The sequence below is a fragment of the Anabaena azotica FACHB-119 genome, assembly GCF_014697625.1.
Taxonomy (GTDB): Bacteria; Cyanobacteriota; Cyanobacteriia; order Cyanobacteriales; family Nostocaceae; genus Trichormus; species Trichormus azoticus_A.
This window is the reverse complement of the sequence record NZ_JACJSG010000016.1, coordinates 1-57,671: the sequence shown is the minus strand read 5'-3', so window position 1 is coordinate 57,671 and position 57,671 is coordinate 1. Positions and strand designations below refer to the sequence as shown.

Sequence of the window (57,671 nt, the reverse complement as noted above, 5' to 3'; positions counted from 1 at the left end):
TTCATGTCCGTAAAATCCTTTAATCTAGCTGTTCCATTCAGAATATCAGTTTGGGTATAAATCTCTATTAAAAGGAGTTAAAACTTAAAATAGCTTAACTTTTCTTAGTAAAGACTATAGTGTTTGCTTAATAAACATTTAATTGGGACTTACGCATGAAAACGAAAAATCAATGGTTTTGGCAAGGGTACAGGGGTGTAGGGAAAAGATGAGAATAATTTACACCCTTACACCCTTACACCCTTACACCCTTACACCCAGTCTTAACAGGTAAACTACCTACACCGCCGTGAACGGTCGGTGTAGGCTTTGTCCCAGTTTTCGCCGCCAATCGGAAACAAACTAAGTTGTCCTTCCAACAAGCAAGCAATCCCCGGAACTTCAGGGTTGTTTACACAAACCCCCAAAGCTGCAATATTCAACGCAGCATTAATATCAGCATCATGCTCAAAACCACAATGTCCACATTTAAACGACTTAAGAGAACGATAAGACTTGCCTTTAACGGGGTGTACATGGTGACACCGCGAACAAGTTTGGCTGGTATAGGCTGGTGGAACCAAAACAACGGGAACACCAGCGATACTTGCCTTGTATTGGGTAAACAGTCGCAACTGGTAAAAAGCCCAATTATTAGTTCTGCGTCGTTCGGTTTCACTTCGTGGTTTTTGGTTAAGAGATTCTCTGATATTTGTCAAATCTTCAAATGCAATCGCAGCATTATTCGATTTGGCATCAGAAACAATTTGTTTGGAAATATGGTGATTCAACCACTTTTGAAAGCGTTGTTCTCTCCCAGAGAGCCTTCTCAAAAGTCTTCTAGAACTGCGAGTGCGTTTGGATTGAATGTTCGCTCTGACCTTGCTGTATCGGTCACGAGTGTTTTGAATCTGTTCTCCACTCCAAGATTTACCGGTCGTAGTGGTAGCAATATCGCGTCTACCCAAATCAACCCCGATTACTCGCGGAGTTTTTCCCATTGGATCGGTGGGAATGTCAACACAGATATTAATGTAGTAATCACCTTTGCGAGACTTACAAAACGTTGCTGATGTTGGTTTTTGTCCTCTGAGCAATGCAATTTGGTATCCACCAATCGACATTTTGAACTTGACTCGACCACACATCAAAGTAATGCCAACAGTTTGCGACTCTTCAATATATTGAAAAGTTCTCGCATCCAGACTAATCGACGTTGGTCGAAATTTATGGATTTGCTTGACTGCCTTGGCATTACCAATTACACGACGGATTGCTTGACAAACATGGTTTGCTTTCAATCCCGTAGACTCGCGGACTGGTTTATAAGCCTTGTGATGGAGTTTGTTCGTGTTCCAACATTTTTCGCGTTTTGCAACTTCCAATATTTGGTTACACGCATCAGCAAAGCCCCGCAAAGTGCGGTCAATCTCGACTCGCAACTCTACAGGGACTACTACTTTGCATTTAACTGATATTGCCTGCATTACGTACCTCTAGACGTTCATCCCATTATAGCAGCAGATAAAATGCAGAAGTTATTAGTTTCCGAATATTTGGGAATTGTTCAACTGGTTGTCTCGCTGTTTTTGCTTTGCAAAAATACGCTCAACAACCGTTTCTCAATTCCCCTCCCATTCCTCCAACCACTTCCCTATCGGGTAAGTGGTGGTCTCCTGGGAGGTTGAGATGACTTTGGTGCGTAAGTCCTGGTAAATAAGCGCATTCCATTCGCAGTTACTAACAAGGATGTCCCTGTATCTGCTAAGACGGCTACAGCTAACCCAACAAACCCAAACGTTCCTAATAGCAAAAATAAAGCCTTGGTTACTAAAGAAAAGACTACATTCTGTTGAATCACAGATACAGTACGACGGCTTAATTCTACTGCATAGGCAAGTCGGCTCAAATTACTACCAACAAGCACTACATCTGCTGTCTCTAAGGCAATATCAATTCCACCCACGGCAAAACTGATATCTGCCGCAGCTAAGGCTGGTGCATCGTTGATACCATCTCCCACCATACCAACTACCCCAGAACGGCGTAGTTGTTGAATTTCTTGGAGTTTATCTTCTGGTAATAATTCTGCCTGATAATCTGTAATGCCAACTTGTTGGGCAATTTGCCGTACAGTAGAAGTACGATCGCCACTCAGCATCACCAACCGCTTTAATCCCATCCGCTTCAACTGTCGCAGAGCTTCTGTTGCTTCTAATCGAATACCATCAGCAAGTGCGATCGCTCCTAATAAACCTTGATTTGTTCCCACTAGCACCGGAATTTGACCTTGTTGCTCAATTTCACTCAACAGAGATTCAGCTTCACTAGATAAGGGAATACCTTGGTCTGCAAACAATCTTCGATTACCTACAAAATACCACATCTGGTCAATGGTTGCCTGAATTCCTTTACCTGGTATTGCCATAAAGTTACTAGGGGTGGCTAATTCCATACCCAGATGATCAGCCTGAGCGACAATTGCCTTAGCTAGGGGATGTTCTGAGCGTTGCTCAATTGTTGCCGCAATCTGCAATACCATGTTCTTACTCATCCCCAGCTCGTAAATTTTCTGTACTACAGGTAGTCCTTGTGTAATCGTACCTGTTTTATCAAAAGCCAGAGTAGTCAAATGCCCGGCTGTCTCCAGAGCATGACCACCTTTGAACAAAACGCCCTGACGAGTTGCTGCACCGATAGCACTGACAATAGAAACTGGTGTAGAAATTACTAAGGCACAGGGACAGGCAATAACTAGCATCACCAATGCCCGATAAAACCAGATGTTCGCAGACTGACCAAAAACTAAGGGGGGAATTAAAGCAATGGCGATCGCTATCAAAATTACAATAGGGGTGTAGACCTCGGCAAATTTATCTACCCACTGCTGAGAAGGAGCGCGGCTACTTTGGGCTTGTTCTACCAGATGAATAATTTTAGCAACAGTCGTATCTCTAAAACTATGAGTTACTTTTACTTCCAAAAACCCCGATTGATTTAATGTGCCAGCAAAGACCGCATCGCCTGTTGTTTTATCTTCGGGAATTGACTCTCCAGTAATTGGAGACTGGTCAATAGTACTGATACCAGCAACGACTACCCCATCTAACGCTACACGCTGTCCAGGTCGAATTGTCAAAATTTCTCCAACTTGAACATTTTCCACCGGCACAGTCACTTCCTGATTCCCCTGTTTGACTGTAGCCGTAGGTGGAGTTAAGTCCATTAAAGCACGAATTGCATTGCGTGTGCGGTCAAAGGTAAAAACTTGCAATGTTGTACCCAAGGAGAACAAAAAGACAACTAATGCCCCCTCAAACCAGTCTCCCAGAATCAATGCTCCAGTTACGGAAATGGTCATGAGCAGGTTCATGTCTGCACGACGCAAGCGCAACTCAAATAAACCTGCCCGTGCAATAGGATAGCCAGCAATTACTATGCCAACGCCATAAAAAGCTCGTACTATCCAGATAGGTAGCGCTAAATATTCAGCCAGTAAACCCAGAACTAACCCTATTCCTGTAAGCATCACACTCTGTACCCGGCGGTTAGTTATCCAGAATTTCCACTTACCTGGGTCAGACTTGACAGTATTGGCAACTACTTCATGCTGATGATTTGGCTCAAGGTGATCAGTATGAGTCTGAACTTGCTGATTTGGCTCAATCGTATAACCTAAAGCTTTTACTCGGTCATAAATAGTTTTTTCATTGACCTGTTGTGGGTTATAGGACACCTGCATCTGTTGTGTAGCGAAATTAACTGATGCTTCCTTAATACCAGGAATCTGACGTAAGCCAACTTCAACAGTTTTGGCACAATTGCCACAGTCCATACCAGCTATTGTGGCTTGTATTGCTTTGGTGTCGGCTATTTCCTCCAGCTCATGTGCTGCTGCATGACTGTGATGATGGTCGTGACCACATTCACAGGAATTAATTGTCTGCTGTAACTCTACCTGGGAACTAATTTCTACTGTGTAACCTAAAGCCTGAATGCGATCGCAAATAGTTTTTGAACTCAAATGCTCTGGATTGTAGGATATTCTCACTTTACTGGTTGCAAAGCTCACCGATACTTCCGTAACACCGCGTAATTTTTGCAAACCAACTTCAATCGTTTTGGCACAACTACCACAGTCCATGCCACTCACTTGTAGAATCTGGGTTTTCAGGGAAGGGGTTTGAGTCATAGCCGTTGGAGGCAAAGGTTAAAAATTGATTATCAGTATTTTAATCTAATATCTGAATAAATGTTCAGTTGTACAATTATTTAATTGTAGTTAAGATTGAAAGTGATAACCATTATTTCCATGCCATGCGATGAACAAGCCACAGACTAAAAAAGAGGGGGAATTGCTTGAGAATGCAGACCTACCAAAATGTGATACCCATTTAGTACATTTGGATAACGTGCGGTCAATCCAAACACAAATCTTATCTCCAGATAAGGCACAACAGATGGCAGAAATTTTTAGCATACTTGCAGATCCAAATCGTCTCAGGCTGATATCAGCTTTGTTTTCTGGTGAGTTGTGTGTTTGTGATTTAGCTGCATTAACAAAAATGACCGAATCAGCAGTTTCCCATCAATTGCGATTATTGAAAGCGATGCGTTTAGTTAGTTATCGTCGAGAAGGCAAAAATGTCTATTACAGCTTGGCTGATCATCACATCATCAATTTATATTCCTCTTTAGGTGAAAATTTAGATAACTTGAGATAACCAGTATTTTGCCCTTTATAACAGTCGTCTAATAGGTGAGGACATCATACAATTTTAAAACCCTTAGTTTCAAAGGCTTTCAGCCCTGTCACCTATCACCTGTCCCCTGCTATACGTTCAAGGTAGTGATTTCCGTATTAGATAATTACCTAAACTATACCAATTTGAAAAAAGAATGCGACAGATACCAGGGTAGGGGCGCAAAGATGTGCGCCCCTACAGTTCATGGATGTGTTGCCAAGATTTTTTGAGTTGGTATTACCTGATATCCGAGCGATATAGGAGCCTTTGTGTTATAGAATGAAATTTAACCAAGGTAACAAATATATAACTGGAAATCCTCATGACATCCACGGCATCTATAACCCAAACAACCGAATTTGATTTAGAGCAATTAAATCAACAGTTTGAAACTGCCACTCCTAAAGAAATTCTGGCATGGTCTATAGAAAATATTCCCACAGGATTGGTACAAACTAGTGCCTTTAACGTGGATGACTTAGTAATTACCCATATCCTGTATAGTGAACTCAAGCAACCAGTACCTGTAATATTCCTCGACACTCTGTACCACTTCCGCGAAACCTTAGAACTCGTTGCTAAAGCCAAAGAAATATACAACTTAGACCTACAAACCTATAAAACTCCAGATGTAGATAGCCGTGAAGCCTTTACTGCTAAATACGGTGAAGCACTCTGGGATCAAGATATAGCTCAATTCCACCAAATCACCAAAATTGAACCATTACAACGCGGTTTAGACGAACTCAACACCGTTGCATGGATTACAGGTCGTCGTCGTGACCAAGCAGTTACCCGTGCTAATATGCCTATATTTGAATTGGATGGCAAAGGTCGCTTGAAAGTCAATCCCCTAGCTAACTGGACAAGAAAAGATAGCTGGGATTACGTGGCTGAACATGGTGTAATTTACAACCCCCTACACGACCAAGGTTATCCCAGCATTGGCGACGAACCCATCACCACTAAAGTTGGTGAAGGCGAAGATGAACGCGCCGGACGCTGGCGGGGAAGCAATAAAACTGAATGTGGGATTCATATTTAATACCAATTTGAAAAAAGAATGCGACAGATACCAAAGTAGGGGCGCACATCTGTGCGCCCTTACAGATAATCGATGTGTTGCAAATATTTTTTGAATTGGTATAAGAACACTGTAGAGACGTTGTATACAACGTCTCTACATGATTAATTGGTGTAACTCTGCGCCTGAAGTGTTAAAATAAATACAGCTTTAGTAATATCCGAACTGCGGTAAATTTCAGCTTGAATAGCTAAATAAACAACAGCTTGAGCTTTATGTATAGTGCTTTTGGGAATTTCATCAACATCTGATTTAATAAGTTGGTTAAATGAGCAGGAAAGTAATTAATTTCAGATGTTGATTAAGTATAAAGCGGTAAAGCCGGAGATAAAAACTCCGGTTTTTTATCTAAAGATTGGGCAAATCACTTTGTAAAAAAGGTATTTGATTGGTGAGAAATTATAACCTACCCTGCCAAAATTTATTTCCAGTTCCCCTTCTCCCTTGGGGAGAAGGGGCTAGGGGATGAGGGCTTGAGAAATTCTCTGTAAAACAAACTCGATATCACTAAATACTTGGTCATTACTAAACCGAATGACAGTAAAATTATGAGACTTTAACCAATTTTCCCTGATAGAATCTTCAGCTTGTTGGGTTGCATGAATACTACCGCCCAATTCGATAATTAATAATTTATCGTGACAATAAAAATCAACAATGTATCTACCGATATTATGTTGTCTGCGAAACTTGGTATTTAATAAACGTCGATTTTTTAAACATTCCCACAGGATTTGTTCTGCTGGTGTTTGTTTTTTTCTTAACTCACGGGCGCGTTCTAATAATACTTTAGGTATTTGTCGATTGCTACCTGCTAACTTAGCGATTTCTGCCCTCACCCCTAGCCCCTCTCCCACGGGGAGAGGGGGACAAGATGTATCGTTATATTTTTCTTCTTTATATTTATTTTGTGATTGTTTATCTTTACTATCTTTTTCTCTTTCTTCACTCCCTCTCCCTGTGGGAGAAGGCTGGGGTGAGGGTTCATCTTCCATATTCTCCACCTAAAATAAACTCAATTGGTCACTGTAATTATCTGGCTTTTTAGATGCCACTTTCGCCTTTTTCTTACATCTAGATTTACCTTGTTTCTTGTCTTTATCATGTCTTTCTTCACTCCCTCTCCCTGTGGGAGAGGGCTGGGGTGAGGGTTCATCTTCCATATTCTCCACCTAAGATAAACTCAATTGGTCACTGTAATTATCTTGCTTTTTAGATGCCACTTTATTTAATTCTAATAATCTATATAGCATTTCTCGCCGTGCAGTTTCGCTGATCGTGAAGCGTAAGCCTTGTTTGGTTTGGTGGAAACCATGACCTAGACCCTCACCCCCGGCCCCTCTCCCATCAGGAGAGGGGAGTAATTTTTGTATAAAGCCATTTCAATTTGACAACCTAAATTTTGATAAAGATAATGAACGTATCTCCCCCGCGATGCAGACTCATGTAACTTAGATTTACAGTAGTTGTACCCTTCCCAGAGTGTATGAAAGGTATTTGAATTTTCTATAGTTAAACCCTCATCTTGAAGGTCTTCTATTTGAGAGGACAATGATGATAAATTGGTAACTTTAAAATATTGAAACACTTTTCCATCGCTATTTGTCACTAATATATATAAGAACTGACTAATGACAAATCATGCTCAAAATTCTTCACCTCTCCGACATTCACATGGGAAGCGGCTTTTCCCACGGACGTATTAATCCCATCACAGGATTAAATACAAGATTAGAGGATTTTGTTGATACTTTATCTGTGTGTATTGATCGGGCGCTGGCAGATCCGGTAGATTTGGTGATATTTGGGGGTGATGCGTTTCCTGATGCTACACCACCACCTTATGTACAAGAAGCTTTTGCAGGTCAATTTCGCCGTCTGGTGGATGCGGAAATTCCCACGGTGTTGTTAGTGGGGAACCATGACCAACATTCCCAAGGACAGGGAGGCGCAAGTTTAAATATATACCGCACTTTGGGAGTGCCGGGGTTTGTGGTTGGTGATAGGTTAATGACTCACCATATCCAAACCCGTAACGGCAAAGTGCAGGTAATTACTTTACCTTGGTTGACTCGTTCGACGTTGATGACACGTCAAGAAACTGAAGGTTTGGCGCTGGCGGAAGTTAATCAATTATTAACGGAACGGTTACAAGTTGTGATAGAAGGGGAAATTCGCCGACTTGACCCCAATGTGCCTACTGTGCTTTTGGCACATTTGATGGCGGATAATGCAACTTTAGGTGCAGAACGTTATTTGGCTGTGGGTAAAGGCTTTACTCTCCCCTTATCTTTGCTGACTCGTCCTTGTTTTGATTATGTGGCGTTGGGACACGTCCACCGTCATCAGAATTTGAATAAATCTAATGACCCACCTGTGATTTATCCGGGAAGTATTGAACGGGTAGATTTTAGCGAGGAGAAAGAAGATAAGGGTTATGTAATGATTGAACTGGAGAAGGGAAACGTACATTGGGAGTTTTGTCCCTTACCAGTGAGGACTTTTTGCACAATTGAAGTTGATGTGTCAAAAGCAGATGATCCACAAGCTGCTATTCTGAAAGCGATCGCCAAACATGATATCCAAGATGCTGTAGTCCGCCTAATTTACAAACTCCGTTCTGAACAAATGGATGTAATTGATAGCGCCTCCCTACACACCGCATTAAGTCCTGCACACACCTATACCATTCAAGCCGAATTGGTCAGTCAGTTAGCTAGACCCCGCATTCCCGAATTGAATGCAAGCAGCAGCATCGACCCAATGGAAGCATTAAAAACCTATCTACAAAATCGCGAAGACCTCAAAGACATCTCAGCCTCAATGTTAGAAGCCGCACAACAGTTGTTAGCAGTTGACAGTTGACAGTTATCAGTTATCAGTTATCAGTTATCAGTTATCATTAGTTTCTTCCCCTTTCCCCCTTTCCCCCTTTCCCCTTTCCCCCTTCCCCCTTCCCCTTTCCCCAGTCCTTTTTTGTAAACAGTTAGCAGACAGACGATGGGCAGGGTTTATCTTTAGTTATATAAAAGCTAAATTCTGTACTGTTTCTTGATAAAGTCATAATGGCAACTAGCAATTTTCTACCCGATCCCGAATCAGGTCAATCAATTAGTCCTGAGTCAGTTCCGAGAATTAATATCCCGACAGTCTTCCGCATCGGACTATTTCAAATGGGTCTGGGAATGATGTCAATTTTGACTCAGGCTGTACTCAACAGAATCATGATTACAGAAATAAAGATTACCGAAAAGTTCGTCGTGGGGCTAGTGTTGGCTTTACCAGCGTTTGTCTCTCCTGCACGTATCCGGTTCGGTCAGCTTTCTGATGCCAAGCCTGTATGGGGTTATCATCGCACAGCTTATGTTTGGCTGGGGGCGGCAGTATTTGCGATCGCCGCTTTTTTAGCTGTACAAGTAGTGTGGCAGTTGAATGCGATCGCTGATAATCTTGGTGGTTGGGTGTGGAATACTCAAACTATCGGCTGGATGGCAGTTCTCGCTTTAGTTTTTGCCGTATACGGTATAGCAATTTGTGCTAGTAGTACGCCTTATGCTGCTTTGTTAGTGGATATCTCTGATGAAGATAACCGATCTAAAGTGGTGAGTATAGTTTGGTCAATGTTGATGGTGGGGATTATTGTTGGGGCAATTATTTCTGGCAAAATATTACCGTCAGAAGAAACTACAGTCAATTTGGAACCAGCCGTTAAGAGGCTATTTATCATCATCCCAGCTGTTGTATTTGGTTTGTCCATCATCTCAATGCTTGGTGTAGAGAAAAAATATTCTTTTTACAGCAAGCGTTCCACTTTAGTCAACCGCGAAGATAGTATCACATTAGCTGCGGCTTGGAAGATTTTGACAGCTAGCCCCCAAACTGCCTTGTTCTTCACTTTTTTAGTAGTGATGACCATCAGTTTATTTATGCAGGACGGAGTGCTAGAAGCTTATGCGGGTATAGTCTTCAATATGCCCACAGCAGAAAGTACCCTACTGAATGCTTTTTATGGTACAGGTCTTTTGATTGGCTATGGAGTAACTGGCTTTCTTGTGATTCCGCGTTTGGGTAAGCGTCGCACTGCGCGTCTGGGCTGTATTATGGTTGCATTCGCAGTGTTATTGTTGGGCGCGTCAGGCTTTTCGGCTAATTCCGCCTTCTTGAAGTTGGGTTTGCTATTGTTTGGTTTAGCCGCCGGTTTCTTAACTACAGGTGCAATTAGCTTGATGCTAGATTTGACAGTCGCAGAAGCCGCAGGCACATTTATTGGGGCTTGGGGACTGGCGCAGGCTTTAGCTAGGGGAACAGCTTTAGTGATAGGTGGTGCAGCCTTGGATGTAGGGGAAAAAGTTTTCCCAAATTCACTACAATTAGCTTATGGGTTGGTATTTGCCTTGGAAGCAGTGGGAATGCTGTTATCGATTTGGTTCCTCAACCGTGTGAATGTTACAGAATTTCAAAATAATACCAAGCAAGCGATCGCTTCTGTTTTAGAAAGCGATTTAGATTAGAAAGCCTTTGCATGAGAATTTATCAATGAACGATTTTTGGACAACAATTCTCGAATTTGCCCAAACTACCACTACCAGAGTAGGAGCGCAATTAATGCAGGATTTTGGGCAAGTGCAGGCTTTGCAAAAAGCTGATGGTAGCTTGGTAACACAAGCCGATAAATGGGCGGATCAAGAAATTCGTGATGCGATCGCTTCTAGTTTCGCAGGTTATGGAATACTAGCTGAAGAAAGCGATCGCACTTTTCCTGGGACAGAATGGTGTTGGGTAATTGACCCTTTAGATGGGACAACCAACTTTACACGCGGTATCCCCATCTGGTCGATTTCCCTGGCTTTGCTTTATCAAGGTACACCCATTTTCGGTTATGTATATGCACCGCCCCTAAATCAAGCCTTTCATGGCTTCTATCCAGGTACATCAGGTTTAGCCACCCCATCGGGAGCATTTCTGAATCATCACCCAATTCATACTAGTAGTGATGCGCCTAGTAGCAATCACTTTTTTAACCTTTGTTCCCGCAGTCTAGGAGTTGTGCAGAATGGCTTTCCCTGCAAAATTCGGATGTTGGGTGTAGCTAGTTACAATTTCCTCACGGTTGCAACTGGGGCGACATTAGGGGGTGTAGAAGCCACGCCAAAAGTTTGGGACTTAGCAGGCGCTTGGGTAATTGTGCAAGCTGCTGGCGGTAGCTGGGTGTCTCTAGACTCTGAACCCTTTCCTTTAATAGCAGGGGAAGATTATAGCGATCGCTCTTTCCCTACCCTCGTAGTTAGTCGCTCTGAATTAGTGCCGTTTTTTACACCTTTGATTCAGGCTGTATAGCAGGGTGCAGGAAACAAATAGGCATTTTCAGTAACGCAGAGGTTCGCACAGCTGTGCATGGGTGTCAACTTAAGCCAGGGCGAATGTAATTCGCGGCTACACAAGCAAAGTCCGCCTACGCGGACTAACGATAAATTAAGGTTTTTTAACCTGCGGAGGTAGGTTTTGTTTGTGTAGACGCGGTTTCTAACCGCCCATTTCACTGATGGTAGTCTTCCCAATCCCCTACTCAAAAATTAAAATTTGCAGATATTCTAGACATGAGCGCCTAGATATGCTCTCTCTGCACAAAAATGATAACTAGCGGTGAACTAATATATAGAAATCAACAGGATTGATGGTAGGGAATACCGGCGCATCATTCAAATAGGGTATTTTCTACCAAATTCTGGGGCATTAACAGTGCAGAATCAGTAATCTGAAAGGTAACATTTTTTAGATTGCTTATGGATTGGAAAATCCCAGAAGTTAAGTTATAATTCCTAGAACTCAAGAATTTTTAGTCAGCAGATGGTGACATTCGTAGCAATACTATGCCATCCGCGCTAGAATATAACTCCAATCTTGAGCTAGAATATAGCCCTAAGCAACTACCAATTTACAGGGCAGACTAGTTAAACGTTTCTGGCAAAAAGCCCTTAGCTTCTACCAATCAAGCAGAGGAGTTATTTATCCAGGTGCATCCATCAATCATTGGTTAGTATTAACCAAACTAGGGAGTTAGTTATCCAGGTGCATCTACCAATTAATTGTTCTATTTGAGTTACAGTCTTCCGGATAAATTAATTGAAAGGTAGTCTGTGGTTCATTTCCAATAAAAAACCCCTAGTGGTGGCAGCCAACTAGGGGAGTTAGTTATCAGGGTGCATCTACCAATTAACTGTTCTATGATTTAACAGGATGTTCCGGATGAAATTGTCACAAATGAAGTTGCTTTTTTCCACAAAAAAAGCCCTTACAAGTGGCAGCCACTGGGGAGAGTTATTTATTAGGGTACGTTCATCAAAATAATTAGTGTTGTAAATACTCAATGGTTTGAGGTTCACATATACCCAATTGTAGTAAAATATCTACCAGAAAAGATGTGCCAGTTTGAATGTTATTAGAAAGGTAGTCCCTGCGGCTTTTAGCTTAGGGATAGCGGGCAAAAGCAGTTTGCCCCTCTCGGATTACTCTGGGTAAAGTAGCTATTTAGGATATTTGTCCATAAATCTACTAACTGTTCTTATAGGCAATCAGTATATTTCTCTCAATCTTATGATTAAAGGAGTTACTGATTGCTAAACAAAAAAAGCCCCCAGTCAGTGTCAGCCAACTAGGGGAGTTAGTTATCAGGGTGCATCTACCATTTAATTGTTCTACCTTTAGTCAGTTGTTCAGGATGAATTTGTCAAATTAGTCAAAAAAAAGCCCCCAGTCAGTGTTAGCCAACTAGGGGAGTTAGTTATCAGGGTGCATCTACCATTTAATTGTTCTACCTTTAGTCAGTTGTTCAGGATGAATTTGTCAAATTAGTCAAAAAAAAGCCCCCAGTCAGTGTTAGCCAACTAGGGGAGTTAGTTATCAGGGTGCATCTACCATTTAATTGTTCTACCTTTAGTCAGTTGTTCAGGATGAATTTGTCAAATTAGTCAAAAAAAAGCCCCCAGTCAGTGTTAGCCAACTAGGGGAGTTAGTTATCAGGGTGCATCTACCATTTAATTGTTCTACCTTTAGTCAGTTGTTCAGGATGAATTTGTCAAATTAGTCAAAAAAAAGCCCCCAGTCAGTGTCAGCCAACTAGGGGAGTTATATCAAGTTCGGCTAATTACTTGTAATATAGTTGTTTTGGTCGGTAATAGGTAATAGCTAATAGGTAATTGTTTTGAGCCATTACCGATTACCGATTACCTATTACCAGTCCCCAAGATATGATAAGTATTTAAGCGAACTTGATATTAGTTATCAGAATGTTGGGTTTACTTGCATCAAAAGCGACTTCACCCAACGGGTGAAACCCCCGCAGGTGAGTGGCTTTGCAACCTACATATAATTTGGGCTTTGAGTCCCTTTTTTCCCAGACAGCTAAGAAGCTAAAGCAACTTCTACCAATTGCTGTAACTCACCTTTTTGATACATCTCAATCATAATATCGGAACCACCGATAAATTCACCATTGATATAAACTTGGGGAATTGTCGGCCAGTTGGAATATTCTTTAATACCTTGACGAATTTCGTTGTCATCTAAAACATTGATGGTTTCAAAAGGAACACCCAAGGTATTAAGAATTTGTACCACATTGTTAGAGAAACCACACTGAGGCATTAATTTGGTTCCCTTCATGAAAACCATAATTTTATTTTGTTTTATTAAGTTATCGATTCTCTCTTGAACGTCCTGTGTCATGGCTGTTATATGTCCTAGTTTTTGATTAGTTATTAGTCAACAGTCAACAAATTTCTCGACTATTGACTATCGGGAGTAGATGTTTTCAATGCTAAGGCGTGGATGGCTTCGGTGGACATAGCTTGCTGCAATGCACCGTAAACTAACTGGTGTTGCTGCACAAGTCTCTTACCTGCAAACTGCGATGAAACCACTGTTACCTGATAATGGTCGCCGCCACCAGTCAAGTCTTGCACCTGAACCTGCGCGTCTGGCAATTTCGCCTTGATCATTGCCTCAACTTCCTGGGGAGTAATCATCGCAATTCCTGAAAAAACTTACTGTCCTCTCTATTATTAACAGATTTGACACCAGTTGACAGTTATCAGTTATCAGTTATCAGTTATCAGTTGACCAATGACTAATGACTATTGACTATTGACTATTGACTAAAAGGTAACTCTGCATTAATTGCGGCAATTTCTTGTTCTTCTAATTGATTCACTTCACTAATATATGGGCGGAGAATTTGCCCTAAACGACTATTATAAAAGCGATGTAGACTGTAATTGGGGGCTGCCGGAAAACCGCGACGTTTTTTGTGCCTTCCGCCAGCACCGGGATCAAAGAGTTTAATACCATTTGCGATCGCCCAATCAATCGGTGCATAATAACAAGCATCAAAGTGTAGGCAATCGATTTCTTGAAAGCTTCCCCAATAACGACCATATAAGCGATCGCCTTTATACAAACAAAAGGACATACCCAGAGGCTGACGCGGGTCTTGCTCATGATATGCAGCAAAAAATACCACTCGATGACGATAATCTTGGTGTAACTGCTCAAAAAATCTCTTAGTTAAATACTTACTACCCCACCAACCAAACTTATCACAGGTATCAGCATAAAACTGGTACATCAAAGGAAATAACGACTTAGGGATCGTTTCACCTGTCACTGGTTGCAGTTGTAAACCAGCCTTCTCTACAGCCTTGCGTTCCCGCTTGATATTCCGACGCTGATTAGCATTGAACACCTTCAAGTAATCATCAAAAGTTTGAAATCCAGAATTTTCCCAAATAAAACTATGATGTAACCAAGCTGTAAAACCTTGTCTTTCCAGTACAGGTTGCCATTCCGGGTCAACATAGAGAAAATGGCAACTAGAAATATGATGCTTCACACAAAAAGCATCAATTTCATGCACCATCATCGCTGTGATTTCCTCTTCATCCTCCCCATTAGCAATCAAAAACCGATAACCCTCAGCCGGGGTGAATGGAGTCATCCCCAGGAGTTTGGGGTAATACTGTACACCAATACGTTCTGCTAATTCTGCCCATTGGTGATCAAAAACAAACTCACCATAGCTATGTCCTTTAATATACAGTGGAGCCGCAGCAATCAAAGTTCTATCGCGCCACAGCGTCAAATGATTAGGTAGCCAACCAGTTTTTGCTGTAGCACTTTGGGATGTTTCCAAATTATGCAGCCAATCCCACTCTAAAAACGGAGTTTTTAAAGGTAGCGCCAAAGCATCCCAAGCTTCTTGGGGTACTTCAGCGATTTTATTAATCCAAACGCTGGAATAGCGAGGCTTGAGTTGTTCAACCATATTTGGGGACTGGGGGAAGGGGAAGGGGGAAAGGGGAAAGGGGAAGGGGAAAGGGGAAGGGGAAAGGGGAAAGGGGAAGCTCACAAGTGTAGGTTTTTAATATAGCAGTGAGTAAGGACTCTAAAACTAACGAGAAAATCATTGTTTTATTCACCCCTACACCCCTACACCCTTACACCCTTACACCCCAAACCAAGGTTTTTGGAACACCAATAAAAAACCTACACCTGTCAGCCCACTTCCTAACTACTTAGGCGTAACTTTATCCACAGTCTTAATCTTGCCATCGTCGCCTACTGTCCACACATCATAGACACCGACGACATCACCATTAGCATCAATATCAACGTTACCGCTAGCTCCTTGATAGTTGATGTCTTGTCCTTGTTGAATTAACTTCAGCCCTTCACAGACATCGGTAACTTCTACACCTGGAGCGCTTGATACTTCTTTGATTTTACTAGCAATACCCACACCTGTATTTTGTTTGGCGGCTTGGGCTGCTAATACTAACAATGCAGTCGCATCCCAAGCTTGGGGTGCAAATTCTCCAGGCGCATTACCTTTTTTCGCTTGCCAAAGTTTGGTTAAAGCTTCTAAGCCTTTACCATCTGAGCCTGGGACTGTACCAATAATGCCAGAGGCAATGAATTTACCATCACTAGTTTTGCCGACTTGCGCGGGGAATTCATCAGATTTCATCCCATCTGTGAGCATTATCTGTACGCCTTGCGTCACACCTTGCTGATAGGCTGACTTCAGCAATAAGCTACCTGTTTCAACGTAAAAAACGCCGAGAACTGCATCTGGTTTACCTGCAAAAGCCGCCGCCGCTTCAGTTTCAAAGGTGGTGGCTTTGGGGTCGTAACGTACAGGATTATTTTTATTAACTATAGTTCCACCTAGTTTTTCAAAGGCTTGGACAAATGCCTTTTCAAAACCCACCCCATAGTCATTGTTAATGACAATTGTGGAAACTCGCTTGTAACCTCTTTTGTGAGCAAGTTCGGCTAAGGCTGGGCCTTGGTAGCTATCAGGGGGAACTGTCCTCGCCCAAAAACCTTGGAAATCGCCTTTCTGTGCTTTTTCGGTAAATACGGGGCTGGTACTCCCAGGGGAAACCAGCATGACTTTATTTTGGGCTGCAATGGAAACTGCTGCTGTGGAAACGCTGCTAGCAAAGGAGCCAACTACACCAGCAACTTTATCTATAGTTGCAAGTTTAGTCATACCCGCCGCGCCGGCTCTGGGGTCTGTTTGGTCGTCTACCGCAACTAGGCTCACGGGTTGACCATTAACACCACCACAGGCGTTGACGGTATCAACTACTAGGGGAACAGCAGCAGCCATTTGCTGACCTATGGATGCTAAGTCACCTGTGGTTGGTAAGAGAGAACCAATTTTTAGTCCTGAACCGCTACCTGTTGTCGTGGTTTGAGCGGCTGGGGTACTGGTTGCGCCATTGTTGGCTGTACCGTTAGGCGTGGTGTTGGTGTTTTCACAAGCTGCTAACAGAAAACCAGCGCTAAAGGTAACTAAACTTAAACTTAAGGCAGCACTAATTCTTGGCATTGATTACTTTCACTCCTCATAGATGCGGGAGCCTGAAAGTAAGATTCAAACTAGATTTTTAGGTTAGCTTGATCTTAGCAGGACTCTAAAGGTTAAATGATAACATCCACCTTTAGGGGTAGAAGTGTTTACCCCAACATTAGTTTTTTTTTATTAACACAGAGGTCTGTGTGTTGAATTACTTGAAAAACGGAGAGGGAGGGATTCGAACCCTCGGTACGGAGTTGCCTGCCGTACAACAGATTAGCAATCTGCCGCTTTCGACCACTCAGCCACCTCTCCACGGTGACAAAAATAAATGTTAGCAGATATTTTTGTCAGTGTCAAATAATTTTGGTCATTAGTCATTAGTCATTAGTCATTAGTTAATTTTAGTTGTCAGTGGTTTCGGGTTTTTACTCTGGACTATTGACTATGGACTATTGACTATGGACTATTGACTAAAGAACTTGCGATCGCATCCAAGCTATGGGTAGGGTACGTAGCTTTTTCCATTGGGGGACGTAGGCGCGTTGACTAAAGACATCGTAATTGTTGCGTTCAATCACGTCTAAGATTTGTCCGTATAGCATGGATGCTGCCCACACTGGCCAACGAGCATCGGGGGCTAGATAGGTAATACCCTTTTCTGCCTTGATGTAAAATTGTCGCGCCCTGTCTATCTGAAAGCGCATGAGCGCACGCCAGCGTTCATCTACAACGGCATTCTTGAAGTCTTGCTCGGTGTAATCGAACCTGGCTAGGTCTTCTAGGGGTATGTAGATTCGCCCTCGTCGGGCATCTTCGCCTACATCCCGCAGAATATTAGTTAGTTGATTAGCTATACCTAAAGCGATCGCTTCTTCTGTGGGAATATACAATGGTTTCTTCTGATACCAAGGTGCTGTGTTGACTGTGGTATCTACTTCCATTACTGATGTTGACATCAACCCTACAGTACCTGCCACACGGTAACAGTACAGGTATAGCTCGTCAAAGGTTTCATATCGACTACGGTATAAATCCATACGTTGACCCGCAATCATATCCCGAAAGGGCTGAATGTCTAGGTTAAAGCTTTGGATGGTATCGACCAAGGCTACATCGTAGTTCTCTTGGGGGTGTCCCGCAAAAATCGCTTCCAGATGCTGCTCCCATAGGTCTAGGGTTTCTGGTGTAGTGATGGCGGATGCGGGCCCGTCCACTAATTCATCTGTACGGCGACACCAGGCATAAATTGCCCATATAGCTTGACGCTTTGCCGGACTCATCAGCAATGTACCCAAGTAGAAGGTTTTGGCATACTTGGCTGTGAGATGCCGACAAAGTTGATAGGACTCGTCTACAGAGACCAGCGTTTTCATGCGCGGTTTGGAATCAGGCAGTTGCAGCATTCGTTGCAGGCGGTCGGGATAGCGTTTGTAGGTTTGAGGTGTTGGCCTCTGGCAGCGATTCACAAATCGCCTGCGCTGTTAGCTTACCAGAAAGTACGGCCCCTTCCATACTGCCTAAGTAGCGTTGCATGGTATAACTCCCACTCAAAAAGAAGTTGGCTATGGGAGTTTTTTGGGGTGGACGGTACTGTTGGCGACCAGGAGTCGCTTTGTAAACTGAACGTGGCGTTTTTACGACGTGATATTTGAGCAATTTTGCTGGATTATCTCCTGTAAAATGGTCGGGGAAGAGTTTTTCTAATTCGCCCATAGTAGCAGAGACAATTTCCTCATCGGATTTGCTAATCCAATCTTTGGCGGGTGCTAGAACTAATTCCAGCATTGAGCGGTCGGGATTAGCATATTCGCGGCAAGTGTTGCTCATATCAGCATAAACGCTGAGGAGGGGCGATCGCGAAAATAACAGGTGATCAATATCTGTTAATTTGCGATCAAACCAGAGATGGAGGTTAATTACTGGCACGCCTTCTAGTCCTTCTAGCTTCTGGAAGAATTCCATTTGCTTCCAAGGTTCTGGCAACATCACTTTCAACGGGTCAACTGAAATAGCTGATACGTAAAAGTCTGCTGTAATTACTTCATCGGGTTCTCCATTCAAACCGCGTAGCAAGAACCCTTTTACTGTACCATCCGGGTTGAGCAAAATTTCCTTGAGTGGGGCGTTGAGTCGGACTTCACCACCCCTTTCGCTGATGTAATCAACGATGGGTTGGCACAGCCGTTCTGTGGGGGAACCATCCAAAAAGGCGATTTTGGAGCCGTATCGCTCTTGCAGGAAGCGATTGAGGGCTGTTAATAAGATTGTAGAGGACACTTCATCAGGGTTGATGAAGGTGAGTGCTTTGGAAGCAGCAATGAATACGTCACTAGCTACTCTCTCACCTACACCTTGCCTTTTTAACCAATCTGAGAAGCTGTATTTGTCCATCTCCTCGACATACTTTTGACCCCGAACTATGGCGGGAAGCAAGCCAATGGCGAACCTAACCTTCTGCTCCCAGGTCAACATATCGTTGTTGCGGAGAATTGAGGCAATGATGTTGAAGGGGGAGGGAATGTCGGGAACATCGAAACGTGAGAGTGTGCCGGGTTTATCTGGCTGATTAAAAATCAATGTATGCTGTTTCCACTGGAGTCGGTCTTCGATGCCTAACTCCTTGAGTAATTGCAGCATATTGGGATATGCCCCAAAGAAGGCGTGTAACCCGGTTTCGTACCAGTCGCCGTCAGAGTCTTTCCACGCCGCCACCAGACCCCCTAATACGTCCCGACGCTCTAGGACAATGGGAGTGTGACCTGCATCCGTGAGATATTTCGCGCAGGAAAGTCCTGCTAGACCAGCGCCAGCGATCGCTACTCGCATTTAAACCTACTATGCTTCAATATTTCTTAATGGTTTTGTCGTTCTCATTATACGTTGCAATCTGTAACATTTGGCAGAGATTGTGCGATCGCTTCAGGAAAAAATTCTATATTGGGGACTGGGGACTGGGGACTGGGGAGATGGGGAAGATGGGGAAGATGAGGGAGATGAGGGAGATGAGGGAGATGAGGGAGATGAGGGAGATGAGGGAGATGGGGGAGAATAGCTCTGAACTATGGACTATGGACTATGGACTATGGACTATGGACTATGGACTATGGACTATGGACTATGAACTATGGACTATGGACTAATGACCAATGACCAATTTCAATTGAGACGTTGGTCTGATATCATGTTGCATTTGATAGTCGGTGGTGGCAAATTCTATTTGCAGTATGAGGCGGTCTTTGTGAGTGGGAGGGATACCTTTATGAAAACACAAGGGATCTTCAGCAAATCCAAAGCCGGCTTTACCATAAATTTCTATTAATGATTCTTGACCATAGTAATTAATAATATCTTTGTCCGTTTCTCTTTTACGTAGCCAAATATAAGCAGATTTTTTTCGTTTATGGCTTCCCCGCATACAAACATGAGGCCCGCTTTGGTTATCTACATCAGTTAAATAGAAGAAAAATTTTATAAATTTATAATCATCTAAATCGTAATGGAAACATTGAGCAGCTTTGATTTGTTCTGTATAGGATGAATTGACTGGAAAACTCCACCACATCCGGTTTCCTTGATGGGCTGGGTAAGTATTTAAGTATTTAGCTGCTATTGCCAATAATTTTGGATCATTCTGCAATTTCTTAATTGCATAACAGTGAATTTCTGTATTAAAATAATCAGCTATGGTAAATTGCTGTGCTGATTTTCTTTGTGCTGCTTGTTTCTGGTCGTAATAAAAACCCAATTCTGGTCTACGATTACCATAACAAGCAGTTGACTTAGCAAACTGAACAATTTCCTTTACAATGTGTGGAGGTAAATTAATTCCTAAATGCAAGCCATCACTCTGGAGATTTTTGACAACTTCATCTACATCTACATCTACTAGACATGACTTTTCGAGATTGATTGATGTTAAGTAGGTTTTGGTTGAAGTTTTGGTTAAATTCGTGATGAAAATCCTGCCAATTTTAAACCGAGCTATTTTCCGCATTAATAGCCATTTGGGGTTTTTGGTTAGCCCTTTGTAATATTCATAACAAGTATCATAGATAATAGCGAAAATTTTTTCACAGTAGTTATTGAGCAAATCTATGTACATAATTAATTTTTGGGATGTCAAAACATCAGTCTCTTTTTGTGAGGAACACTTTACTTAAGTGAACATTTCGAGACGGATAAGTATATTCATGCACTGGAATATAGTTGATAATAAATCAACTCAGTAAATGTCACTACCTAAAATCTAGTAAATTTACAAGTTCTTTATTAATGAGTCTGCTTTTCTCGATGAAGTGCTGACGGCGTTTCTTGTTTGAGTAAGGTAAATACCGCTATTGAGGGTGTAGGATAAGGTCTGATATTGTTTATGCTGTGAAGTTATGAGCTTTTAAATCAGTTATCAGTCAACAAGGGCTTATATTAGGGGATAAAGAAGCGCCAAAATAAGCCTTACACCAATTGATGTGGTGTTTCACCAACTTATTTAACTGTTAACTGTTAACTGTTAACTGTTAACTGATAACTGTTCACTGTTAACTGTCAACAGCCAAGCTTAATTGCAGTCTTCATCACAACTATAGGTTAAGCACTATGCCAGCATTGCAGAAGCTAGAACGCTTTGGACATCACTTGATTATGGGTATTTCTGGTACTACCCTGAGTGATGAGGATAAACGCGCTCTCAGTGAATTAAAACCAATAGGAGTAATATTTTTTGCGAAAAACTTTTTAGATGGTGTACCTTATGAGGTTTGGCTGGAAAGTTTTAGACAATTACACAGCCAAATACAAGAATATGCGGAACGTGATTCCATGTTCTTTACTTTAGACCATGAGGGAGGGCGTGTTGTCCGTACACCTTTACCAATTACGAGATTTCCCCATGCGTTATTGTTGCGATCGCAATCTCGTGAAGTAGCCAAAGCCACAGCAACTGAATTAAAATCGTTGGGCATCAACTTATCATGGGCCCCTGTAGCTGATATTTATTCTAACCCCCAAAATCCTATTATTGGTTCTCGCGCTTTTGGTGATACCCCTGAGACTGCGGCGCAAGCTGCGCGTGATTATTATTTGGGACTAACAGAAGCGGGAATTTTGGGATGCGCTAAACATTTCCCTGGACATGGTGATACTAGCAAAGACTCTCATATTGAATTACCAATTCTCAATCTCACTCCAGAAGATTTACAAAATCGAGAACTGATACCTTTCAAAACTTTGATTGAGGAAAACATCCCCTTAATCATGACAGCCCATATATTATTTCCTAAAATCGACCCTGATTTACCCGCTACCCTTTCTCGTCCTATCCTCAAAACCATCCTGCGGGAAGAACTGGGTTTTAATGGGGTGGTTGTGTCTGATGATTTAGATATGAAAGCTGTCTCAGATATGTTTATGCAGGCTGGTACAGTAGCTAGGGCTTTTTATGCAGGCTGTGATTTATTTATTGTCTCCCGAAATATTCACTCATCATCAATTGAACGTACATATAAAATTGCGGAAGATTTGGTTGAGTCATTAAATCATGGTAGCTTGGCAGAGTCGGTGGTAGAAGCTGCGAAAGAGAGAGTGGAAAAATTACTGGCTGTCACTCCCCAATATGATGTACAAGCATTAGATAAAGATATTTTAGTACATCATGCTGAATTGGCGATCGCTTGTTGTTTTCATAATAGTCAATAGTCCATAGTCCACAGTCAATAGTACATAGTTATGAACTGTTGACTCATAACTAATGATATTTAATTAGAGGAACGCAATGAGCCGTCCACCATTGTTAGAGCCAAATCGCTCTTATACTTTTAGCAATTATTTTGAATTAGGATTTCCAGTTGATGATTTAGTAGCTGAATTTGGTTATTCATTGGAACGTAAATTTCTGAATTTACCTGAATATTCAGGTAAATTAGATAGAATTGCCGACTTAAAACAACGGATTGAAGAAGTATTACCTTTTGTAGATTTAGAAAATGAAGCTACCCGTAGAGAAATTTTAATTGCGCCTATTGTCACTGAATTAATTCATTATTCCCGTGCTAGATTACGAATAGAATATAATATTAAAGTTGATAATAAGCTTCAAGGTAATTTAGATTATTATCTGCGAACATCTACAAATTTAATTGTCCTTGAAGCCAAGCAAGCAGATATCAATAGAGGATTTACACAATTAGCTACTGAAATGATAGCTCTGGATAAATGGACTGATGCGACTCAAGCTGAAATATTAGGAGCAGTTACTACAGGTAATATTTGGCAATTTGGCATTTTATATAGAGAAAAACAAAGTATTGAACAAGCAATTAATCTTTATCGTGTAACTGAAGAATTGGAAATTGTCGTCAGAATATTACTCGCTGCACTAATAAAGTAACTACTAACCTATTAATTCATCTACTGCAACATTAAAACCTGGAAGTACAGCTTGAGTTTTTACTATTTCACCACTAATAAATATAAGTCGTTGATTTTTATTAACAACTATAATCCAGCGATTTTCAGGAAAAACTAACCAAACTTCCTCACTTCCTGATTGCAAATACTCTTGTGATTTAGCAATTATATCTTCAGCTAAATCTGTAGGAGAAATAATCTCAGCTATGAGAGGGAAACTTTGGGGTAAAACAGCAGGTTCACCAAATTGCTGCATCAATTCTGGGGTAAGATAAGCAACATCAGGACGACGACCTTGTTGATTAGTGCGGCAAGGTGCTTCTGTATAAACTTCGCCACCTTGTCCACTAGCTTCTTTGTAATTTCTCCAGTAAGTAGCTAGTTTTGCTTGTACACGACTATGCTTAAGAGTCACTCCATCTTTCTCCAACAACTCCCCATTTACCCATTCTGTACCTTCAGGGGGACTTTGTAGCCAATTTTCTAAGGAGTAATCTGTTGATATATTTTCTTTGATGGGTGCGATTACCATAATGATTAATTATCTTTATTAGAGGAATTAGATGATGATTTAAACTATGCCAGTGGACAGGAACAATTCGCCTCTATTAAACCTAAAATTAATAATGATAAAAGGAATAGACTCCTAACCTAGCATTATATTCAGAGAAAATCTTTAATCCTCTTGTCTTAAAAGTGCAATTTTGTTGTTTGGCTAAGTCATTTGTCTTGATACGATTACTCTGCCAAAAACTCAATAAATTAAGCAATTCAGATAACCAACCTTCTGAAGTTTGTGGGCTAACTAACCCATCTCCTATTTCACCAAATCGAATTGTTTGTCTATTAAAACTAGCTTGTTTAAGGTATTGTAAAGCTTTCACGTGTTCTGCTTGATTTACAGGAATCTGCCGCGAAAATATATTTCCTGGTTTATAGTCAGCAAAGATGGTAAGTTTTGGACATTTTGGATACCATTCAGTTTTATTATCTATTTGCCTTAGATAAAGGGTGGCGCTAGTTTGAGAGTGCGTCTCTACACGCTCCACTAAAACCTCCCAACTTGAGCCACCTGCATAGCTTGGAGCAGTATATGCACCAATTAAAAGTATTGCAATTCCCAATTTTTTAAGAATTTTATCTTGCATTCTTATGTAAAGATACACATGGATTATGAACCAATTTTATTAGTTTAACCTTTCACTGAAATAACTGGCAACAACTAACAGAGATAGGGCGGAGAAAAACCGCCCCATTAATTAACTGAAATTAACCGAAATGTTTGATAATTGCGTCGGCAAATTCAGAACATTTTAGTGGTTCTACTGGTGGTTCGAGTAATCTGGCTAAATCGTAGGTGACTTGACCATTGGCGATCGCATCTCCTAAACCTTTCTTAATTAAGTCTGCTGCTTCTTGCCAACCTAAATATTCCAGCATCATTACACCAGATAAAATCACTGAACCAGGGTTAATTTTGTCTAAACCTGCGTGTTTGGGTGCTGTACCGTGGGTAGCTTCAAACACGGCGCTGGAATCACCAATATTTGCCCCTGGCCCCATTCCCAAGCCGCCGACAATAGCCGCAGCCGCATCAGATAAATAATCCCCGTTCAAGTTCATTGTCGCCAGAATCGAGTACTCATCTGGTCTGGTTTGGATTTGTTGAAAGATACTGTCAGCAATTCGGTCATTGACTAAAACTTTATCTTTCCACTTGCCGTTACCGTGGGTGTCCCAAATTGAGTTAAGAACTGTTTCTACTTCCTTGACAATTTGCGCTTTTTTCTCTTGGGTAAGGGCATCAAAACCAGGGTCAATTTGCCGGGCGTTTTCTTCCAAGGATATATTCGGGTTCTTCTCCTTGTTGCTGAGAATCCAAGATTCCCGTTCGGTGACAGTCTCTTGACGGAACTCAGTTGTGGCGAGTTCGTAACCCCAATCACGGAAAGCGCCTTCTGTGTACTTCATGATGTTACCCTTATGCACCAGAGTTACCTGCTGCTTGTGCTTGGGTAATGTTAAGGCGTGTTTAATCGCCCGACGGACAAGACGCTGGGAACCGGTTTTACTGATGGGTTTGATACCTATACCCGCATCGAGGGGGATTTGCTTTTTCCCATGTTCTGGGGTGGCGGGGATGAGTTCTTTGTTGAGGATGGAAATGAGGCGATCGCCGATTTCACTACCTTGTTTCCACTCAATCCCCAAATATATATCCTCAGTATTTTCCCGATAGACAATTACATCCAGCTTTTCGGGGTTTTTGTGGGGTGAGGGCGTACCTGCATAATAACGGCAAGGACGTACACAGGCGTATAGGTCAAAAATTTGTCTTAGGGCTACATTCAAAGACCGAATCCCACCACCCACAGGAGTAGTCAAAGGCCCTTTAATTGCCACACCATATTCTCGAATAGCTGTTAACGTGTCCTCTGGTAAATACTGATAAGTCCCGTATAAATCACAAGCCTCATCACCAGCGTAAATTTTAAACCAGCTAATTTGACGCTTACCTTGATAAGCCTTTGCTACCGCCGCATCTAAGACTTTTTGCGTAGCTGGCCAAATATCAATCCCTGTTCCATCGCCCCGAATAAAGGGGATAATGGGATTATCAGGCACAATCGGCTCACCATTCTTAAAGGTGATTTTTTCTCCGGTTTTAGGGGGGGTAATCTTGTCATACATATTTCACACACTCCACAAAGATACAGTATTGGGGATTGGGGACTGGGGATTGGGGATTGGGGAGATGAGGGAGTGGGGGGAGATGGGGAAGAATTTTTATTTACCCTGTCCATTTTGTCTTCCACCCTGCAAAAAGCTGAAGCTACATCTCCCTCATCTCCCTCATCTCCCGGTTGGTGAGCGCAGTCGAACCACATCTCTCCCTACTTCCCACTCCCTCATTCATTGAGGCGCAGATTCCCCCTATTCCTCTTTTACAGCATTTGAGGATTTAGATATGGGATTTCCGTGAAACTGCCGCAATTTTGTACGATCAAAAATAGTAAACTACTTCTCGCTATCAGTGCTTCGCCATCAAGAAGGTCGATAGCTGATAGCTGACCGCTTTTTCACGCTCCCGCTAATTACGAGTAATGGCATGACAGACCCAATGATTGTATCAGGCACTGCTAATGACATCGACTCCCTCCGGCAACGGTTAATCGCTGGGTCTATTCAAGTCCAACAACAGATAATCCCACAGTTAGCTGATTTGGGCAATGAAGGATTGGATGTTTTACAGGAATTTTTACTGAAACGTCGTGACAACCCAGCGACTTGGATTGATGGGAAAGCCTACCAAGTCCTTTACAACTCTGATGCACCACAAGCCAAGGACTTTTTACAAAATCATTTTCCTGAAGGCATTGTAACTCTAAAATCCAGTTGCGGGATTAATTACCATCCTTTGCAACAATTACTAGCCAAGCAAGACTTCCAAGCAGCCGATCGCCTGACGATTGAAAAAATGTGTGAACTCGCCGGGCCAATGGCTGTAAAAAGAAAATGGCTGTATTTTACTGAGGTAGAAAGTTTTCCCATTGATGACCTACAAACCATTAATCAACTTTGGGTTGTCCATTCTGAAGGTAAATTTGGCTTCTCAGTACAACGTGATATCTGGTTGAGTTTAGGGAAAAATTGGGATAATCTCTGGCCGAAAATTGGCTGGAAAAGCGGGAATAACTGGACTCGCTACCCCAACGGCTTCACCTGGGATTTAACCGCGCCTAAAGGTCATTTACCCCTGTCTAATCAACTGCGAGGCGTGCGGGTGATTGCTTCATTATTTGCTCATCCTGCTTGGTCTAAGTGATGGGATTGGGGATTGGGGACTGGGGAAATGGGGGAGATAGGGAAGAATAGCTTTGGACTGTTGACCAATTACCAATTACCAATTACCAATTACCAATTACTATGGCAAAAGTTCGTTTAGAAGATATTAAGCGTAGGTTTAACAATGTCATCGCCGTTGAGGATATCACCTTTGATATTCCTGATGGTGAGTTTTGGGTTTTGGTGGGGCCTTCTGGTTGTGGTAAGTCTACAATTTTACGAACGATCGCTGGTTTAGAAACTGCGACATCAGGTAATCTGTATATTGGCGATCGCTTGGTGAATAATATCCCCGCCAGAGCGCGAGATGTGGCGATGGTGTTTCAAAATTACGCTCTTTATCCCCACATGACGGTGGCGGAAAATATCGCTTTTGGGTTGAAGATGCGGAAATTTGACCCCAAGACTATCCAAGAACGGGTGGTGAATGTGGCGCGATCGCTTTCTTTGGATCATCTGTTGGATCGCAAACCCAAACAATTGTCGGGTGGTCAGCAACAACGGGTAGCATTAGGAAGAGCGATCGCTCGTAAACCACAAGTATTTTTACTAGACGAACCTTTATCAAATTTGGATGCCCAATTACGCGATGATACTAGGGCAGAGTTAAAGCAGTTACATCAACAATTAGGCATTACAACTATCTACGTTACTCACGATCAAGTCGAGGCGATGACTTTGGCTGATAAAATTGTGGTATTGAATGGCGGACGGATTCAACAAATTGGTGAACCTCAAGCAATTTATGCTCTTCCTGCTAATCAAATGGTGGCAACTTTTTTAGGTAATCCACCGATGAATATTCTGCCTGCAATTTATAAGGGTAATGGTTTTGATGTCAATGGACAGTTATTAGAAATTCCCCCATCTGTGAGGGAGAATTTACCAATTCGTTCTGGACAAAGTGTCGATTTGGGTATCCGTCCAGAACACATCTCAATTAATTCTGACGCAAACAGTACAGAAAACTCAGGACTGTTAGTCGAAGTGAAAGTTGTCGAACCTTTGGGGAGGGAAACGTTAATTCGTGTCAGTTTACCCGATTCGACAGTAATTTTAAATGTACAATTGGGGGGAAATGTGCGTCTACATCCAGGCGATCGCCTTTCTCTACAACTTGATTTAAATCAGTTGTTTGTTTTCGATCCCAAAACTGGATATAGAATATCACCCCATGAATAGAAGGGGATAGGGAACAGGTAACAGGCTGGGGGTTAGGGTTAGCTTTTGCAGATGATGGGCGAATTCTAGATCAGCTAGGGTATTAAGTGCAGCTTTATGAAGAAATGGTATTACTCCCCTCTCCTCGTAGGAGCGAAAAGTCTGAGCGCCGGCTTCCGGCGATCAGAACTTTTCAAGACAGAGGGGTTGGGGGAGAGGTCAAAACAACGCTTGTCGAACTCACGTTAGGTGAGGACATTCATGAATCACAAAATCTTTACAGTCAGCAAGTTTTGAACCTGTTCCCTGTCCCCTGTCCCCTGTCCCCTATCACCTGTCCCCTGTCACCTATCACCTGTGTTTCTTAAGACTCATTTGCTTGCTAATGTGACAGGAATCTCAATCCAAAACTCTGTACCCTTGCCTAATTCAGATATACATTCCAGAACACCATGATGCTTTTCTACAACAATCTGATAACTAATAGCTAAACCTAGTCCTGTACCCTTACCTACTGATTTAGTTGTGAAAAATGGGTCAAAAATTCGCTTTTTTGTCTCTTCCGTCATCCCTGGGCCATTGTCAGCAATACGAATTAGCAGACGAGATTCATCTAGCGACAGTTTAGTAGAAATATGAATTTGCGGATGTTTATTTGCCTGGTTTTCTTTGACAGCAGACATTTTGCCTTTGCCAATTTTACTATTTACACCTGACATTTCATCATGAAAACTTGATTCTTCTAAAGCATCAATGGCATTACTAATAATATTCATGAATACTTGATTCATCTGTCCGGCATAGCATTCTATTAATGGTAAATTACCGTAATCTTTAACTATGTTAATTCCTGAATAATTGCCAGATGGTTTCAGCCGATGTTGCAAAATTAATAGAGTGTTGTTAATGCCTTCATGAATGTCAACGGGCTTATTTTCAGCTTCATCTAAACGGGAGAAATTTCTTAAAGAAAGCACAATGGAACGAATGCGATCCGCACCTACCTGCATGGAGGTGATGATTTTCGGCAAATCTTCTAGTAAGAAATCTAAATCGATCGCTTCGATGGCTTTGTCAATTTCGTCGGGGGGTTGGGGATAATGGGCTTGATAAAGTTTTAAAAGTTCTAGTATTTGTTGAGTATATTCACTAGCGTGGCAAAGATTGCCGTGAATGAAGTTGACAGGGTTGTTAATTTCGTGGGCAATACCTGCTACTAATTGTCCTAAGCTGGACATTTTTTCATTTTGGATTAATTTGGTCTGGGTTTCTTGCAGTTGATACAAAGCTTGTTCTAACTGCTGGGCTTTAGCTTTAGCTTCTGCTTCTGCTACACAACTTTGTTCATAAAGTTGTGCTTGTTGAATGGCGATCGCTGCCTGATCTGCTAATTGTTGTAATAGATCAATCTCTACGTCTTGCCAATCTCTGGGGGAACTGCATTGATGGGCAATTACTAATCCCCAAATATGGTTGTTCATATTAATTGGTACTATCAAGTTAGCTTGCACTTGCAAACTCTCTAAAAACTCTCGATGGCAAGAACTTAATGTATCGGTTGAGACGTTATTAATTGCCCTCACCCTACCCTGAAAGAAAAGACGAACAGACTCATCAGGAAAGCAAGCCAATGGCAATTTCAGCCCTAACACTGAATCCCAATTACCGCTTACTTCTTCAACAACGATTTCGCCATTTTCATCTGTAATTTTGTAAATTATTACTCTATCTGAATTGAGTAAAAAACGCACTTCCTTAACAATAGATTGCAGGATAGTATTTAAATCTAAAGTCTTGCGGATTTGCTGCGTAACTTGCTTGAGGACTGTGGTTAAGAGAAATGATTTTTCTAGTTCAGCAGTTTGTTCTTGAACTCGCTCTGTTAAATTATTATTGAACGCCTGTAATTTTTGGGTTGTGTGTTGTTGGTGAATTGCGATAGCAAAGTCAGATGCAAGAACTTTTGCTAGAGAAATTTCTTCTGCACTCCATTGTGGTGCTTGCCCTTTTTTTTCTTCACGCCACAAGTCAAAGGAAAGCTGGGGTAGGCGTTGGCGTTTATTCTGTTCACATCTACCAGCCCATAAAATTTCTGTATCAAATTCGGGACGAAAAATGGTGATTGCCCCAATCAAGGCTTGGCGATAATGTAGGGGGATGACTAACATTCCCCGAAGGCGAGTAGATTGGAAAGCAGTAGCTAAAACCCGCAATCGAGTTTCTTTGTAAATATCAGTAATTGCCGATATATCTCCTGGTTTATACTCACTCATCCAGTTTTGCCACACTGGATGGTTTTCCAGAATACTATAACCTAACTCATCGGATAAACTTGGTTGTTTGCCGCAAGTATATAGTTCTTTAGTTTGTTCAACATTAATATAGAGTCTACCACCAGTACCGCCCAAAGCTGCGATCGCCGCTTCTAATGCTGCCTGTAAATGAATGACTGGTTGCTTATGTAACAGACTATTAATTTTGTTAATAATTGCTTCTCGCCTTTGCTGGGCGCGGGTTTCAGTCAATAGATTACTTTGGGCGATCGCCATTGCTACCTGATCTGTTACCTGCTGCACTAATTTCAGTTCTCGTTTCAAAATTGTCCTTGCTTGGCTATGATGAGAAACTAGCAACCCCCATAATTGCGTCGGTGCTGAGGGTGTAATCAAATCGCACAACAAAATTGGCAATACCAAGGAAGACTGCACGCCCATCGCCTGTAAATATTGCAAGTGGCAAGAATCTACTGAACGATAGGCGATGTTCTCAGTCTGCGGATGTGAAGAATTTGCTGGCTGAAAGGGGGATAAGCCGATGCGTCCAGTAGCCACATCTACTATCGAACGTTGTCTTACTGTGACAAACATTTCTCTGGCTTCTTGGGGAATATCATCAGCAGGAAAGTGTAGCCCTAGCAAGGAAGGTAGACGCTGCTCATAAATAGATTCAGCAACTACTTCCCCGCTACCATCCGCATCGAAGCGATAGATCATTACCCGGTCTGTTGCCAGAAAGGCGCGGATTTCGGAAACTGTAGCTGTTAATATGTCTTGCAGTTCTAGCGATCGCCTAATCCGATCAATCATCCGATGCAATATACTTTCTTGCTCCAATGGCGTTGAAACACTACCTTGATTATCCACAGATTTCATTACTTAGTACACCTAGACGATAAATATAAGATGCTTATACCAATTTTCTGTGAAGCTGCATATATTTACCTCCCGGCTACGCCGTCCCCCCTTTGTAGCAAGTGGCGTGTAACTACGGGGGGGTGTTATTATGTACATCTTTACAGAGAATTGATATTAGGCAAAATCTTACTCTTATTTCCGATGAAGATACACTATCCCTGATTCTTCAATAGATGCAAGTCAGCAACTATCCATATAAATACCCTATTAATTTTAACTTTTTTACACTCGTATGTGTTCGGTGAAATTATCTAAATTAGAAATTAATTGGCAATTTCATACGTAAATAAATTTATTTTTATAAGAATTTGTGATAATACTCAAAATTATTGGTAAAGTATGCCAAAAAAGCACTCAGCCGCTTTTTGCATTTGCAAATTCAATTTAATTATTCATGACAGTAAGTAATTACTGCTATTCAAGCTCCTTAGCACCAACGTGGATAATAGACAATCAGTCCCAGGTATAACTAAGGGCTGATGAATAATTTTTTTGTAATAGAAAAGTAGGACAGTAATATCTGAAGAATTGCGATTATATAACAATACCTTTTCATCTCTAAAAAAGTTTGCCGAGCGTTGGTGCTAGCCGGAATGTTAGGCATCGTCCTTGTTGGGAATCTTCCCACAACCAACATCATCAGCAAGTAAATCAAAATATTGACAGTCTCTTCCTGCAATCTCTAGTCTCTAATTCCTAACCTCTATTTTCTAAACACTCACTAGAAATTGCCGTCAAAAACTGTTGTTTGCGAATTTCCTCACGTACACTCATGAGAATTTTACCCAAATGATTTTGTCCAGTTTTATCCGCGCCACAGCCCCAAAAATAGTCACAGTGTGAATTTTCTACCAAAACCTCATTACCTGTACTTAAAAGTGTTTCTCTGATATCAGCATGAGTGAGAAACTTTTTCAGTACAGCTTCTCGCATGACTGTAGTTTTGACTAAATCCCAATCTGGGCGCAGTTTACGACTGCTACATCGCCCCATAGCTGCCGCTTCTTCTGGAGTTTCGCAAGCACGAATCATAGGTATAATTACAGCATCTACACTGCCCACAAACTTCTGCGCTTGATAATAATGTTCTACTGTTAACCAGTATTGCCCCTGAATTTCAATGTGATGGGGGGAAAAGTTGGAAAAACAACCGTAAGGCTGCCAAACCTTATAAAAGTAAATAGTCATTGAAAAATTGCTCTTTTATAGACATATATATTTCTATTTCTATAATGCCTGTAGTTGTCAGCAAGAAGTCAGCAACTTGAGTTTGAAACTTATTATTTGCCTCAAGGCAGAAGATATTGCTAGCAAAAAGTAATATTTTGATGAAAAAACCGCCTGAGAGGTTGACAATGGAAGCAAATAGTGGGTTATTCAGCAAGCGTCTACCACTAATTTCTGCGGGAATTTTTCTAGGTTTGGGTTTGGGAGGGTTTGTAGATGGTATTGTGTTGCATCAAATTCTCCAGTGGCATCATATGTTAAGCAATGTTCGACCCTTAACCACAGACTCTAATTTAGATTTAAACATGGTATGGGATGGGTTGTTTCATGCTTTGGATTGGGTTTTGACTGTTACCGGAGTGGTATTGCTGTGGCGGGCTGGAGGAAGCAAAGACGTGGTGTGGTCATCACAAACTTTTGGCGGTTCTCTGCTCATGGGTGCTGGGTTGTTCAACGTAGTGGAAGGAATAATCGATCATCAAATTCTCGGTATTCATCATGTAAAACCAGGCACGCATCAATTGGCTTGGGATTTGGGATTTCTATTTTTGGGGGCGTTGCTTGTTTTTATCGGGTGGATGATGCTACAAAAGGGCAATAGTCAGTTGACAGTTGACAGTTGACAGTTATCAGTTACCAGTTATCAGTTGACAGGTGACAATTGTTATTTTCCCCTGCTCCTCTGCTCCGTTCCCCTCCTGGGAGGGGCTAGGGGTGGGTTGCTCCCCTGCTCCTCTGCTCCGTTCCCCTCCTGGGAGGGGCTAGGGGTGGGTTGCTCCCCTGCTCCTCTACTCCCTCATCTCCCCCACTCCCCACTCCCAACGATGAATTTAATTTTTTGCAACTACTTGATGTCTACAGATAATTTTGAAAAAGGCGGTTGGGACTGGCAGTTTTCTCAGTTTCAGCAGCAAGTGGGAGAATGGTTAGAATACCAGTCATATCGCTTTGAGCAAGCTTTGCCAAATTGGAATCCTGCTTGGAAATTTCCTCCTTGGGTGGGTAGTTTGTTGAATTTTTTGTCTTGGCTGCTATTAGGTTTATTTGTAGCGGTGGTGGTGTGGCGGTTATGGGGGGAATTTAGACCTTACATATATTCTTGGCTGAATATTAGTAATTCTGGTCGGGAGCGAGTGAAAATACTTAGTTCAGATGTATCGGTGGCGAATTTGTTAGAGCGATCGCAAGCACTTTACCGTCAAGGTAACTATCGTGAAGCTTGTCGTTGTCTTTACTTAGCTATTTTGCAGCATTTGCATGATACCAAAATCATCGCTCACCAATCCAGCCGCACCGATAAGGAATATCTGCAATTACTACGTTCGGCTGTAACTCCCATCCAACCTTATGAAACTGTGATTACCACTCACGAGCGATTATGTTTTGGCAATGCAGAGATTTTGCCAGAAAATTATGAACAGTGTCGGCAAGCTTACCAGGAGATTGTAGAGAAATGAAACGCTCAAACCGCGTTGCTTGGCTGGGTGCGATCGCTCTAGGGGTGATAATTCTACTAACTTTCATGGCTGCGCCTAATACCAAACTCTACACTGGTTCTACTTATAATCGCGCCGCCGATGGTTACGGTGCTTGGTATGCTTTTATGCAGAAGCAAGGAATGACTGTCGAGCGTTGGCAGAAACCTTTAACTGATCTCAACAGTGAGCAAAGACCAGCTACCCTCCTCCGAGTATATAGTTATCTCAGACCGCCACAATTATGGGCAGATGAAACACAATGGTTAGAGCAGGGAAATAATTTGGTAATTTTAGGGGTGAAAACACGGGTGAGTGCGGCAAATTTTCATACCATGCAGGCATCAGCAGTAGGTGAAGTGAAGATTGATACGCGAAGACGTTATGAGAGAGCGAAACAGCCACGGGTTTTGTTGGGCGATCGCTTTGGTGCTGTAGTCTGGGAAGAGCAGCAAGACAAAGGTAAAGTAATTTACGCCACTACACCCTATCTAGCTGCCAACGCCTACCAAGATAATATAAGTAATTTTCAATACCTAGCCAGTTTAGTCAACCAGAAAGGCAAAATCTTATTTATAGATGAGTATATTCACGGCTATAAAGATGCTGATGTTAAGGAAAGTGAAGGACAAGGCGATTTAGTGAGCTATTTCAGTAAAACACCTGTAGTAGTTGTGTTAGTGCAAGCAGGTATTTTACTATTAGTCCTGATTTGGGCGCAAAATCAACGCTTTGGTAAACCTGTGGCTTTAAGCACACCAGTTATTGATAATAGTCAAGCCTACATTCAAGCATTAGCTGGAGTTTTATACAAAGCTGAATCTAGCGACTTTGTAGTAGATATAGTAGGGAAAGAAGAACAATTGCAACTACAGAAAGCCTTGGGTTTAGGAACAGTTTTACTAGAACCCCAAACTCTCCTCAACATTTGGACAGAAAAAACAGGTAAACCCGCCACGGAACTAGATGCAGTCTTAAAGCTACAACAACGAAAACGCCGCTTGAGTGAAGGAGAACTATTAAGTTGGTTAGCAAAATGGCGCAGTCTCAGGAGTGTCAAAATAAAATAGTTTGATTTAAGTAAATTTATCGGCGTTTAATCAAGATGCCACTCAATCTAGGCTTAACTGAACTGTATTGATATAGCAATTCTAAATCATTCATGAGAAATTTAGAACTAATTGGGCGAATGGAATTCGCTACTACACAAGCAAAGTCCAGATGGTGCTTGGACTTCATAGAATAACCCGCGCAGGCGGTCACTGAAGCCCAAGAAGTGCGGGTTTTATCGTAATTCCGAGGGTTAAAGACCCCTACGTCTGTACGTAGAAAATTTTCAGTTGGGGTTTAAATCCCCAACTGTTCGCGTAGCGTGCCGTAGGCAAAATTTCTTTAATGCGCGAATGCGTGAATGCGCGAATTTTGAATTGTTAACTGTGTGGACGCGATTTCTCATCGCCAAGGCTGGATAAAATCTTACATTTACGTTTGATGTCAAATCTACGTGTTTTCTCATAACTCAATTCGGATTGCTATATATAAGTTAATTGAATTTGCAACACTTCTTTGTACTTTACCCAAATGATTAATGTAGCCATTCTGATTTCGATGAGGTACATTAACCACAATGTGTTAAGTGCTAATTGGGGAGTAGGCAGTAGGGAATAGGGGAGCAGAGGAGCAGAGGACAACAACTGTCAACTGTCCACTGCCTCCAGCCTCCTGCTTTCTGCGTCCTGTCTTAAAGAAAACCTATGAGCAAAACCTATTCAATCCTCAATGACTTGAGTGAAAAACTTAATCGAATTATTGTCGGACAATCTCACCTCATACAACAGCTGCTGATAGGGTTATTATCAGGTGGGCATATCATTTTGGAGGGAGTACCAGGAACTGGTAAAACACTATTGGTAAAAGTTTTAGCGCAGTTGGTTCAAGCCGAGTTTCGTCGGGTTCAACTTACGCCTGATGTTCTGCCATCGGATATTACGGGAACAAATATTTTTGACTTAAATAATCGTAGTTTCACTTTAAAAAAAGGCCCTGTCTTCACCGAGGTTTTGCTAGCAGACGAAATTAACCGTACTCCACCAAAGACGCAAGCGGCGTTGCTGGAAGCGATGGAGGAGATGCAGGTAACTCTGGATGGCGAAAGTTTACCTTTGCCGGATTTATTTTGGGTAATTGCTACACAAAATCCCTTGGAATTTGAGGGAACTTACCCTTTGCCAGAAGCGCAACTAGATAGGTTTCTATTTAAGTTAGTAGTAGATTACCCCGATCAAGCTGCGGAAAAGCAAATGTTACTCAATCGTCAAGCGGGTTTTGCTGCAAGACGTGTAGATATTAGCAGTCTGAAACCAATAGCAACGGTAGCTGATATTTTACAAGCAAGGCAGGCAGTCAAAGCCGTTAAGGTGTCTGAAGCGATCATTGATTATTTGTTAGCGTTGGTGAGGGCTTCACGTCAGTATCCTGATTTGGCTTTGGGTGCTTCACCTCGTGCGGCTGGTGCTTGGTTGCAAACTTCCCAAGCTGTGGCTTGGTTAGCAGGACGAGATTTTGTCACTCCAGATGATGTGAAAGCGGTAGCGTCTCCTTTATTACGTCATCGTCTGATTCTTAAACCTGAAGCAATGCTAGATGGTTTACAAATTGATGCGGTAATTGCGGCGGTAGTGAATAAAGTTCCTGTACCAAGGTAAAGCATGGCTATGATGAGTGCGGAAATTCAGCAGCAGTGGAGATTTCTTAAATCAGTTATCAGTTATCAGTTATCAGTTATCAATCCTGTCGGCGTATGGTGGGGGATCAAGAAGTGCCAAAATACTCCTTCCACCAATTGGTGTGGTGTTTCACCAAAGGATTTAAGTACGGGCGGGTTTAGCGGACATATCTGTTTTCCCCATGAATTTCTCAATCAACCCGCCCGTACTTACTGTTTACTGTTCACCGTTAAATCAAGGCTGATATATCGGCTGAGACTAGCTTTCTCTACGCTGCCTAATATCCAAGCTTGGTTAACGACAGTCGTAATTTTATTATTGTTTACGGCGATCGCCTTACCTCTCGGTTTTTATACTCATTTCCTCAAGTTTGAGTTTTTACTGACCTCGCCAGTAAAAATTATTCTGATCATAGCAGGTTGTTTGATCATACCTGCTATCCTTGAGGAGCTTGTATTCAGAGTTTTACTGCTGCCTCATCTAACAGAAAATACTGCAATCATTCAACAACTTTTCTGGGGATTTACTAGTTTAATAAGCTTTATTATTTACCATCCCCTGGAAGGTTTAACAGTTTATCCCCCTGGAAAAGAAACCTCTCTCAATCCAGTTTTTTTATTATTGGTAGCCCTGTTAGGTATTGTTTGTAATTTTGCCTATTACCAAAGTGGTTCTATTTGGACTCCAGTTTTTATTCACTGGGTAATTGTAGTAGCTTGGTTACTCTTTTTTGGTGGTTATGCACAAATCACACCTTAATTACTGCATTTATCTTTCACAATATGGTTCCAGCTAAACGAGTTTATTTACTACTAATTTTAGGACTGGCGATCGCACCAATCCTTTCATTGTTAATTGGTATTCCTGCTAGTATCACTCTGACTGTGTTATTTGATATCACGGTTTTAGGTTTGATGGTAATTGATGCTAGGCGAGTACGTCCTCTACGGGTAGAAATTGAGCGTCAATTACCACCACGCTTATCTATTGGGCGTGATAACCCGGTATTGTTAACAGTGACATCAGCCAAGACCGACGCAGTAATTAAAATTCGCGATTATTACCCCAGTGGTTTTGGCGTATCTACATCCACACTCAACGCCACAATTCCCCTACAAGGTAAGGAAGAAATCAAATATACTGTCAACCCAACACAGCGCGGAGAATTTGCTTGGGGAAATATACAGGTGCGACAGTTAGCACCTTGGGGTTTAGCTTGGGATAATTGGGTGATTCCCCAAAGTGTACAGGTGAAAGTATATCCTGATTTGATTGGGTTGCGATCGCTCTCGATTCGCTTAACACTACAATCATCCGGTTCCATGCGACAATCACGACAGTTAGGCATTGGTACAGAGTTTGCTGAACTGCGAAACTACCGCACAGGCGACGATTTACGCTTAATTGATTGGAAAGCTACCGCCCGGCGTGTGGGGCCGCCGTTGGTGCGGGTATTGGAACCAGAACAAGAACAGACGTTAATAATTTTATTGGATCGTGGTCGGTTAATGACTGCGAAAGTCCAAGGTTTGCAGCGATTTGATTGGGGGTTAAATGCTACTTTATCATTAGCTCTAGCCGGATTGCATCGAGGCGATCGCGTGGGAGTTGGTGTATTTGACCGTCTCATGCACACATGGCTAGCACCAGAACGAGGTCAACATCATTTAAGTCGTTTAGTTGACCATCTCACACCCATTCAACCAGTGCTATTAGAGTCAGATTATCTGGGTGCAGTCACAAATGTTGTAAAACAGCAAACCCGCCGCGCCTTAGTGGTAGTAATTACCGATATAGTTGATGTCACAGCTTCTACAGAACTCCTCGCTGCACTTACCCGACTAGCACCCCGCTATCTGCCATTTTGTGTTACCTTGCGAGATCCTCAAGTAGACCGTTTAGCACAGACCTTTACCGAAGATGTGACACAAACTTATAACCGTGCAGTTGCTTTAGATTTACTAGCACAAAGACAGGTAGCTTTTGCCCAGTTAAAACAAAAGGGTGTCTTAGTGCTTGATGCACCAGCTAATCAAATTACCGACCAGTTAGTTGAACGATATTTACAACTCAAAGCCCGTAATCAACTTTAATAATATTTGTTGTGAAATCGTTAGAGGTACAGGAAATTGGTGTAATAACTTTCATATAGCAAATATAGCAGGTGACAGGTGATAGGGGACAGGTAACAGCTTTAAAAGCTGCTTGGTAGAAGGATTTTATGGTTTATCTACGTCCTAACCTATCTGGCTACTACTATAATTCCAAGTTTTTTTAGTTAACTTTTGTTACTAATTTGATGTCGCAAGCTTCAGTCAAAATCTTTGATAAAAAAGGGTGAACTGATATGAAAGAAAATAACTTTACAGATATCTTGCGCTGGACACCAGAAGCCAGAACAAAGTTAAAAAATATTCCCTTTTTTGCTCGTTCTCAAGCCAAAGCCAGAATTGAACAGTTAGCACGGCGAGCCGGACAAGATATAGTGACAGCAGAGTTAGTGGAACAAGCAAGATTAGAGTTTGGACAGTAATATCAAGTCCGGCTAATTACTGACGATATAGTTGCTAGGGTCGGTAATGGGTAATAGCGAATAGGTAATTGTTTTCTACCATTAGCAATTAGCAATTAGCAATTACCAACCCCCAAGATATGATAAGTGATTAAGCGGACATGATATAAACTACCTATACCGACTGCTTATTTGAAATAAATGTCAGCGTTAGCAATTACCATCCTCAGCTTTGTCAATACAAATTAAAAAAGACACAAAGTATTAATTTGTGTCTTTTTTGACAATATTTAACTGAATGTGCATTCCCAAAACTACACGAAACAATTTATAGCGATCGCTGGACAGATAAGTATACAAATTATACTTCCAAAGCTGCAACCTGTACCCCGTCCCCTACTCTAACTAATCTGCTTGTCGCCAGCACCAATAAAATAGTGCGCCACCTGCTACCAATTTCACCACTTCTAGCAGAAAATAACTGCCGTGTAGTAGATTCATCTGTGCAGGAACAGTAGATGCTGTTGCAAATAAATTGAGATTAACTCCAACAGCACACATCAGGGGCGTTAAGAAATAAGTATTTAAGAGAGCGATCGCAAACAGAATGACTGCGGCAATGGTAATGTTTAGGTTCCAATAGTCATGTGTTTTGCGCCAAACTAGTGCGCCAGTCAAAACTACAGCCGCAGATAACAATTCTAAGCGATTAAAACTCCAAAAAATTACATAACCTGCTGTAGTAAAACCAGCTTGGCTCATCATCCCTGATAGGTAAAGACTAGGCATAATTACCCAATCTAAAACTAGGCTAGCACTGAGCCAAAAGCCCAGAGCAAACAATATAGCCGTTTGCCAACTTGGATGCTTGAAGGCAACTTTAGAAATAGCATTCATAGGAATAATTGCTGGTGTTATATCTTTAGTTTCTTACCTTCATAGTAGCTTTGACAATAGATATCAATTATCTTTTACAAAACAATTGTATTGTTCAGTAACAATCGTTATTTTGATGATTTATTACTAATAAATGTAAATTTTTTTAGCAAATTTTTAACAATTTCTACGGGTTATAATTATTATCTAACTGGTTAAACAAGTAGAGTTATGCGCCTTGCAGTATTATTAGGGAGAGCGATCGCTAGCGTAGCCATCATCAACGGATGTATCATTGCACCGAGCCAAGCAATTCAATTGCGTGATGGTACAGTCTATTTTGTAGAACCACCGCGACTTGTAGAAGCTGCAACCACATACAATCAAGTCAATATCTGGGGTGCGACGTATTATTTCACAGTTAGTGTGCCAGAAAAAGCCAGCGAACCTCTACAACAGATCACAATTAACCAGCATGAGGGAGTAGATGATGTCCGCTTCGACCTGAAAGACAGCTTTGCTTTTGAGGGTACACGCTCCCGCAGAGGCGATCGCATCAATTTAAAAGATGTAACACAGAACCGTCAAACCAGAACAGTATCCATCACATTTGATCCGCCAGTATCCCCAGGTAAAACAGTCACCATAGGCTTAAAACCTTGGCAAAACCCATCAATTTCAGGAGTTTATTTATTTGGGGTGACAGCATCTCCCCCAGGTGAAAAAACCCACAGCCAATTTCTCGGTTTCGGCAGATTACAGTTTTACAACTACGGCAGTAGCTTTTTCCCTTTCTGGTAAGGGTTGTGATTACGTACATAGTGCAAAAATTAAATTATTTACAATAGTATTAAAAATTACTAATATTTTAAGTATCAATTTTAATTGAGATTAAACTAAATATTTTATGAGCATAAGCGTAAACAGCATTAAGCAGAACTTATCAGCGAGCTAGTTGAACAATTGGGCAAATACAACCCTTCATCAGCTATTTTGCCAGTTTTAAAGCGATTATGACGTTATAGTTTTTGGTATAGTAAACACAAGAATCTTTTTGAGTTAGTAAGGATGAACACCTAACAGGTAGCTTTCGGGCAATTTTTTATATATGTGCTTCGGCTCATTACAAGAACTAAAATGTAGTTAGGGTATTGCTATGGAACCAATCACTTGGGCATGGTTTTTATTAGCCGCTTTATCGGGTATTGTTGGTAATCGAACCGATCAGCTATTTACTGAAGGTGCTAGTAAGGGATTTAAAACTATCGTTAATTATTTTCAGCAGGGAAATGTACCGAACAATCAGGAGTTGCAAAAAGCAACTACACGAGCATTTCTACTAGCACAGCAAAGCATTGTTTCAGATTGCCGTCAAGAGCTAGAAAGTCAACGAAGTTCCTCTGTAAGGGTTGCTGTTTCTTCTCAAGACAGAGAATGGATTTATGAAAAAGAAAGACAGCTAAAAAGGGATTTAAAACAGTTAAATCAAGAGCAACTATCGATTACGCCTATTTCTTCACCACAAGAAATTCAAGATTTACTATTATTAGGTGACGATTTATCTAAAAATAGCATAAACTCTGTTCGGGAAAGATTAAAATTATCAATTCGTCAAGACAATCCTCCTTTATTTTATCTACAGAAAGTTGAACAAATAGAAACTGGTTTGTTTGAACGGATGTGTGCTTTTTTTGCAGATGAAATTAGGAATAAACCAGTTCTTGTAAATGTTTTGCAGACTTTCTTATTAAGACAAATTAATAATAATTTGAGCAATTTACAGATTACTCAACTTACAGTACAAGATTTAGAAGATACCTTTCGAGATTTTGCCAAGCATTTGCCACAAATACTAGCTCAATTAGATACGTTAGAGGAATTGATTAAGTCAGTTAACGAAAATCAAGATGAGATTAGAGAAAACTTAATAAATAATACCGAAATTCTAGAATTAATAAATAACAACTCTGAATCCTTAAAGCAGCACATAGAAGAGATTAAGAATCAGATTAAAGCAGTTAGTCAGCAGCGAAATGCTTCATTATTTTCTCAGTCTGGCTGGCAAGTAAGAACTGTAAATCAAGCAGAAAGAATAATCAGAATAATTAATAATTATAACAATCAGCAAAAAGAAAAATGAACTTTTAATAAGAAACATAAACCCTGTTCATTATTAAATATTCCCAAAAAGTCTTATTGGTGAACCAAAAAATATGGTAAATAGTGAGAACGACGCAAATATACGTCCAAAATGGAATGATTTAAAAAATGCTATTCAAGATTCTACTTGGAAGGATATATTAACAGAGATTGAAACACAAATAGAGACATTAGGTTATTCTTTTAATTCCGATTCTGGACAAAAGTTGTACAATATCTTGATTCATATTCTACAAAAATACGCAAAGGATTTAAACAAACAAGTACTCAGTGATTTTATTAATCAATCTGATAATCTCAATTACATACAATCGAACTGGTCTGTAGACAGTGTAACTCAAGCCCAAACTCTCATAAATATTTACATTAATGACCTAAAAAAGTTTTCACCTAATCAAGAAATAGAACCATACCCTATACCGATTGTACTTGTTGTGATGACTCAAGCAGAAGCCGGAGAGTTAGCTTCAGGAAAAGCTTGTATTTATGATCGGAGTAAGTTGTGTGAGGATTTTCAGAAAATAGTAAATGCACTTTACGGCAATAATACTAACGAAGAGAATGAATGGATTGAATACTACGGTGATAAACCTTCTTTGTGGAGACCTTTTGCAAATAGTGGTAGTTCATTAACCATACAAGAGTTAGTCAATCAAGCAATTCAAGAAACAGACTATAAGCGTCCTTTAACTGCTGAATTTCTAGACATTCAGACCATCAATACAATTCAAAACCGAGCTAGGCTGAAAAAATTACGTCAAAATGGATGTCTTGTCATCGTCGATACTGTTTCGGTGCGACACCCTAAAATTCAAAAGTCTCTGCAACTTTCCTCAATTGATGTATCTCCCAATACCACACTGTTTACGATAGCAAGAGACAATTGGATAAGAGTGATTACAGAAATGTCTGTCATTATTGAGTTACAAATCTCAGAGATGGAGGCTAGCATCCGTAGGCAGGATAGACAAAGAGAAAGAAGCGAGTATATACAAATCCAATGTGAAAACGACGAATATTGGCTGACACAGTTTGGGATTGAGTTAAAAAGTCGAATTAAAGATTTATACAAATCTGAAGACATAAATACACAGTTTTTTAATGGTTAATAATCTATTGATTAATAAACTAGAAAATAATAACGCAAAGGACTAGAATTTCATTAAAGATGTTATGATATATACATTTTATTCTTATAAGGGTGGAACAGGGCGTTCAATGGCCCTAGCTAATATAGCCAAATTACTATACGAGTATGGGCTGAAAGTTTTAATGATAGATTTTGATTTAGAAGCCCCCGGACTAGAGCGTTTCTTTTTAAATTCTAGTTCTTACAATCATGGAAAATGGCAAGAAAAATGCGGTGTAATTGATTTATTAAATCGCTATAAAAAATTTTTCGCTTTATATAATATGGGATTTAGCCAGGATAAAGAATCTAAAAGGTTGTCAAATGTAGCAGAGAAATTTTTCGCAAATCCTCAATCTCTTGATGATTTTATTATAAATGTTGATCACCCAAGTGATGCAGGTGGTACATTATCTTTCATCCCATCCGGTTGTCGTAACGAATTTATAGAATATGCTGCGAGTGTCCGAGCTTTTGACTTTGATGATTTTTATATTAATCAACAAGGTAATAATTTTTTTGAGCAGTTAATCAAGAATCTTAAAGCAAGAGCTGATGTTATATTAATTGACAGCCGCACAGGTATAACTGAAATGGGTGGAGTTTGCACCCATCATCTAGCTGATGTAGTAGTCATGTTCGTAACAACACAAGATCAAAGCATTTATGGTGTACACAAAGTAGCAAAAAGCTTAACCAATCCTGAACTTATCAAAAAGAGAGATAATAGAAAAATATCTTTGATATTTGTTCCTAGTAGAGTTAATATCTTTGAAAAAGAATCTTTGGATGCTTTTCAAGATGAGTTTGAAAATCTTTTTGGAATTGAACAAGAAGTATTTAATAATAGTTTATTAAAGTTTAGAGAACGAGCATTTATTGATCTAAAAATTCCTTATATAGCCTATTATGACTATAAAGAGAAATTAGCTGTTGAAGAAAACAGAAAAGCTAGTTCGGCAGATTTAAGAAAAGCTTATAAAAATTTAGCTTATACTCTTTCTCAATTAGCACCTAGAGAACACCCTCTACATCAAAAATTTTCTGAAGATGCAAATAAAATTTCAACGCAAGAGCAAGTAAGTCATCCTATAGCAAAACAAGACTGGGAAAGAGCACCTGATACTAGTAGATTTTTTGGACGAGAGAAAGAAATAGAGACGCTAAGAAAATGGATTATTGAAGAGCGTTGTCGGATAGTAGCTATCTTAGGAATGGGAGGAATTGGTAAAACTGATTTATCTTTAAGACTCAGTAGGGGAGGAATCGGCAAAACTGATTTATCTTTAAAATTGGCAAGAGAAATTACGGAGCAGTTTGACTATGTGATTTGGCGATCGCTTCGAGAAGGAAGACTGCTTAAAGATATTTTGCCAGAAATTATTCGATTTTTATCCCAAGAAATTGATTTCTCCAATGAGATTAATTCTCAAATTCAAATATTATTAAATTTACTAAATAAATACAGATGCCTTTTAATATTTGATAATGCAGAATCAATATTAAAAAAAGGAGAACATCGTGGTAAATATGATAAAGAATATGAAAATTATGGAACTCTTTTTAGGAAGATTGGTGAAATTAAGCATCAAAGCTGTTTAATGATTACCAGTCGTGAAAAACACCCAGAGATTGCTGAACTTGAAGTGGTTAACAGTTATGTTCGCTCTTTACATCTCAACGGATTAAATGAGATGGCTGGTAAACAATTGATGCAATTTATTGCTAATTCTCGATTTGAATCTTTAACTGGTACAGAAGAAGAATGGAAGGAGATTATTGAGTTTTATAATGGTAATCCTTTAGCTTTAAAGCTAGCAACAAACTATATTATTGATGTTTGTTCTGGTAACATAGCTGAATTTTTTCAGACTGGAAAAACTATTTTTGAAACCATACATCAACTTCTGGATTGGCACTTTGAACAATTGTCAGATGATGAAAAAGATGTTATGTACTGGCTGGCAATTAACCAAAAGGGTGTTTCAATTTTAGAACTTAAAGATGATATTTTATCGCCAATAGCACAACAAAAAGTAGATTTCATTCTACAATCTTTACAGAATCAATTATCTATACAAAAAGGGAAAATTCAAAAGATTATACCTCAAGCAAAAGTATCTTCAGAAGAAACCAAGGTCATAGAAGCCAGAGATGTTAGTGTTTTTTCACTTCATCCAGTAATAATGGAGTATATGATTGAACGCTTGGTAAGCCAAGTAACAGAAGAATTGAAAACTGGTGACATCAATTTCTTCAATAACTATGCTTTACTCAAGGCAACTACGGGTGAATATGTGCGAGATATTCAACGTCGATTGATACTTGAACCAATTCAAAAACGCTTAATTAATATTTTTGGAAGTGCCAGTAACCTTGAAAAAAGGCTAGAAGAAATTATTAAAAAGCTACAAACAGAATCACCCTTAAAACCTGGATATGCAGGCGGAAACTTGGTAAATTTTATTTATAATCTTACAGGAAATTTAAATGGAAGAAATTTTTCATCTTTAGCCATAAGACAAGCGTACTTACAAGGGGTGGAGTTAAAAGGAACTAATTTTTCTGGTGCTGATATCACTAACTCAATTTTTACAAACAAGCTTAGTCATGTTTTAGCAGTCGCTTTGAGTCCCCACGGTAATGCTGTCGCAACAGGTGATTCTAGCGGAGAAATTTGTGTATGGAATGTTACAGATGGTCATCTACTGCAAAAATTTAAAGATCACAAAAATTGGGTATGGTCAGTTAAGTTTAGTCCTCCTGATGGTCATAAATTGGCAAGTGCTAGCGATGATAAAACAGTCAAAATTTGGGATGTGAAGACAGGTGAACACTTAAAAACCTTGACAGAGTTACTTGAGGAAGAACAATCTCACGATGATTGGGTACGTTGTGTTGCCTTTGATAAAGATGGCTTGCTTCTTGCCAGTGGTAGTGATGATGCAACTATTAAGCTCTGGGATATTAAAACAGGAAGTTTTATACGTACCTTGACAGGTCATCAGATGCGAGTATGGTCTCTTGCTTTTAGTCCCTGTAGCAATAGTCTGGTTAGTGGTAGTGATGACAAAAAGGTAATACTTTGGGATACAGAAATAGGTAAGCCAATTAAAGTTTTTACAGATCACGAAGAAAGGGTACAAGCAGTTGCTTTTAACCGTGATGGTCAGCTGATTGCTAGTGGAAGCGCCGATGCAACTGTCAGAATTTTTGATTGCCTAAATCATAAATGCCTAAAAATACTCAAGTTGGGTGAAAGCCGCATTTGGGGGCTGGCCTTTAGTCCTAATGATGATCGGAAACTAGCCGTAGCTAGTGACGATGCAGTTCTCAGAATTTATGATATTGACACCCTTGAACCATTCAGAACATTTATAGGTCATAAAAGTCGAATTAGGTCAGTTGCTTTTACCCTTGATGGTAGCAAGCTAGCTAGTGGTAGTGAAGATAAAACAGTGAAAATTTGGCATGTTCAGGAAGGCAAATGTCTCCAAACATTTGAAGGACAAACTGATAGAGTATGGTCAGTCGCTTTTAGTAATGATGGAAAGTATTTAGTTAATGGCAGTGAGGATCAAAAAGTTCGACTCTGGGATTTGCGTTCTGACAGTGAAACACAATACTCATGTATTAAAGAGTTTTTGGAACAGAGCTATTGGGTATGGTCAGTTACTTTTCATCCTTCAGATTCCAGCATTATAGCAACTGGCAGTGATGAAAAAATTGTCAAGATTTGGAATGTTGAAACTGGAACACTTCTCAAAAAATTGGAGGGTCACAAGAACTGGATATTGTCAGTTGCATTCAGTCCTGATGGCAAAACTTTAGCCAGTGGCAGCGAAGATACGACAATAAAAATATGGGATATTAATGCTGAAGAATGCCTGGAAACGTTGGAAACACGTAACAATTTTCATGAAGGTCATAAAGATAGGGTCAGATCCGTGGCTTTTCATCCTCATGGCAATTTCTTAGCTAGTGGTAGTGATGACAAAAAGATAATAATTTGGCAGTGGAACGGTCAAACTGGGAAATTTGTCCAACATTTAGAGGTACATAAAGGTAGGGTGAGGGCAGTTGCTTTTAGTGCTAATGGTGAATACTTAGCAAGTAGCAGTGATGATAAGACGATTAAAATTTGGAAGGTCAATACTGATAAAAAATTTGAAGTTATAGATTTTCACCTTTTGAAGGGTCATAAAGATAAAGTTGTATCAGTTGCTTTTAGCCCTGATAGTAAAATTCTAGCTAGTGGTAGTGATGATACAACGGTGAGACTTTGGGATGTTCAAACTGGTAAATGTTTAAAAGTTCTTAGAGGACACAATAAGTGGGTTCGCTCTGTTGCATTTAGGAATGATGGAATATTAGCCAGTAGTAGTCAAGATGAGACTATAAAACTTTGGAATTTAGAAACTTTTGATTGCTATCAAACATTAAAGGCAGATGGACCTTATCAAGGAATGAATATTACCAAAATAATGGGTTTAACTGAGACAGAGATATCTACTCTAAAAGCTTTGGGAGCAGTTGATGATATCTTGCCTGAGCAAGAATATTCCATAGAGGTTTAATTAATTAACTTGACTTTATCAATAGATATCAAGATATCATGCCGCCAAATATTAATTGCTCATTTTTACCAAGTACTTTAATAAATGGACAGATAATATCTACATGATATTGAGTATGAGGAATTAATCCTATTCCAAAATGGACCGTACCATTAGTAGTAGCAGCATAAACTTCATTCATCGCACAATTTTCTGGAAATAATTTAAAAGTATTATTAATAGAAAATCCAATCTCTACAATCACGCGGTATCTAGAATCGACTTCGCACATCGCATTTAACATATCCGCAGCTAGTTTTGCGTCTGGATGAGAAGCTTCTATTTTAGTAATAAAACCTTTATATAAACTAACAATGACAGCGTGTTCCTGAATTTTAGATAAATCCTGAAAAATCCTTGCTTGATCTTCTGGTAAAAAAGAACATATACCAGAATGAACTATAGGAATTCCTTTTAAAGCTAATTCCCCATTCATCTCTAATCTACTATTTAAATTTAAAGCAAATAGTTCTACAGGTAAAACACTAATTTCTCCTGCAGGAAATAACTGTTGTTCACCCCAATTAAGCTCTCCAATTTGTTCATGCCACTGTAAATAATCATTTAAATGCTGAAATTCGCACACTGTTTTATATTGCTCGTCAATAAATTTTATTTGAGTCGCTTCTGCAAAATTTATAAATAACTGTTCAGCCACCTTTTCATGCTCATAGGGGTTAATGCGTTTAGCAGAGTGGAGAAAATGATTAATAGCTTCTACCGATGTAGGTGTTGAATTACAAGGCATGACACAAAGTTTTCTATAATTCCCCAGTTCCAGTGGATCAGGTGAGCGAAAATAACAATCTGGGGCAATGACAAGAATGTGAGACATTTCAGGAGTTTGATTCCTGATGATTTCTGTAAAGTTATCTTCTGGATCATAGGAAATAATTTTATAATTTTTATATTTATTTCCTTTGTGAAGTATAAATTGATTAATTAAACGAGAATTAGTAACAAGACAAAATGTACTTCCTTGTGCTTTACCGAATTGACGCATATACTCAGGGTAAATAGTAATTTTTGTCACTAGTCTGTTCCTTAATATAAATGTTAAGTGATTAAAATGTGATAATTAATTGCCTCCAAATATAATTTCATCATTTTTACCGAGTACTTTTATATTGGGGCAGATTAAATCTATATGATACTGGGTATAAGGCAGCATTCCTAAACCGAAATGAATACATCCTTTTTTGCCACCATAAACTTCATTCATGGCATTATTTTGAGGGAAAATTTGAATCTGATTATTGATAGCAAAGCCTATTTCAAATATTTGCCGGAATCTAGAATCAACCATGAACATTGATTCTAATATTTTTACTGCTGGTTGCGTTGAAGGATGTGTTGCTCGAATATCTATAATAATGCCATTTTTCAATTTTGCAATTATAGGATAGTTTCTAAAAGCCGAAAGATTTTGATAAATTCGTTCTTGGTCTTCTCGTAAGAATGATGGATGACCTGAGTGAACTACAGGATAGCCTCTTAAAGTAATTTCACCGTTCAAATCAAATTTTATATCTGGCAGTTGATTGATTCCTTTTAAAGGGACAAGAAAACAGGCAATCTCTCCTGACGGAAAAATTTGTTGTTCTCCCCAGCCTAACATTCCTAATTGTTCATGCCATCCATAATGTTCATTCAGATGATGGAATTCTGCTATGGTTTTATATTCTGTATCGATAAACTTTAAGCTATCAGTAGATTCGCAATGGTGAAAAAACTGCTCTGCCATTTTTTCTTGTTCTATGGGATCGGTTTGTTCACCATATCTCAGAAAGTATTCAATAGATTCAAGTGATGTTGGCGCAGAATGACAAGCAAGAATTAATAGTTTACGTTTTGCTCCCAAAATATTTGGAGGAACAGACTCAAATAAACAATCTGGTGCAATTACAAGAATATGGGCTGGTTCAGTAATTTGAGTTTTTAGGATATTCAGAAAATTATCTTTTGAGTCATACACAATCGTTTTAACTTGCCGATAATCTGTAGATATATCCAATTCAAATATTTTAAGTAAATGAGAATTTGTTACTAAGTAGAATATACTATCTCTAACTTCTCCAAATTGTTTAAAACGAGCAGGATAAATTTTAATTCGTTTCATAATTAATTTTCTCAAAAAAATCTAGAGGCTTATCAACTGATGCTTTACAAGAAACAAACCTCTAGCCAGAAATATACGGAATTAATATTGAATCTATTAGTTACCCAATCAAAGAGCCTGTATACTGTCCATTCCTTTGACGACGCAGCTTAATCGACTGAGTAGTATCAATAGGTTGAGTTACAGGTTGAGTTACAGCTACACTTTTTAGTTGAGAAAGAGTTTCTTGCTCGTTAGTTTTAGGAGATTCCATCTTTACAAAACCTAATTGGATAAGTTAACTCTAGTCTAACTGAGAATATTTTCTGGACAAAACAGCATTTACTCCCTTGCTAGTCAAAAAATACCTATAAATTTCCTTCTTTGCGTCTTCTCTACGTTCCCTACGGGACGCTACGCGAACGCGGAGCGTGTCGTATACAGACGCTACGCGAATGCGCCTTTGCGTGAGCTAAAAATTCTTAGAGGCAGTATTTCTTATGAACCACAGAACCTAGTAAACAAAATTGAGTAAGTTAACCAAAATTTAACTGAGCTTCTAGAAGAGGCTGCGTGTTAACGAAGGCCGGAGGCAGGAGGCCGTTTTTGTAACGAGGATTTATAGCAGTAGCCACATAGGTTAGGACATAGGTAAATTATAAAACCCTTATATTAGCTTTTGAAGCTGTCACCTGTCCCCTGTCCCCTGCTATATACCTCACTCCAAAAACATTTTGCCCTAAACGGCAAGGTTTTAGACCCGATTGTTTCGATAAAAAAAGCTCTTGCTGTTACGCAAGAGCCAAAAAAGCGTTTGATTGTCAGTGATGAAAGAAAACTGAGAACCTAGTCAAGGTCATTCATGAACAATACTGGTTCTGTCTCACGGTCGATACCCTTCTCAAAACCACCAGCCGCAGCGCGAGCGCGTCCAGCGTGCCACAAGTGACCAACTAAGAAGAAGAAGCCTAACACGAAGTGAGAAGTAGCCAACCACGCACGAGGAGATACGTAGTTGAAAGAGTTAATTTCGGTAGCCACACCACCCACAGAGTTCAAAGAACCCAGAGGAGCGTGAGTCATGTATTCAGCAGCACGACGAGCTTGCCAAGGCTGAATATCGTTCTTGATTTTATCTAGGTCAAGACCGTTAGGGCCACGTAGAGGCTCTAACCAAGGACCTTGGAAGTCCCAGAAGCGCATGGTTTCACCACCGAAGATGATTTCACCAGAAGGAGAGCGCATCAAGTATTTACCAAGACCTGTGGGGCCTTGAGCAGAACCAACGTTAGCACCTAAGCGTTGGTCACGAATTAAGAAGGTCAAAGCTTGAGCTTGAGACGCTTCAGGGCCAGTGGGGCCGAAAAATTCGCTGGGGTAAACGGTGTTGTTGTACCAAACCATACAAGAAGCGATGAAGCCCATCAAGGACAAAGCGCCTAAGCTGTAGGAAAGGTAAGCTTCACCAGACCAGATGAACGCACGACGCGCCCAACCAAAAGGCTTGGTGAGGATGTGCCAAATACCGCCAGAGATGCAAAGTAAAGCAACCCAGATGTGACCGCCGATAACATCTTCCATGTTATTGACGCTGACAATCCAGCCTTCGCCACCGAAGGGAGCTTTGAGCAAATAACCGAAGATTACTGCTGGGTTCAGGGTGGGGTTAGTGATTACACGTACATCACCGCCACCAGGGGCCCAGGTGTCATAGACACCACCAAAGAACATTGCTTTCAATACCAACAGCAACGCACCGCATCCCAAAATGATCAGGTGGAAGCCGATGATGTTGGTCATCTTGTTCTTGTCTTTCCAGTCATAACCAAAGAAAGAAGAGTACTCTTCTAAGGTTTCTGGGCCGCGAACGGCGTGGTAGATACCACCAAAGCCAAGTACAGCAGATGAAATTAAGTGCAGTACACCAACTACGAAGTAGGGGAAGGTGTCGATAACTTCACCACCAGCGCCTACACCCCATCCAAGGGTAGCGAGGTGAGGGAGAAGGATGAGACCTTGCTCGTACATTGGTTTTTCTGGAACGAAGTGAGCCACTTCAAATAGGGTCATTGCCCCAGCCCAGAATACAATCAAGCCAGCGTGAGCAACGTGAGCGCCCAGCAATTTACCGGATAAGTTGATTAAGCGAGCATTACCAGACCACCAAGCAAAACCGGAGGATTCTTGGTCGCGTCCGCCGCTTAAGGTATTAGAGAGCGTTACCACGGGGTAGTACCTCTTCGGGGAATACAAATTTTTCGTGAGGCTGGTCTTGAGGAGCCATCCAAGCGCGGATACCCTCGTTCAGCAAAATGTTCTTGGTATAGAAGGTTTCAAATTCTGGGTCTTCTGCTGCACGTAACTCTTGGGATACGAAGTCATAAGCCCGTAGGTTCAATGCCAAACCGACAATACCTACTGCACTCATCCACAACCCTGTTACAGGTACGAACAACATGAAGAAGTGTAACCAGCGTTTGTTGGAGAAAGCAATCCCGAATATCTGTGACCAGAAGCGGTTTGCTGTCACCATTGAGTAGGTTTCTTCTGATTGGGTGGGGTTGAAGGCGCGGAAGGTGTTTGCCCCTTCGCCGTCTTCAAATAGGGTGTTTTCTACTGTTGCACCGTGGATGGCACACAATAGCGCTCCACCTAGTACACCCGCTACGCCCATCATGTGGAAGGGGTTGAGTGTCCAGTTGTGGAACCCTTGCAGGAATAGTAAGAAACGGAAGATTGCCGCTACACCAAAACTGGGTGCGAAGAACCAAGACGATTGTCCCAAGGGGTACATCAAGAATACGCTGACGAATACCGCGATGGGTGCTGAAAATGCTAGGGCGTTGTAGGGTCTGATGCCTACTAAACGGGCAATTTCAAACTGACGCAGCATGAAGCCGATGAGACCAAAGGCTCCGTGTAATGCTACGAATGTCCATAAACCGCCTAGCTGACACCAACGGGTGAAGTCGCCTTGGGCTTCTGGCCCCCATAACAACAGCAGGGAATGTCCCATGCTGTCTGCTGGGCTGGATACTGCTACTGTCAGGAAGTTTGCTCCTTCCAGGTAGGATGATGCTAGTCCGTGGGTGTACCAGGAGGTGACGAAGGTTGTGCCGGTTAGCCAACCGCCTAGTGCGAGGAAGGCGCAGGGGAATAGTAATATTCCTGACCAACCTACGAATACGAAGCGATCGCGCTTTAACCAGTCGTCTAGTACGTCAAACCACCCTCTACTGGGGGCGCGTCCTACTGCGATGGTCATTTAACTAAAATCCTCTTTTACTAAAATTGCAACGTCTTTAAGCAGTGCTTTGGTTGGTTTTTCCGACTTTAAGCTACTACCGCGAGGAAATAACGTTTTTTTTGACATTCTCAGCAGCTTGTTAGTGCTGAGTTCCTGAGAGCCTACTAACTATCTAAGTCAGCATTTCTCAGGCTTATGCCCTTACACGTACCATCAACTAGTTACCTAGCTTTTGGTATCTTAATGCTTCTTAACTTATCACATTAGTTCAGGTTTTGCTCAATTCACACAAGTGAATCAAGTATTTCTTATGAACCTATTAAATACTATCAATATCAGAAATTTTACAATTTGACACAGGTTTTCTCAGAAATCTTAAAATTGGGGCTGGGGATTGGGGATTGGGGGCTGGAGATTGGGGATTGGGGATTGGGGGCTGGGGATTGGGGATTGGGGATTGGGGATTGGGGATTAGAGAAGAGGGAAAGGGGACTGTTGACTATGGACTATGGACTAATGACTAATGACTAATGACTAATGACCAGCTTGCAAGACATCCTGTTCAAGTGGCAGACTCTAAAAGGGAAGAACTCACGGGCCAAGATATTTCCATGACGGCATCAACAACAGTTAACAAAGGCGATTCACCTAATGGTGATAGTTCAGCTTCTAGCGTCCTCCATCAAAAGGTTCTCGGTTCTCGTCGTTTTAGCAACTACTGGTGGGCCAGTGTTGTCACACTGGGGGCTACTGGCTTTTTGTTGGCAGGTATATCTAGTTACCTCAAAGTTAATTTACTCATAGTTACTGATCCAACTCAACTCATATTTGTACCCCAAGGGTTGGTAATGGGATTATATGGCACGGCAGGCTTGCTTTTAGCCTTGTATTTGTGGCTGGTTATCCTCTGGGATGTAGGGGGCGGTTATAACGATTTCAATCGTGAAACAGGTTATATCAAAATTTTCCGTTGGGGATTTCCTGGGAAAAACCGCCGGATTGAAATTGATAGTCGTGTACAAGATATACAGTCTGTACGCATAGATATCAAAGAAGGTTTAAACCCTCGCCGCGCCCTTTACTTGCGTATAAAAGGCCGTCGGGACATTCCTTTAACTAGAGTCGGTCAACCTTTACCCTTGGCAGAACTAGAAACTCAAGGCGCACAGTTAGCTCGGTTTTTAGGAGTACCTTTGGAAGGGCTTTAGGAGCGATGAGGGAGTAACCCACCCCTAACCCCTCCAAGGAGGGGAACAGGGAGATGAGGGAGATGAGGGAGTTACAAAATCTTCTCCATCTCCCGCTACTTCCTCTACTCGCCCATCTCTCCTCATCTCCTATCCCCAAAAGAAGCTAATATACTTTGGTTGAGTCAGTAATTGACAATGCGGTTAAAATTTTCAAGATTCTTGGTTGCGTTTTTGCTCATCGGTTCCCTGATGTTGGCAGGCTGTAATGCACAGGAGGTGGGAAATAATTCTTCTCCAACATCTACTACAGCCGTTGAAACAACTACCACGGCAAGTACTGAAGCAACATCTGTTTCTCAAACCACTAGTGAGAGTAATCCGGGAATGACAAATTCTTTACCACGCCTCGAAGGCAAAGCTACTGTGGTAATTACGGTTAAAGGGTCGCCTATTACTGTTGAAGTAGACGGTACAAATGCCCCAATCACAGCTGGCAATTTTGTTGATTTAGTACAGAAGGGTGTTTACGACGGTACAGTTTTCCATAGAGTGGTTCGCGAGCCTCAACCTTTCGTAGTTCAAGGTGGCGATCCTCAAAGTAAAGATCCAAAAAGTGATCGCAACCTTTGGGGAACTGGTGGTTATGTTGACCCAAAAACTAACAACGAACGCCGTATTCCTTTGGAAATTAAGCCCAAAGGAGAAAAAGAGCCAATTTATGGCAAGACATTAGAGTCTGCTCGGATAACAAAACCACCAGAGCTACAGCATAAACAAGGGGCGGTAGCAATGGCGCGATCGCAACAACCAGACTCTGCTTCTTCTCAGTTTTACTTTGCCTTAGCTGATTTGGGCTTCCTTGATGGTAACTATGCTGTATTTGGTTACGTTACTCAAGGTTTTGATGTAGTGAACCAAATTCAGCAAGGCGATCGCATCGACTCTGCTGAAGTTACCCAAGGTGCTGAAAATTTGAAAACTGGGCAATCTTAATTGCTGAGTTGAGATTTTACTCTGTTTTTTCCTAGTCCCCAATCCCCAATCCCCAGTCCCTAATCCTAAATGATCGAAGTTGTAATTACTGGTATTGGGCTAGTTTCAGCCTTGGGTAAAAGTCTAGAGGAGAGTTGGCAAAGTTTAATTGCGGGTAAGTCTGGCATAAAATGGCATCAACCATTTCCAGAGTTAGCACCTCTACCTCTAGGCTTAATTAGGGACAAGCCCAGTAGTTTACAAAGCTTAACTAGGACGGTTGTGGATGCGGCAATCAAAGATGCTGATTTAGTACCACCTTTAACTGATTGTGCAGTAGTCATAGGTTCTAGTCGTAGTTATCAAGCCTCGTGGGAAAGACTAGCCCGGAAATTCTATGCTGATGAAGATTCCCGCGCCGAGAAATTAGAAAATTGGTTAGATACTTTACCCCACATGAACGCGATCGCTACAGCGCGGCAAATTGGCGCAACAGGGGCAATTATCTCACCAATGGCGGCTTGTGCTACAGGGATTTGGGCGATCGCCCAAGCAGCCATTCTCATTCAAACAGGACAATATCAACGGGCGATCGCAGGCGCTACGGAAGCACCAATTACACCCTTAACTCTGTCGGGGTTTCAACAAATGGGGGCTTTAGCAAAAACAGGCGCTTACCCTTTTGATATCAATCGTGAGGGCTTGGTATTAGGTGAAGGTGGGGCTGTCTTTGTCTTGGAGTCAAAAGAGTTAGCCAAGCAACGTCAGGCAAAGATTTATGGAGAAATTTTAGGTTTTGCCTTGACAAATGACGCTTATCATAGTAATCAATTAGACCCTGAAGGTAGGAGTGCGATCGCCTCTATCAAGCAATGTTTAGAACGTAGTCGGCTAACATCGACTGATATTGATTACATCCACGCTCACGGTACAGCTACCCAGCTAAATGACCAGATAGAAAGCCAAGTTATCAAAAAAATATTTCCGGCAAAAGTAGCAATTAGCTCTACTAAAGGTAGTACAGGTCATACTTTAGGCGCATCAGGTGCTTTAGGCGTAGCTTTTTCACTTCTGGCGAAGGAGCGAAAAATACTACCGCCCTGTGTGGGGTTACAGAAATCAGAATTTGATTTGAATATAGTAACTACAGCAAATTACAGCCACATCCAACGGGTTTTGTGTTTGAGTTTTGGCTTTGGTGGACAGAATACGGCGATCGCTTTAGGAAATTAACTCTAACACCTCTACACCATTTCCCAAAATTTTTACTACAAAATATAGGGGCTTACACTGTAAACCCCTATATAATTCATACTCTCGCCTTATTTTGCCGGATTGATATCACTCAGCAAACGCTAACAGCGCCCATAGCTCCTAAATTTTAGGCGATAAACTCAATACCTAAGCTAGGAACAAAACTGGTATTGGTGATGTTAGCAAATACAGTGCCTTGGAAAGACAAGTTCCCGGTTAAGGAGTTGTAGCTGAAGCTATTTAAGGAGCTAGTGCCAAAACCTGACTGAGAAATTTGAATTTTGTCCAACTCAGAAAGATTAAAGTCTAGGATGAAATCAATTCCTTGAGATAAGCTGTTGAAAACGAACTTATCTGCACCAGCACCGCCAATAAGGGTATCATCACCGAGACCGCCAATGAGGACATCATTGCCGTTACCACCAAACAGGATATCAGCACCTGCACCGCCATTGAGGGTATCATTGCCATCAGCACCAGAAAGAATGTTGTTGCCACTGTTGCCAGTAATGATGTTGTTATTGCTATTGCCAGCACCATTAATGTTGGCAAAACCTGTCAATGTCAGGTTTTCTAGCCCAAATCCCAGGATGAAGCTCACCGAGGAATTGACTGTATCGACACCACCGAGTGCATCGTTAGTCGCTTCTATAACTACATCACCTACGTTATCTACGAAGTAGGTGTCATTGCCATTACCACCATTGAGACTATCTGCGCCTAACCCACCGTCAAGGACATCATTGCCATCACCACCAAACAAGGTATCATTGCCATCACCACCAAGCAGACTGTTATTACCAATGTTGCCAGTGATGACGTTGTTATTGCTATTGCCAGTACCATTAATGTTGGCAGAACCTGTCAATGTCAGGTTTTCTAAACCAAATCCCAGGGTGAAGTTCACCGAGGAATTA

Annotated in this window: 48 protein-coding genes and 1 tRNA gene; 24 read left to right on the top strand and 25 right to left on the bottom strand. The window is 40.9% G+C overall.

The annotated features are described in order from the left end of the window. Positions 1 to 275: 275 nt before the first annotated feature. A complete protein-coding gene (locus tag H6G83_RS13560) occupies positions 276 to 1,466 on the bottom strand; it encodes an RNA-guided endonuclease InsQ/TnpB family protein (RefSeq protein ID WP_190472772.1) in 1,191 nt (396 codons plus the stop codon). Positions 1,467 to 1,633: 167 nt separating this feature from the next. After that, complete coding sequence (locus tag H6G83_RS13555; protein WP_190472769.1) at positions 1,634 to 4,171, bottom strand: heavy metal translocating P-type ATPase; 2,538 nt, start codon at positions 4,169 to 4,171, stop codon at positions 1,634 to 1,636. Between the two features lie 130 nt (positions 4,172 to 4,301). On the opposite strand from H6G83_RS13555, the gene H6G83_RS13550 reads away from it, so the two are divergent. Together H6G83_RS13550 and cysH are read left to right on the top strand one after the other, a co-directional pair. Continuing rightward, the gene (locus tag H6G83_RS13550; RefSeq protein ID WP_190472767.1) at positions 4,302 to 4,703 is read left to right on the top strand and encodes an ArsR/SmtB family transcription factor; all 402 of its coding nucleotides are present in this window, start codon (positions 4,302 to 4,304) and stop codon (positions 4,701 to 4,703) included. 343 nt (positions 4,704 to 5,046) lie between these two features. Beyond that, positions 5,047 to 5,769, top strand: coding sequence for a phosphoadenosine phosphosulfate reductase (gene cysH / locus H6G83_RS13545; protein ID WP_190472762.1), 723 nt, complete (start codon positions 5,047 to 5,049; stop codon positions 5,767 to 5,769). Between the two features lie 497 nt (positions 5,770 to 6,266). Here the strand turns inward: cysH and H6G83_RS13540 are convergent, their stop codons facing one another. Both H6G83_RS13540 and H6G83_RS13535 read right to left on the bottom strand, forming a co-directional pair. Then, positions 6,267 to 6,803, bottom strand: a complete 537-nt coding sequence (locus H6G83_RS13540; RefSeq protein ID WP_199328426.1) for an endonuclease domain-containing protein — start codon at positions 6,801 to 6,803, stop codon at positions 6,267 to 6,269. A 9-nt stretch (positions 6,804 to 6,812) separates the two neighbouring features. Then, positions 6,813 to 6,971 carry a hypothetical protein gene (locus tag H6G83_RS13535; RefSeq protein WP_190472760.1) on the bottom strand — a complete coding sequence of 53 codons (159 nt, stop codon included), beginning with the start codon at positions 6,969 to 6,971 and terminating at the stop codon, positions 6,813 to 6,815. 478 nt (positions 6,972 to 7,449) lie between these two features. Between H6G83_RS13535 and sbcD the strand changes: the two genes are divergently transcribed. The 3 genes from sbcD to H6G83_RS13520 all read left to right on the top strand — a co-directional run bounded on the left by sbcD (position 7,450) and on the right by H6G83_RS13520 (position 11,145). Continuing rightward, positions 7,450 to 8,673 carry an exonuclease subunit SbcD gene (gene sbcD, locus H6G83_RS13530; RefSeq protein WP_190472757.1) on the top strand — a complete coding sequence of 408 codons (1,224 nt, stop codon included), beginning with the start codon at positions 7,450 to 7,452 and terminating at the stop codon, positions 8,671 to 8,673. A gap of 200 nt (positions 8,674 to 8,873) precedes the next feature. Next, the gene (locus H6G83_RS13525) at positions 8,874 to 10,319 is read left to right on the top strand and encodes a BCD family MFS transporter (RefSeq protein ID WP_190472754.1); all 1,446 of its coding nucleotides are present in this window, start codon (positions 8,874 to 8,876) and stop codon (positions 10,317 to 10,319) included. A gap of 25 nt (positions 10,320 to 10,344) precedes the next feature. Next, positions 10,345 to 11,145 (top strand): inositol monophosphatase family protein, encoded by an 801-nt coding sequence (locus H6G83_RS13520; protein WP_190472751.1) that lies wholly within the window; start codon positions 10,345 to 10,347, stop codon positions 11,143 to 11,145. Positions 11,146 to 13,209: 2,064 nt separating this feature from the next. Here the strand turns inward: H6G83_RS13520 and grxD are convergent. From grxD to pds, 7 genes are all read right to left on the bottom strand, one after another. After that, positions 13,210 to 13,533, bottom strand: a complete 324-nt coding sequence (gene grxD / locus H6G83_RS13515; RefSeq protein ID WP_190472749.1) for a Grx4 family monothiol glutaredoxin — start codon at positions 13,531 to 13,533, stop codon at positions 13,210 to 13,212. 59 nt (positions 13,534 to 13,592) lie between these two features. Then, positions 13,593 to 13,832, bottom strand: coding sequence for a BolA family protein (locus H6G83_RS13510; protein ID WP_190472746.1), 240 nt, complete (start codon positions 13,830 to 13,832; stop codon positions 13,593 to 13,595). A gap of 122 nt (positions 13,833 to 13,954) precedes the next feature. Next, the gene (locus H6G83_RS13505; RefSeq protein ID WP_190472742.1) at positions 13,955 to 15,127 is read right to left on the bottom strand and encodes a GNAT family N-acetyltransferase; all 1,173 of its coding nucleotides are present in this window, start codon (positions 15,125 to 15,127) and stop codon (positions 13,955 to 13,957) included. Positions 15,128 to 15,373: 246 nt separating this feature from the next. Continuing rightward, positions 15,374 to 16,699 carry an ABC transporter substrate-binding protein gene (locus H6G83_RS13500; protein ID WP_190472740.1) on the bottom strand — a complete coding sequence of 442 codons (1,326 nt, stop codon included), beginning with the start codon at positions 16,697 to 16,699 and terminating at the stop codon, positions 15,374 to 15,376. 190 nt (positions 16,700 to 16,889) lie between these two features. Beyond that, a tRNA-Ser gene (locus tag H6G83_RS13495) sits at positions 16,890 to 16,981 on the bottom strand. Between the two features lie 158 nt (positions 16,982 to 17,139). Then, positions 17,140 to 18,072, bottom strand: coding sequence for a 15-cis-phytoene synthase CrtB (crtB, locus tag H6G83_RS13490; protein ID WP_190472736.1), 933 nt, complete (start codon positions 18,070 to 18,072; stop codon positions 17,140 to 17,142). Beyond that, positions 18,056 to 19,495, bottom strand: coding sequence for a 15-cis-phytoene desaturase (pds, locus tag H6G83_RS13485; protein WP_190472732.1), 1,440 nt, complete (start codon positions 19,493 to 19,495; stop codon positions 18,056 to 18,058). The genes crtB and pds overlap by 17 nt, the downstream gene beginning before the upstream one ends. A 70-nt stretch (positions 19,496 to 19,565) precedes the next feature. Between pds and H6G83_RS13480 the strand changes: the two genes are divergently transcribed. Continuing rightward, a complete protein-coding gene (locus H6G83_RS13480; RefSeq protein WP_190472730.1) occupies positions 19,566 to 19,721 on the top strand; it encodes a hypothetical protein in 156 nt (51 codons plus the stop codon). Between the two features lie 84 nt (positions 19,722 to 19,805). On the opposite strand, the gene H6G83_RS13475 is transcribed toward H6G83_RS13480, so the two are convergent. Next, positions 19,806 to 20,771 carry a phytanoyl-CoA dioxygenase family protein gene (locus tag H6G83_RS13475; RefSeq protein ID WP_190472727.1) on the bottom strand — a complete coding sequence of 322 codons (966 nt, stop codon included), beginning with the start codon at positions 20,769 to 20,771 and terminating at the stop codon, positions 19,806 to 19,808. 491 nt (positions 20,772 to 21,262) lie between these two features. Between H6G83_RS13475 and nagZ the strand changes: the two genes are divergently transcribed. Further along, positions 21,263 to 22,360 (top strand): beta-N-acetylhexosaminidase, encoded by a 1,098-nt coding sequence (gene nagZ, locus H6G83_RS13470; protein ID WP_190472724.1) that lies wholly within the window; start codon positions 21,263 to 21,265, stop codon positions 22,358 to 22,360. 76 nt (positions 22,361 to 22,436) lie between these two features. Continuing rightward, positions 22,437 to 23,051, top strand: coding sequence for a hypothetical protein (locus tag H6G83_RS13465; RefSeq protein ID WP_190472721.1), 615 nt, complete (start codon positions 22,437 to 22,439; stop codon positions 23,049 to 23,051). Positions 23,052 to 23,054: 3 nt separating this feature from the next. Here H6G83_RS13465 and H6G83_RS13460 read toward each other — a convergent pair whose 3' ends face one another. The 3 genes from H6G83_RS13460 to H6G83_RS13450 form a co-directional block, all read right to left on the bottom strand. Next, positions 23,055 to 23,603, bottom strand: coding sequence for a Uma2 family endonuclease (locus H6G83_RS13460; RefSeq protein WP_190472719.1), 549 nt, complete (start codon positions 23,601 to 23,603; stop codon positions 23,055 to 23,057). An 88-nt stretch (positions 23,604 to 23,691) separates the two neighbouring features. After that, entirely contained in the window at positions 23,692 to 24,219 is a 528-nt protein-coding gene (locus H6G83_RS13455; RefSeq protein WP_190472716.1) for a hypothetical protein, read from the bottom strand. Between the two features lie 121 nt (positions 24,220 to 24,340). Next, the gene (locus tag H6G83_RS13450; RefSeq protein WP_190472713.1) at positions 24,341 to 25,762 is read right to left on the bottom strand and encodes an NADP-dependent isocitrate dehydrogenase; all 1,422 of its coding nucleotides are present in this window, start codon (positions 25,760 to 25,762) and stop codon (positions 24,341 to 24,343) included. 418 nt (positions 25,763 to 26,180) lie between these two features. Between H6G83_RS13450 and H6G83_RS13445 the strand changes: the two genes are divergently transcribed. Both H6G83_RS13445 and H6G83_RS13440 read left to right on the top strand, forming a co-directional pair. Continuing rightward, positions 26,181 to 26,897 carry a GUN4 domain-containing protein gene (locus H6G83_RS13445; RefSeq protein WP_190472709.1) on the top strand — a complete coding sequence of 239 codons (717 nt, stop codon included), beginning with the start codon at positions 26,181 to 26,183 and terminating at the stop codon, positions 26,895 to 26,897. 101 nt (positions 26,898 to 26,998) lie between these two features. Then, on the top strand, positions 26,999 to 28,099 hold the full coding sequence (locus H6G83_RS13440) for an ABC transporter ATP-binding protein (RefSeq protein WP_190472707.1): 1,101 nt from the start codon (positions 26,999 to 27,001) through the stop codon (positions 28,097 to 28,099). Between the two features lie 350 nt (positions 28,100 to 28,449). On the opposite strand, the gene H6G83_RS13435 is transcribed toward H6G83_RS13440, so the two are convergent. Together H6G83_RS13435 and H6G83_RS13430 are read right to left on the bottom strand one after the other, a co-directional pair. Then, complete coding sequence (locus H6G83_RS13435) at positions 28,450 to 31,230, bottom strand: GAF domain-containing protein (protein WP_242044581.1); 2,781 nt, start codon at positions 31,228 to 31,230, stop codon at positions 28,450 to 28,452. A 738-nt stretch (positions 31,231 to 31,968) separates the two neighbouring features. After that, positions 31,969 to 32,460 (bottom strand): NADAR family protein, encoded by a 492-nt coding sequence (locus tag H6G83_RS13430; protein WP_190472703.1) that lies wholly within the window; start codon positions 32,458 to 32,460, stop codon positions 31,969 to 31,971. A 167-nt stretch (positions 32,461 to 32,627) separates the two neighbouring features. Between H6G83_RS13430 and H6G83_RS13425 the strand changes: the two genes are divergently transcribed. The 3 genes from H6G83_RS13425 to H6G83_RS13415 all read left to right on the top strand — a co-directional run bounded on the left by H6G83_RS13425 (position 32,628) and on the right by H6G83_RS13415 (position 35,044). Beyond that, the gene (locus tag H6G83_RS13425) at positions 32,628 to 33,122 is read left to right on the top strand and encodes a DUF2243 domain-containing protein (protein ID WP_190472700.1); all 495 of its coding nucleotides are present in this window, start codon (positions 32,628 to 32,630) and stop codon (positions 33,120 to 33,122) included. Positions 33,123 to 33,350: 228 nt separating this feature from the next. Beyond that, positions 33,351 to 33,956 carry a DUF4129 domain-containing protein gene (locus tag H6G83_RS13420; RefSeq protein WP_190472698.1) on the top strand — a complete coding sequence of 202 codons (606 nt, stop codon included), beginning with the start codon at positions 33,351 to 33,353 and terminating at the stop codon, positions 33,954 to 33,956. Continuing rightward, positions 33,953 to 35,044 (top strand): DUF4350 domain-containing protein, encoded by a 1,092-nt coding sequence (locus tag H6G83_RS13415; protein WP_190472695.1) that lies wholly within the window; start codon positions 33,953 to 33,955, stop codon positions 35,042 to 35,044. Before H6G83_RS13420 ends, H6G83_RS13415 begins: the two co-directional genes overlap by 4 nt. Positions 35,045 to 35,060: 16 nt before the next feature. Here H6G83_RS13415 and H6G83_RS13410 read toward each other — a convergent pair whose 3' ends face one another. Continuing rightward, complete coding sequence (locus H6G83_RS13410; protein WP_190472692.1) at positions 35,061 to 35,213, bottom strand: hypothetical protein; 153 nt, start codon at positions 35,211 to 35,213, stop codon at positions 35,061 to 35,063. Positions 35,214 to 35,728: 515 nt separating this feature from the next. On the opposite strand from H6G83_RS13410, the gene H6G83_RS13405 reads away from it, so the two are divergent. From H6G83_RS13405 to H6G83_RS13390, 4 genes are all read left to right on the top strand, one after another. Then, positions 35,729 to 36,679 (top strand): AAA family ATPase, encoded by a 951-nt coding sequence (locus H6G83_RS13405; protein WP_190472689.1) that lies wholly within the window; start codon positions 35,729 to 35,731, stop codon positions 36,677 to 36,679. 3 nt (positions 36,680 to 36,682) lie between these two features. Then, the gene (locus H6G83_RS13400; RefSeq protein ID WP_199328425.1) at positions 36,683 to 37,459 is read left to right on the top strand and encodes a CPBP family glutamic-type intramembrane protease; all 777 of its coding nucleotides are present in this window, start codon (positions 36,683 to 36,685) and stop codon (positions 37,457 to 37,459) included. A 23-nt stretch (positions 37,460 to 37,482) separates the two neighbouring features. Then, entirely contained in the window at positions 37,483 to 38,793 is a 1,311-nt protein-coding gene (locus H6G83_RS13395; protein WP_190472686.1) for a DUF58 domain-containing protein, read from the top strand. A gap of 254 nt (positions 38,794 to 39,047) precedes the next feature. Beyond that, positions 39,048 to 39,233 carry a PCP reductase family protein gene (locus tag H6G83_RS13390; RefSeq protein ID WP_190472682.1) on the top strand — a complete coding sequence of 62 codons (186 nt, stop codon included), beginning with the start codon at positions 39,048 to 39,050 and terminating at the stop codon, positions 39,231 to 39,233. A gap of 384 nt (positions 39,234 to 39,617) precedes the next feature. On the opposite strand, the gene H6G83_RS13385 is transcribed toward H6G83_RS13390, so the two are convergent. Continuing rightward, a complete protein-coding gene (locus H6G83_RS13385) occupies positions 39,618 to 40,109 on the bottom strand; it encodes a hypothetical protein (protein ID WP_190472679.1) in 492 nt (163 codons plus the stop codon). 210 nt (positions 40,110 to 40,319) lie between these two features. Here H6G83_RS13385 and H6G83_RS13380 point away from each other — a divergent pair, with 210 nt between their 5' ends. The 4 genes from H6G83_RS13380 to H6G83_RS13365 all read left to right on the top strand — a co-directional run bounded on the left by H6G83_RS13380 (position 40,320) and on the right by H6G83_RS13365 (position 47,954). Next, positions 40,320 to 40,889 carry a DUF2808 domain-containing protein gene (locus tag H6G83_RS13380; protein WP_190472676.1) on the top strand — a complete coding sequence of 190 codons (570 nt, stop codon included), beginning with the start codon at positions 40,320 to 40,322 and terminating at the stop codon, positions 40,887 to 40,889. Positions 40,890 to 41,244: 355 nt separating this feature from the next. Then, positions 41,245 to 42,228, top strand: coding sequence for a hypothetical protein (locus tag H6G83_RS13375; protein ID WP_190472673.1), 984 nt, complete (start codon positions 41,245 to 41,247; stop codon positions 42,226 to 42,228). Positions 42,229 to 42,301: 73 nt separating this feature from the next. After that, positions 42,302 to 43,357: a hypothetical protein gene (locus H6G83_RS13370; protein ID WP_190472670.1), complete on the top strand. Its 1,056-nt coding sequence runs from the start codon at positions 42,302 to 42,304 to the stop codon at positions 43,355 to 43,357. A gap of 64 nt (positions 43,358 to 43,421) precedes the next feature. Next, entirely contained in the window at positions 43,422 to 47,954 is a 4,533-nt protein-coding gene (locus H6G83_RS13365) for a WD40 domain-containing protein (protein WP_190472667.1), read from the top strand. Positions 47,955 to 47,982: 28 nt separating this feature from the next. On the opposite strand, the gene H6G83_RS13360 is transcribed toward H6G83_RS13365, so the two are convergent. The 5 genes from H6G83_RS13360 to psbD all read right to left on the bottom strand — a co-directional run bounded on the left by H6G83_RS13360 (position 47,983) and on the right by psbD (position 53,356). Then, positions 47,983 to 49,026 carry a hypothetical protein gene (locus H6G83_RS13360; RefSeq protein WP_190472665.1) on the bottom strand — a complete coding sequence of 348 codons (1,044 nt, stop codon included), beginning with the start codon at positions 49,024 to 49,026 and terminating at the stop codon, positions 47,983 to 47,985. A gap of 45 nt (positions 49,027 to 49,071) precedes the next feature. Continuing rightward, complete coding sequence (locus H6G83_RS13355) at positions 49,072 to 50,112, bottom strand: hypothetical protein (protein WP_190472662.1); 1,041 nt, start codon at positions 50,110 to 50,112, stop codon at positions 49,072 to 49,074. 100 nt (positions 50,113 to 50,212) lie between these two features. Continuing rightward, positions 50,213 to 50,365, bottom strand: coding sequence for a hypothetical protein (locus H6G83_RS13350; protein WP_190472660.1), 153 nt, complete (start codon positions 50,363 to 50,365; stop codon positions 50,213 to 50,215). A gap of 572 nt (positions 50,366 to 50,937) precedes the next feature. Further along, positions 50,938 to 52,317: a photosystem II reaction center protein CP43 gene (gene psbC, locus H6G83_RS13345; protein WP_190472657.1), complete on the bottom strand. Its 1,380-nt coding sequence runs from the start codon at positions 52,315 to 52,317 to the stop codon at positions 50,938 to 50,940. Next, on the bottom strand, positions 52,301 to 53,356 hold the full coding sequence (gene psbD / locus H6G83_RS13340) for a photosystem II D2 protein (photosystem q(a) protein) (protein WP_067765766.1): 1,056 nt from the start codon (positions 53,354 to 53,356) through the stop codon (positions 52,301 to 52,303). Before psbD ends, psbC begins: the two co-directional genes overlap by 17 nt. Positions 53,357 to 53,949: 593 nt before the next feature. Between psbD and H6G83_RS13335 the strand changes: the two genes are divergently transcribed. The 3 genes from H6G83_RS13335 to H6G83_RS13325 all read left to right on the top strand — a co-directional run bounded on the left by H6G83_RS13335 (position 53,950) and on the right by H6G83_RS13325 (position 56,733). Continuing rightward, positions 53,950 to 54,546: a photosystem I assembly protein Ycf4 gene (locus H6G83_RS13335; RefSeq protein WP_190473005.1), complete on the top strand. Its 597-nt coding sequence runs from the start codon at positions 53,950 to 53,952 to the stop codon at positions 54,544 to 54,546. 177 nt (positions 54,547 to 54,723) lie between these two features. Continuing rightward, complete coding sequence (locus H6G83_RS13330; RefSeq protein WP_190472654.1) at positions 54,724 to 55,521, top strand: peptidylprolyl isomerase; 798 nt, start codon at positions 54,724 to 54,726, stop codon at positions 55,519 to 55,521. A gap of 69 nt (positions 55,522 to 55,590) precedes the next feature. Further along, entirely contained in the window at positions 55,591 to 56,733 is a 1,143-nt protein-coding gene (locus H6G83_RS13325; protein ID WP_190472651.1) for a beta-ketoacyl-ACP synthase, read from the top strand. A gap of 148 nt (positions 56,734 to 56,881) precedes the next feature. On the opposite strand, the gene H6G83_RS13320 is transcribed toward H6G83_RS13325, so the two are convergent. Next, positions 56,882 to 57,671 (bottom strand): calcium-binding protein (locus tag H6G83_RS13320; RefSeq protein WP_277876333.1); only part of this gene is annotated, 790 nt, incomplete at its 5' end.

What these genes read in the sequence shown, in the direction of transcription:
- H6G83_RS13550 (WP_190472767.1), top strand. Translation starts at nt 4,302, where the DNA reads ATGAACAAGCCACAGACTAAAAAAGAGGGGGAATTGCTTGAGAATGCA.
- H6G83_RS13510 (WP_190472746.1), bottom strand. Translation starts at nt 13,832, where the DNA reads ATGATTACTCCCCAGGAAGTTGAGGCAATGATCAAGGCGAAATTGCCA.
- H6G83_RS13390 (WP_190472682.1), top strand. Translation starts at nt 39,048, where the DNA reads ATGAAAGAAAATAACTTTACAGATATCTTGCGCTGGACACCAGAAGCC.
- H6G83_RS13400 (WP_199328425.1), top strand. Translation starts at nt 36,683, where the DNA reads ATGGCTATGATGAGTGCGGAAATTCAGCAGCAGTGGAGATTTCTTAAA.
- crtB (WP_190472736.1), bottom strand. Translation starts at nt 18,072, where the DNA reads ATGCTGCAACTGCCTGATTCCAAACCGCGCATGAAAACGCTGGTCTCT.
- H6G83_RS13525 (WP_190472754.1), top strand. Translation starts at nt 8,874, where the DNA reads ATGGCAACTAGCAATTTTCTACCCGATCCCGAATCAGGTCAATCAATT.
- cysH (WP_190472762.1), top strand. Translation starts at nt 5,047, where the DNA reads ATGACATCCACGGCATCTATAACCCAAACAACCGAATTTGATTTAGAG.
- H6G83_RS13380 (WP_190472676.1), top strand. Translation starts at nt 40,320, where the DNA reads ATGCGCCTTGCAGTATTATTAGGGAGAGCGATCGCTAGCGTAGCCATC.
- H6G83_RS13370 (WP_190472670.1), top strand. Translation starts at nt 42,302, where the DNA reads ATGGTAAATAGTGAGAACGACGCAAATATACGTCCAAAATGGAATGAT.
- H6G83_RS13460 (WP_190472719.1), bottom strand. Translation starts at nt 23,603, where the DNA reads ATGGTAATCGCACCCATCAAAGAAAATATATCAACAGATTACTCCTTA.
- H6G83_RS13535 (WP_190472760.1), bottom strand. Translation starts at nt 6,971, where the DNA reads ATGGAAGATGAACCCTCACCCCAGCCCTCTCCCACAGGGAGAGGGAGT.
- H6G83_RS13410 (WP_190472692.1), bottom strand. Translation starts at nt 35,213, where the DNA reads ATGAAGTCCAAGCACCATCTGGACTTTGCTTGTGTAGTAGCGAATTCC.
- grxD (WP_190472749.1), bottom strand. Translation starts at nt 13,533, where the DNA reads ATGACACAGGACGTTCAAGAGAGAATCGATAACTTAATAAAACAAAAT.
- H6G83_RS13430 (WP_190472703.1), bottom strand. Translation starts at nt 32,460, where the DNA reads ATGACTATTTACTTTTATAAGGTTTGGCAGCCTTACGGTTGTTTTTCC.
- H6G83_RS13405 (WP_190472689.1), top strand. Translation starts at nt 35,729, where the DNA reads ATGAGCAAAACCTATTCAATCCTCAATGACTTGAGTGAAAAACTTAAT.
- H6G83_RS13505 (WP_190472742.1), bottom strand. Translation starts at nt 15,127, where the DNA reads ATGGTTGAACAACTCAAGCCTCGCTATTCCAGCGTTTGGATTAATAAA.
- H6G83_RS13475 (WP_190472727.1), bottom strand. Translation starts at nt 20,771, where the DNA reads ATGTACATAGATTTGCTCAATAACTACTGTGAAAAAATTTTCGCTATT.
- H6G83_RS13445 (WP_190472709.1), top strand. Translation starts at nt 26,181, where the DNA reads ATGACAGACCCAATGATTGTATCAGGCACTGCTAATGACATCGACTCC.
- H6G83_RS13355 (WP_190472662.1), bottom strand. Translation starts at nt 50,112, where the DNA reads ATGAAACGAATTAAAATTTATCCTGCTCGTTTTAAACAATTTGGAGAA.
- H6G83_RS13440 (WP_190472707.1), top strand. Translation starts at nt 26,999, where the DNA reads ATGGCAAAAGTTCGTTTAGAAGATATTAAGCGTAGGTTTAACAATGTC.
- H6G83_RS13465 (WP_190472721.1), top strand. Translation starts at nt 22,437, where the DNA reads ATGAGCCGTCCACCATTGTTAGAGCCAAATCGCTCTTATACTTTTAGC.
- pds (WP_190472732.1), bottom strand. Translation starts at nt 19,495, where the DNA reads ATGCGAGTAGCGATCGCTGGCGCTGGTCTAGCAGGACTTTCCTGCGCG.
- H6G83_RS13435 (WP_242044581.1), bottom strand. Translation starts at nt 31,230, where the DNA reads ATGAAATCTGTGGATAATCAAGGTAGTGTTTCAACGCCATTGGAGCAA.
- H6G83_RS13330 (WP_190472654.1), top strand. Translation starts at nt 54,724, where the DNA reads ATGCGGTTAAAATTTTCAAGATTCTTGGTTGCGTTTTTGCTCATCGGT.
- H6G83_RS13540 (WP_199328426.1), bottom strand. Translation starts at nt 6,803, where the DNA reads ATGGAAGATGAACCCTCACCCCAGCCTTCTCCCACAGGGAGAGGGAGT.
- H6G83_RS13450 (WP_190472713.1), bottom strand. Translation starts at nt 25,762, where the DNA reads ATGTATGACAAGATTACCCCCCCTAAAACCGGAGAAAAAATCACCTTT.
- H6G83_RS13555 (WP_190472769.1), bottom strand. Translation starts at nt 4,171, where the DNA reads ATGACTCAAACCCCTTCCCTGAAAACCCAGATTCTACAAGTGAGTGGC.
- H6G83_RS13365 (WP_190472667.1), top strand. Translation starts at nt 43,422, where the DNA reads ATGATATATACATTTTATTCTTATAAGGGTGGAACAGGGCGTTCAATG.
- H6G83_RS13415 (WP_190472695.1), top strand. Translation starts at nt 33,953, where the DNA reads ATGAAACGCTCAAACCGCGTTGCTTGGCTGGGTGCGATCGCTCTAGGG.
- sbcD (WP_190472757.1), top strand. Translation starts at nt 7,450, where the DNA reads ATGCTCAAAATTCTTCACCTCTCCGACATTCACATGGGAAGCGGCTTT.
- H6G83_RS13350 (WP_190472660.1), bottom strand. Translation starts at nt 50,365, where the DNA reads ATGGAATCTCCTAAAACTAACGAGCAAGAAACTCTTTCTCAACTAAAA.
- H6G83_RS13325 (WP_190472651.1), top strand. Translation starts at nt 55,591, where the DNA reads ATGATCGAAGTTGTAATTACTGGTATTGGGCTAGTTTCAGCCTTGGGT.
- psbD (WP_067765766.1), bottom strand. Translation starts at nt 53,356, where the DNA reads ATGACCATCGCAGTAGGACGCGCCCCCAGTAGAGGGTGGTTTGACGTA.
- H6G83_RS13425 (WP_190472700.1), top strand. Translation starts at nt 32,628, where the DNA reads ATGGAAGCAAATAGTGGGTTATTCAGCAAGCGTCTACCACTAATTTCT.
- H6G83_RS13335 (WP_190473005.1), top strand. Translation starts at nt 53,950, where the DNA reads ATGACGGCATCAACAACAGTTAACAAAGGCGATTCACCTAATGGTGAT.
- H6G83_RS13420 (WP_190472698.1), top strand. Translation starts at nt 33,351, where the DNA reads ATGTCTACAGATAATTTTGAAAAAGGCGGTTGGGACTGGCAGTTTTCT.
- H6G83_RS13500 (WP_190472740.1), bottom strand. Translation starts at nt 16,699, where the DNA reads ATGCCAAGAATTAGTGCTGCCTTAAGTTTAAGTTTAGTTACCTTTAGC.
- H6G83_RS13520 (WP_190472751.1), top strand. Translation starts at nt 10,345, where the DNA reads ATGAACGATTTTTGGACAACAATTCTCGAATTTGCCCAAACTACCACT.
- H6G83_RS13375 (WP_190472673.1), top strand. Translation starts at nt 41,245, where the DNA reads ATGGAACCAATCACTTGGGCATGGTTTTTATTAGCCGCTTTATCGGGT.
- nagZ (WP_190472724.1), top strand. Translation starts at nt 21,263, where the DNA reads ATGCCAGCATTGCAGAAGCTAGAACGCTTTGGACATCACTTGATTATG.
- H6G83_RS13395 (WP_190472686.1), top strand. Translation starts at nt 37,483, where the DNA reads ATGGTTCCAGCTAAACGAGTTTATTTACTACTAATTTTAGGACTGGCG.
- H6G83_RS13455 (WP_190472716.1), bottom strand. Translation starts at nt 24,219, where the DNA reads ATGCAAGATAAAATTCTTAAAAAATTGGGAATTGCAATACTTTTAATT.
- H6G83_RS13385 (WP_190472679.1), bottom strand. Translation starts at nt 40,109, where the DNA reads ATGAATGCTATTTCTAAAGTTGCCTTCAAGCATCCAAGTTGGCAAACG.
- H6G83_RS13560 (WP_190472772.1), bottom strand. Translation starts at nt 1,466, where the DNA reads ATGCAGGCAATATCAGTTAAATGCAAAGTAGTAGTCCCTGTAGAGTTG.